This is a genomic window from Streptomyces sp. MUM 2J, from assembly GCF_022414535.1.
Taxonomy (GTDB): Bacteria; Actinomycetota; Actinomycetes; order Streptomycetales; family Streptomycetaceae; genus Streptomyces.
This window is the reverse complement of sequence record NZ_JADWYM010000001.1, coordinates 403701-461371: the sequence shown is the minus strand read 5'-3', so window position 1 is coordinate 461371 and position 57671 is coordinate 403701. Positions and strand designations below refer to the sequence as shown.

The following is a 57671-nucleotide window of genomic DNA, read 5'->3' as shown; positions in this document are numbered from 1 at the left end:
CAGGCGGCGCGCTGCTCGTCCAGGTAGGACAGCACGTTGTCCGCGGCCCAGGCGTCGAGGCCCGCGGTCAGCAGGCGCAGCCGCGCGTCGTCCCGGGGCAGCGAGCCGACCTCGCGCAGGAACGCGCCCACCGCGCGGCCCAGTTCGAGCGGGCGGCCCAGCTGGTCGCCCTTCCAGAAGGGCAGGCGGCCCGGGACGCCGGGGGCGGGGGAGACCAGGACGCGGTCGCGCGTGATGTCCTCGATGCGCCACGAGCTGGTGCCGAGCGTGAAGACGTCGCCCACGCGGGACTCGTAGACCATCTCCTCGTCCAGCTCACCGACCCGACCGCCGCCCTTCTTCGGGTCGGCGCCGGCCAGGAAGACCCCGAACAGGCCCCGGTCGGGGATCGTGCCACCGGAGGTGACGGCCAGGCGCTGTGCGCCGGGGCGGCCGGTGATCGTGCCCGTCACCCGGTCCCACACCACGCGCGGACGCAGCTCGGCGAAGGCGTCGGAGGGATACCGGCCGGCGAGCATGTCCACGACGGTCGTGAAGGCCGACTCGGGCAGGGAGGCGAACGGTGCCGCGCGGCGGATCGCGGCCAGCAGGTCGTCGAACTGCCAGCTGTCCATCGACGTCATCGCGACGATCTGCTGGGCGAGCACGTCCAGCGGGTTGGCCGGGACCTTCAGCGACTCGATGGCGCCCGTGCGCATCCGCTCGGTGACGACGGCGGCCTGCACCAGGTCGCCGCGGTACTTCGGGAAGACCACACCCGTGGAGACGGCGCCCACCTGGTGGCCCGCGCGGCCCACGCGCTGGAGGCCGGAGGCGACGGAGGGCGGGGACTCGACCTGGACGACGAGGTCGACCGCCCCCATGTCGATGCCGAGTTCGAGGCTGGAGGTGGCGACGACGGCGGGCAGGCGGCCGGCCTTGAGGTCCTCCTCGACCAGGGCGCGCTGCTCCTTGGAGACCGAGCCGTGATGGGCACGCGCGACGACGGCGGGCGCTCCCTGCGCCGCGCCCGAGCCGCCCATGAGCTCGGCCGGCGCGTGGTGCTCGTCCAGGGGCTCCCCTGTGGCCCGCTCGTAGGCGATCTCGTTGAGCCGGTTGCACAGGCGCTCGGCGAGGCGGCGGGAGTTGGCGAACACGATGGTGGAGCGGTGCGCCTGGACCAGATCGGTGATCCGCTCCTCGACGTGCGGCCAGATCGACGGGCGCTCGGCGCCCTCGCCTCCGTCGGCGACCGGGGCGCCGCCCAGTTCGCCCAGGTCCTCCACCGGGACGACCACGGAGAGGTCGAACTCCTTGCCGGACTCCGGCTGGACGATCTCCACCTTGCGGCGTGGCGAGAGATAGCGCGCGACCTCGTCCACCGGGCGGACCGTGGCCGACAGGCCGACGCGGCGGGCCGGTGCCGGCAGCAGCTCGTCCAGCCGCTCCAGGGACAGGGCGAGGTGCGCGCCCCGCTTGGTGCCCGCGACGGCGTGCACCTCGTCCAGGATCACCGTCTCCACGCCGGCCAGCGCGTCGCGCGTGGCCGAGGTCAGCATCAGGAACAGCGACTCCGGCGTGGTGATCAGGATGTCCGGAGGACGGGTGGACAGGGCCCGGCGCTCGGCGGGCGGGGTGTCACCGGAGCGGATGCCGACCTTCACCTCCGGCTCGGGCAGCCCCAGACGGACCGACTCCTGGCGGATGCCGGTCAGTGGGCTGCGCAGGTTGCGCTCGACGTCGACGGCCAGGGCCTTGAGCGGGGAGACGTACAGGACGCGGCAGCGCTTCTTCGGATCGGCGGGCGGGGGCGCCGAGGCCAGCTGGTCCAGGGCGGCCAGGAACGCCGCCAGGGTCTTCCCGGACCCGGTCGGGGCGACCACCAGCACGTCCGAGCCCGCGCGGATGGCCTGCCACGCACCGGCCTGGGCGGCGGTGGGCGCGGAGAACGCCCCCGTGAACCAGCCGCGGGTGGCGGGGGAGAAGCCGTCGAGGGCTCGGTGGGCGGAGCTGACCATGCGTCCATCCTGCACCCCTCCACTGACAATCCCGCCGACCTGCGGGAACGCGGGAGCCGCCGCCCGCCGGGGCCGCACCGGACCGGGCGGGCGGTCGGCGTGCCGATGGCGGTCCGGGCCGTGGCGTCGGGCTGCGGGCGTGACCGGACGTCGTGGAGCGGCCGGTGGGGCGGACAATGGGGAGATGGCGGGTTCGGGAGAGCGGGCGCGGCACTGGCAGTACGCGGAGCTGCCCGGTGTGGACCTGCTGCGTGCCCGCTACGTCCGCAAGACCTTCGTGCGGCATACGCACGAACACTTCGTGATCGCCGGTGTCGCCGAAGGAGTGGAGGTCTTCCACCACGGTGGCGGAGACGTGTACGTGGCGGCGGGCTCTCTCGCGCTGGTCAACCCGGACACGCCGCACACCGGTCGGGCCGGTGTGCCCGAGGGGTGGCGGTACGGGGCCGTGTATCCGTCGCCCGAGGTCGTGGCGGAGATCGCCGCGGAGACGACGCTCCTGCGCGGCACGCCGGGATTCGCCAGCCCGGTGCTGGACGACCCCTGCGCCGTCGGCCTGGTCCACCAGGTGCTCCGGGCCGCCGACGAGGGCAACGCGCTGGCCGCCGACACCTTGCTGCGGGTGGCCGTGACCCGGCTGCTGCGGCTGAACGGCGGGCGGTTGCCGGCGCGGGAGGTGCGGACGGCGGGAGCCCGGACGGCGGCACGCGCGCGTGCCGTGCTGGAGGAGCGCATGGCCGCGCCGCCGACGCTGGAGCGGCTCGCCGCGGACCTCGGGACGAGTCCCTTCTCGCTGCTGCGGTCCTTCCGGGACACCTACGGCATGCCGCCGCACACCTGGCTGACGGACGCCCGGGTGCGGCGCGCCAAGCGGCTGCTGGACGCGGGGACGACACCCGCGGAGGCCGCCGTAGCGGTCGGGTTCACCGACCAGCCTCACCTCAACCGGCACTTCTCGCGGATCGTGGGGGTGCCGCCGGGCGCGTACCGGCGTGAGCGGAACGGAGACCGCAAGAACGTACAAGACGTGCGGGGGCGGCTGCTCGTACCGTCCGAGGCGTGGCAGAACGGACGACAGCCGAGGACACGCACATCGCAGGAGCAGGAGCAGGAGCAGGAGCAGGAGCAGGAGCAGGAGCAGGAGCAGGAGCAGGAGCAGGGGTAGCAGGGGGAGCGGGAGAAGCGGCGGGAGCCGCGGGAGCAGCGCATGGGGAGCGGCCGGACAGGGCCGTCGTACGCGACGCCCTCGGAGTCGGGGTCGCCGTGGGCCTGTCCGGGTTCGCCTTCGGGGTGACGTCGGCCGGCAGCGGGCTCACGGTGTGGCAGAGCTGCGCGCTGAGCCTCCTGGTGTTCACCGGAGCCTCGCAGTTCGCGCTGGTGGGCGCGCTCGCGGCGGGCGGCGGCGCCGTCACGGCGGCAGCGGGCGCCTTCTTCCTCGGCCTGCGCAACGCCTTCTACGGCCTGCGCCTGTCCCAGCTGCTGGCCCTGCCGCGCGCGGTGCGCCCGTTCGCCGCGCAGTGGGTCATCGACGAGACGACGGCGGTGTCGCTGGCCCAGCCGACGCGGCGCGACGCGCGCGTGGGGTTCGCCGTCACCGGACTCAGCCTCTACCTGCTGTGGAACCTGACCACGCTGCTCGGCGCGCTCGGCGCGGAGGCCATCGGGGACACCGGCGCATGGGGCCTGGACGCGGCGGGTCCCGCGGTCTTCCTCGCGCTGCTGGCGCCGATGCTCAGGACGGCCACCGAGCGGGCCGTCGCCGCGCTCGCCGTGCTGCTGGGCCTGGGACTGCTGCCCGTGCTGCCGGCCGGTGTACCGGTCCTGGTGGCCGCTCTCGCGGCTCCGGCCGTGCTGTACGTGGCGGGACGGCGCGACACGACGGCCCGCCGCGGGACGCCGGGGGGAGCGCGATGAACGTCTGGATCGCCGTCGCCGTCACCGCCGTCGGCTGCTACGCGGTCAAACTCGCCGGTCTGCTCGTGCCCGCGGGGGTGCTGGAGCGTCCCCTCGTCAGGCGGCTCGCCGCGCTGCTGCCGGTGGCCCTCCTCGCCGCCCTCACCGCGCAGCAGACCTTCGCCGACGGGCACGCGCTCGTGCTCGACGCCCGAGCGGCCGGGCTGGGCGCGGCGGGAGTGGCCCTCGTCCTGCGTGCGCCCTTCCTGCTGGTCGTGGCGGCTGCCGTGGTGGTGACCGCGGGGGCGCGGGCCGTCACCGGGTGAGGGACGGCGGGGCGTCGCGCCGGCACCTACGCGACGCCCCGCGTGTTCCCGCACGGCAGTGGGACGGGGGCGCGCCTGCCGTACGAGGCAGCCGGACTCCCGCGCGCGTGCCGTCACCCGCGCCGGGACCGGGCTCACCCCACGCGGCGGCCGTAGGCCCGCAGGGTGCGCAGTGCCTCGATCGTCACGATCGGGCGCGCCTCCAGGGCGGGCGCGGGGGCCCACCGCCGCCAGCGCACCGGCCAGCCGCCGTCGGTCTGCTGCTCCGCGGCGAGGAAGTCCAGGGACCGGTCCATCTCCTCCTCGGTGAACCACGAGCGCGCGAGGGAGTCCGGAGTCCGGGCGTAGTCGTGCGGGAAGTGGTACTCGCCGGGGGCGTAGCCCGGCGCGACCGGCCGGGCGCCCAGGTCCTCCGGGTCCAGGGCGGCGAGCCGCTGATCGCGCGCCAGGCGGCCCAGGCGGTCGGCCGCGGCCTCGGCGCGCGGCCGGTCGGGCGCGGAGTCCAGGAAGGACACGGCAGCCCGTACCTCGTAGGGGTGGGACCTCTCCAGCGCCTCGATCCGCTGCCAGCAGAAGTCGGTGGCCCGGAACAGCCAGGCGTGCCAGACGGCGTTGCGGTGGAGCAGGCCCACGACCGGCCCGGTGGCGAGCAGGTCGCTCGGCGGGGCGTCGACGACCGGGACGAACGGTGCCGTGGGATAGCCGCGCTGGCTGGGATGGACCGCCGGCAGGGCCCCGTCCGCGGTGGAGACCGACGTCAGGTAGCGGCAGACGCGCTCCACCCGCTGCCCGCCGCAGCGTCCGATGGCGTCCAGGACGTGCAGGGCACGGGCGGTGTGCAGGGGCTGGCTGACCGGCCCGCGCAGGTCGGGCTCGAGCGCGTGGCCGTATCCGCCGTCGCCGTTGCGGTGGGCGTCGAGGGCGGTCTCCACCGGGTCGGCGCTCCCGTTCAGGAAGTGGTGGGCGAAGAGCCGCTGCTCCAGTACGCGCGCGGTGAGCCAGACGAACTGTTCGGCGCGGAAGAGCGGGGAACGCGCCGGGGGCGTAGGGGGGAGTGGGGATACTCCGTTCTCGGCCATGGTCAGACCGTAGGACGGAAAGCGGTCTCGGCAAGCGGTCCCGGCTCGGGCCCACCCCGGGGGCGGGATACTCGAGGCATGCGGTTGACGGTCTTCTGGCAGCGGATGGCGGAGCACTTCGGCGCGGGGTACGCCGACACCTTCGCGAGCGACCACGTGATGGCGGAACTCGGCGGGCGTACGGTGCACGAGGCACTGGCGGCCGGCTGGGACGCCAAGGACGTGTGGCGGGTGGTGTGCACGGTGATGAACGTTCCCCAGGAGCAGCGCTGACCGCCAGACGCCCCCCTGCCGGCCGCGTCGGCCTGCGGGCAGCCGGACCGGGTGGGACGCAGGACCACGGGAGGGCAACCGATCACCGGCCGCGTGCGCGAGACTTGCCCCGTGGCATCCACTGACGAGTCCGGGCAGCTCACCCGGCAGGCACCCCCGCTCGGCACGACTCCGCCCGCCCGGTCACCGGCCGAAGGCGGCAGGCCGGGCGCGCGCATGCCGCGCTGGCTGCCGCGCGCCATGGTGCTCGCCCTGGCGCTCATCGCCGTGTTCCAGCTGGGCAGCTGGGCCTTCCACCAGCTGACCGGCCTGTTGATCAACATCCTGATCGCGTTCTTCCTGGCCCTGGCGATCGAGCCCGCGGTGAGCTGGATGGCCGATCGCGGTCTGCGGCGCGGGCTCGCCGCGTTCCTGGTCTTCCTCGGGTTGCTGATCGTCTCCGCGGGGTTCGTCACCCTGCTCGGCTCGATGCTCGCGGGCCAGATCGTGAAGATGGTCGAGGGCTTCCCGGACTACCTCGACTCGGTCATCAACTGGATCAACTCCACCTTCCGGACCGAGCTGAGACGGGTGGACGTCCAGGAGGGCCTGCTCCACTCCGACTGGCTGCGCAAGTACGTCCAGAACAGCGCCACCGGCGTCCTGGACGTGTCCGCGCAGGTCCTCGGAGGGCTCTTCCGGCTGCTGACGGTCGGGCTGTTCTCGTTCTACTTCGCGGCGGACGGCCCCCGCCTGCGCCGCACGGTCTGCTCGCTGCTGCCGCCGGCCCGGCAGGCCGAGGCGCTGCGCGCCTGGGAGATCGCCGTCGACAAGACCGGCGGCTACCTGTACTCACGCGGCCTGATGGCGCTGATCTCCGGCATCGCGCACTACGTGCTGCTGGAGGCCCTGGGCATCCCGTACGCGCCCGTGCTCGGTGTCTGGGTCGGCGTGGTCTCGCAGTTCATCCCCACCATCGGCACCTACCTCGCGGGCGCGCTGCCGATGCTGATCGCCTTCACGGTCGACCCCTGGTACGCGGTGTGGGTACTGGTCTTCGTCGTGGTCTACCAGCAGTTCGAGAACTACATGCTGCAGCCGAAGCTGACCTCCAGGACCGTCGACATCCACCCCGCTGTCGCTTTCGGCTCGGTCATCGCCGGAACCGCCCTCCTGGGGGCGGTGGGCGCACTGATCGCCATCCCGGCGGTCGCCACGCTCCAGGCCTTCCTGGGCGCGTACGTGAAGCGGTACGACGTCACGGACGACCCCCGTGTCCTCGGGCACCGCACCCGGGGCGGGGGCCAGGGCCTGCTGACCCGCGCGCGTACCGCGTGGGGCCGTACGCGGGAGGGAGCCGCCGGTGTCGCCGGCGGCGAGCCGCCCCGCAGCGGTTCGTGAGTGCGCCGGCGGCGGCAGGGCCGTCCCGCGTGGTGGGTGAGCCGCTGCGCACAGGGCTTCGGGAGCCTGCCCGCAGCGGCAGGTGAGCCCCGCCCCGCAGGGGGCCTGCGCCGGAGGTGCCGAAAGGTGAGCGCGCGCCGTCCGGGCCCGGGAGACCCGGGCCGCTCGCTCATGGTGCGACGTACGCCGAAGGCCGGCAGGCCGCGGTCCGTCTGACCTCGCGCCGCGCGGCCACCCGCGGCAGGCCTCGGCGTGTCTCGGCGGCCGAGCTCCTGAACGGGATGCTCGGGCTTCGGTGGCACGAACACGCGTCCGCCGAACCGCTTCGCCGGAACGGGGGCGAAGGAGACAGTAGCCTCGGAAGAGCCGGGTGACGCGCTTGACACAAAAATCGAACATCCATTCTCATGGAAGCTCCGGCGAGGTGCTCGGCAGTGTGTTCTGTGCCGTTTTCGAGGGATATATGCCCCAGTTGTCCACAGGCCGGACCGGCGTCGGGGCGCATTGTCAGTGGCAGGCGTTAGCGTCTTTGACGTGAAGCGATCGACTCAAGCAAACCGGGTGGAACCCATGGCAGGAACCGACCGCGAGAAGGCCCTGGATGCCGCACTCGCACAGATTGAACGGCAGTTCGGCAAGGGCGCCGTCATGCGCATGGGCGAGCGGTCCAAGGAGCCCATCGAGGTCATCCCGACCGGGTCGACCGCGCTCGACGTGGCCCTCGGCGTCGGCGGCCTGCCGCGCGGCCGTGTCGTCGAGATCTACGGACCGGAGTCGTCCGGCAAGACCACGCTGACCCTGCACGCGGTGGCGAACGCGCAGAAGGCCGGCGGCCAGGTCGCGTTCGTGGACGCCGAGCACGCCCTCGACCCGGAGTACGCCAAGAAGCTCGGCGTCGACATCGACAACCTGATCCTCTCCCAGCCGGACAACGGCGAGCAGGCCCTGGAGATCGTGGACATGCTGGTCCGCTCCGGCGCCCTCGACCTCATCGTCATCGACTCCGTCGCCGCGCTCGTCCCGCGCGCGGAGATCGAGGGCGAGATGGGCGACAGCCACGTCGGTCTGCAGGCCCGCCTCATGAGCCAGGCCCTGCGGAAGATCACCAGCGCGCTCAACCAGTCGAAGACCACGGCGATCTTCATCAACCAGCTCCGCGAGAAGATCGGCGTGATGTTCGGCTCCCCGGAGACCACGACCGGTGGCCGGGCGCTGAAGTTCTACGCCTCGGTCCGCATCGACATCCGCCGCATCGAGACCCTGAAGGACGGCACGGAGGCGGTCGGCAACCGCACCCGCTGCAAGGTCGTCAAGAACAAGGTCGCCCCGCCCTTCAAGCAGGCCGAGTTCGACATCCTCTACGGCCAGGGCATCAGCCGCGAGGGCGGTCTGATCGACATGGGCGTGGAGCACGGCTTCGTCCGCAAGGCCGGCGCCTGGTACACGTACGAGGGCGACCAGCTCGGCCAGGGCAAGGAGAACGCGCGCAACTTCCTCAAGGACAACCCCGACCTGGCCAACGAGATCGAGAAGAAGATCAAGGAGAAGCTGGGCGTCGGTGTCCGCCCCGAGGAACCTGCCGCCGAGCCGGGCACGGACGCGGCGGTCTCCACGACCGGGGCCGCGGCCGACTCCGCCAAGACGGTGCCCGCGCCGACGGCTGCCAAGGCCACAAAGACCAAGGCCGCGGCTGCCAAGAGCTGACCCGTGACACGGCGAACCGACTGGGCCGAGTACGCGCACCCCGACGCCCCGGGGGAGTGGGGGAGAGGCGGCCCCGGCAGGAGGCACGAGGACGGTCATGACGGCACGGAGGCGATGGACGACCGCGACACCCACGCCCCCCGCGGCGGTCGCGGGGGGCGTGGCCGCCGGCGGCGCGGGCCGGCCGGTGAGGACGGAGGCGCTTCTCGCTCGTCGAGGGCCGAGGAGGGGCAGCCCCCGGGGGACCCGGTGGAGCGGGCACGGGCCATCTGCCTGCGCCTGCTCACCGGGACCCCACGCACGCGCAAGCAGCTGGCCGATGCCCTGCGTGAACGAGAGATCCCGGACGACGCCGCCGAAGAGGTGCTGTCGCGGTTCGAGGACGTCGGGCTGATCGACGACGGGGCGTTCGCCGACGCCTGGGTCGAGTCGCGGCACCACGGCCGGGGCCTGGCGCGGCGCGCGCTCGCCCGGGAACTGCGCACCAAGGGCGTCGACTCCGCCCTCATCGACGAGGCCGTGTCGCAGCTCGACAGCGAGCAGGAGGAGGCGACCGCACGGGAGCTGGTCGCCCGCAAGCTGCGTGCCACCCGCGGTCTCGACCGCGACAAGCGCCTGCGCCGGCTCGCCGGGATGCTCGCCCGCAAGGGCTACCCGGAGGGCATGGCGCTGAGAGTCGTCCGGCAGGCGCTGGAGGAGGAGGGCGAGGACACGGGGCTCTGGGACGACCCGGGGTGCTGACCCCGGCCCGCGCGAACCGGCGCCGCGGCCTCACCGGGCACGCCCGTGAGGAGACCCTGGGTACCGGCCGGCCGCACCGGCACCGCACCGGGCGGCGGGGCGGGAGGACGGAGGCATCGCACGGATCCCCGGACGACCGGCCCCCCGGGCGTACCCATCCCGGCGCCTGTACGCCTGGCCGCACGGCCTGCGCCGCCCCGACACCGTCCGCCTGCCACACCGGCGGCTGAACCACGCGCCGGTATCCGCTCACGGAGACGGCGCGCCCGTCACCCCGCGCCGGACCCCGCCGTCGCCTCCGTGCCGGCCGTGGCCTCCGCTTTCGCCGGGCCGCCCAGTGCGGCCTCGGCCGCCGCGTACAGGTCCGCCGGCCGCACCCCGCCGAGGGCGGTCACCAGATGGCCGTCGGGCCGTACGAGCAGCACGGTGTGGGCCGCGGCCCCCGGGTACTCCTCGGCGACGAGCAGTTCCGCCGGATGCGGCAGCGCCGTGACCGCCGCCGCCAGCCGGGGCATGACCCCGGCCGTCATCCAGTGCTTGCGCTCCCACACGCCCGTACCCGGCGCGATCAGCACGACGAGCAGCGCGCCCCGCCCCAGCCGTTCGCGCAGCTGTACGAAGGAACCGTCCTCCGCCGTGACCCGCACATCGGAGACCGGGGCGCCCACGGGCGTGTCGACGGGCACCTCCGCCTCCAGGTGCCGGGCGGCGAGCGGCGAGTCGGCGTACGTACCCGGCTCGCCCAGCGGGCCCCGACCGAGGTGGCCGTCGGAGAGCAGCGCATCGTGGCCACGGGCCGTGCCGGGAACATACGCCCGCAGCCCCCCGCCTCCGCGTAGCAGCGGAAGCACCTGATCGGCGGCGCGCAGCCGGGCGGCGACGGCGGCACGCCGCTCGGTCTGGTAGCTGTCGAGCAGGGCCTCGTGCGGTCCGTGGTGCCAGACCCGGGCCAGCTTCCAGGCGAGGTTGTCGGCGTCCCGCAGCCCCTCGTCGAGGCCCTGGGTGCCCAGCGTGCCGAGCAGGTGTGCCGCGTCCCCGGCGAGGAGGACCCGGCCGGAGCGCCAGCGGCGGGCCAGCCGGTGGTGGACGGTGTGAACGCCGGTGTCGAGGAGTTCGTACGGCGGTGTCGTGCCGTCGTTCCAGCCCGCGAGAGTCTCCCTGATCCGGGTCACCAGCAGCTCGGGCGTGACCAGGTCCTTGCCGGGCGGCAGCAGCCAGTCCAGGCGCCAGACCCCGTCCGGCAGAGGTCGGGCGGTGATCTCGCCGGCGGGCGGGCCCGAGGTCCGCCACGGCGGCATCCGGTGCAGCAGCGCCTCCCCGGGCCGGGGAAGTTCCGTGCGCAGGGCGGCGACGGCATGCCGTTCCACCGCGGTACGGCCGGGGAAGCGGATGTCGGACAGCTTGCGCACGGTGGAGCGCGGCCCGTCGCAGCCGACCAGGTAACTGCCGCGCCACCAGGTCCCCCGGGGACCACGGGTGTGGGCGGTCACGCCGGACGGCTCCTGCTCGACGGTGTCCAGGCGGCTGTCCGCGGCGATCCTGACCAGCCGCTCGCCCGCCAGCGCGGTGCGCAGGGCGCCGGTGACCACGTGCTGCGCGATGTGCAGCGGGGCGGACCGGGCGTCGTCGAAAGTGATCTCGCGCATCACCTGCTTGCGCCGCATCGACCGCCATCCGGCCCAGCGCATGCCGGCCGCGGCGAGCGGCTGCCCGGTCAGCCGCTCGAGCAGCGCGGCGGTGTCCTCGCGCAGCACGACGGTGCGGGCGAGGCGGGGCTCGTCCTTTCCGGGGCCCTCGTCGAGGACGACGGCCGGCACCTCCTGGCGCGCCAGCGCCAGTGCGAGCGTGAGCCCGACGGGCCCCGCCCCGACGACGATCACCGGGTCCACGGCGTGGCGCCCCCTGTCCGCGGCGGTGTCCGGGGGGACATGTGTGAACAGACGGGGGGAGCAGGGTGCACGATCACAGAACGTATGCAACCGAGAGCGGCTGCTTGCGTCAAGTGACGTCGACTGCCGCGTGGCTGAGTGTTGGTCAGCCGAGGGGTGGCCGGGCTCCGGCCGGACCGCGCGGCGGCCGGGGGCGAGGGCACCCGCGAGGCGGTGTCCCGCCCGGACCGGCGGGCGCACCGCGGCGGGCACATCGGGTGGTGGTGGAGCCGCCCCGTGCGGGAGGACGGCACCACCACCCATGGGTCACCCGCAGGTCACCCCTCGGTCTTCCTGTCGGTCACCGGCTCGGGTCCGACGGACTCCAGCTCTTCGAGCTGCTCCGCCGCCAGCACGGTGCCGGAGCTCCTCCTGCCCCGCTGGACCCTGCCGCCCAGCCAGGCGGCGAAGCTGGTCAGCAGGAAGTTGAGCACGACGTAGATCACCGCGACGACGATGAAGCTGGGGATGATGTTCGCGTAGAAGCCGCTCATCGTCCGCACCGAGCGGAGCAGTTCGGCGTATCCCACCATCGCGCCGCCCAGGGCGGTGTCCTTCACGATGACGACGAGCTGGCTCACGATCGCCGGCAGCATCGCGGTGACGGCCTGCGGCAGCAGGATGTTCGTCATCGTCTGGCCCTTGCGCAGGCCGATGGCCTGGGCCGCCTCGGTCTGCCCCTTGGGCAGGGACAGGATGCCGGCCCGGACCACCTCGGCGAGCACCGAGGCGTTGTAGAGGACGAGACCGGTGACGACCGCGTACAGGGGCCGCACGTCGCTGCTGATGTCGGTGAACGTCGCGTAGAACTCGTTCGAGAACAACATCAGGATCAGCACCGGGATGGCGCGGAAGAACTCCACGACCGCGGCGGCCGGGACCCGGACCCACCGGTGGTCGGAGAGCCGGGCGACACCGAACACGGCGCCCAGCGGCAGGGCGAGGACCAGCGCGAGGGCCGCGGCCTTGAGCGTGTTGCCCAGGGCCGGCAGCAGATAGGTGGTCCACACCCGGGAGTCGGTGACGAACGGCTTCCACTTGGCGGCGTCCAACTGGCCCTTGTCTGCCATGACGGCGATCGCCCACCAGCCGACCGCGATCAGCACGGCCAGGAACACCACGGTGTAGACGAGGTTGCGGGCCTTGGCGCGGGGGCCCGGAGTGTCGTACAGGACGGAGGTCATCGCTTCACCGCCACTCGCTTGCTGACCCATCCGAGGATCAGGCCGGTCGGCAACGTCAGGCACACGAATCCGAACGCGAAGATCGCGGAGATGAGCAGCAGCTCGGCCTCGTTCTCGATCATCTCGCTCATCAGCAGGGCCGCTTCGGACACACCGATCACGGCCGCGACGGTGGTGTTCTTGGTCAGGGCGATCAGTACGTTCGCCAGCGGGCCCACGACGGAGCGGAACGCCTGCGGAAGGATCACCAGGGTCAGTACCTGCGTGAACCGCAGACCGAGCGACCGGGCCGCCTCGGCCTGCCCGACGGGAACGGTGTTGATGCCGGACCGCAGTGCCTCGCAGACGAAGGCCGCGTGGTACGCCACCAGACCGAGGACGGCCAGCCGGAAGACCCGCGTCTTGACGTCGTCGGCGGCACCCATGGACACGCCGAAGGTGTCGGCCAGCCCCATCGCGGTGAACAGGATGATGATCGTGAGGGGGATGTTCCGCACCACGTTCACGTACGCGGAGCCGAACCCCCGCATCAGCGGGACCGGGCTGACACGCATCCCGGCCAGCAACGTGCCCCAGATCAGGGAGCCCACGGCCGAGTAGACGGTGAGCTGCACCGTCACCCAGAACGCCCCCAGCAGGTCATAGCCTTGAAGAAAGTCGAACACGATATTCCGTGCTTCCGCCTCGGTGGTTGGCGTGGCACGCCGCACCGAGGCGGTGCGGCGTGCCACCGAGCCGTTGTCCCGGGGTCACCGGGAGCCGTCAGCCCTGCTCGGTGATCTGCGGAGCGGGCTCGAAGTCGTAGTTGGCCGGACCGAAGTTGGCCTTGACCGCCTTCTCCCAGGAGCCGTCGTCCTCCATCTTCTTGAGGGCGTCGTTGATCTTGCCCTGGAGTTCGGTGTCGCCCTTCTTGATGCCGATGCCGTAGTACTCGTCGCTCAGGTTGAGCCCGGCGAGCTTGAACTTGCCCTGGTACTGCTGCTGCGCGGCGTAGCCGGCGAGGATCGAGTCGTCCGTGGTGAGTGCGTCGACCGCACCGCTCTCCAGGCCGCTGAGGCACTCCGAGTAGCCGCCGTACTCCTGCAGCTGGGAGTCGGGCGCGAACTTCTTCTTCACGTTCTGCGCGGAGGTGGAGCCGGTGACCGAGCAGAGCTTCTTCTTGTTCAGGTCGTCACCGGACTTGACGTTGTCCTTCGTCCGGATCAGCAGGTCCTGGTGGGCCAGGAAGTACGGGCCGGCGAAGGACACCTTCTCCTTGCGCTGGTCCGTGATCGAGTACGTGGCGACGATGAAGTCGACGTCACCGCGCCGGAGCAGGTTCTCGCGCTCCTTGCTCGGGGCTTCCTTCCACGTGATGTCGCTCTCGTCGTAGCCGAGCTGCTTGGCCACGTACTTCGCGACGTCGATGTCGAAGCCCTTGTAGCCGTCGGGGGTCTCCTGGCCCAGACCGGGCTGGTCGACCTTGATGCCGATGGTGATCTTGCCTCCGCCGCCGCCGCTTCCGCTGTCGGAGTCACCGCCGCAGGCGGTGGCGGTGAGGGCGAGGGTGAGCGCGACGGCCGAGGCCGCAGTGACCTTGCGGAGGTTCATGCTGGACATCCTTTGCGTGATGGGAGTGGCGGACCGGGCTCTCGGGGCGAGGGGCCCGGCCGGTCAGTGGTGGAGGATCTTCGACAGGAAGTCCTTGGCGCGGTCGCTGCGCGGATTGCTGAAGAACTGGTCGGGCGTTGCCTGCTCGACGATGCGGCCGTCCGCCATGAACACCACGCGATTGGCCGCCGAGCGCGCGAAGCCCATCTCGTGGGTGACGACGACCATCGTCATCCCCTCGCGCGCGAGCTGCTGCATGACCTCCAGGACCTCATTGATCATCTCGGGGTCGAGGGCCGATGTCGGCTCGTCGAAGAGCATCACCTTCGGGCCCATCGCCAGCGCCCGCGCGATCGCCACGCGCTGCTGCTGGCCGCCGGAGAGCTGTGCGGGGTACTTGTCGGCCTGGGTGCCCACTCCGACCCGGTCGAGGAGGGCCCGCGCCTTCTCCTCGGCCCGCTTCTTGTCGGTCCGGCGGACCTTGACCTGACCCAGCATCACGTTCTCGAGCACGGTCTTGTGCGCGAAGAGGTTGAAGGACTGGAAGACCATGCCGACGTCGGCGCGCAGCCGGGCCAGCTCCCTGCCCTCCTGCGGCAGTGGCCCGCCGTCGATCGTGATCGTGCCCGAGTCGATGGTCTCCAGGCGGTTGATGGTGCGGCACAGGGTGGACTTGCCGGACCCGGAGGGCCCGATCACCACCACCACTTCACCGCGGTCGATCGTGAGATCGATGTCCTGGAGCACGTGCAACGCGCCGAAGTGCTTGTTGACGCTCTTCAGGACGACCAGCTCGTCGGTCGCGGCCGAATCCTTCTTGGCCACCGATACTTCGGTCATCGCTTCTGGGCTCCGTCCTCCTCGGTTTCGGAGGACAGTAGAGGGCCTTCCCGACCAGCGTCATTACATCTGAGGGGAATCTGAGCATCACGATCCGATAGCAATCGGACACGTGTCGTAGCACTTGTCACCTGCGGACGTATCGTCCGGATAACGGAAGCCGCGCGCAACCGGAACCCCCTTGACGGCGTCGTCCTCCATCAGCGTGACTGCCATGGTCGCGCGCGCGTGCACGCGTGATCAGAGCGATCGAGACCGTACGGACGATGAACCGAAGGAGGCCGGGATGAGACTTCTGCTCGTCGAGGACGACAACCACGTCGCGGCGGCGCTGTCCGCAGTCCTGGCGCGGCACGGCTTCGACGTCACGCACGCGCGCAACGGCGAGGAGGCCCTGCAGGCGCTGGTCCCCGAGGGCCCCGGATTCGGGGTCGTCCTGCTCGACCTGGGGCTGCCCGACCAGGACGGCTACGAGGTGTGCAGCAGGATCCGCAAGCGCGCGAGCACCCCGGTGATCATGGTCACCGCCCGCTCCGACGTGCGCTCGCGCATCCACGGCCTCAACCTCGGCGCGGACGACTACGTGGTCAAGCCGTACGACACCGGGGAACTGCTCGCCCGCATCCACGCCGTCAGCCGGCGCACCGCGCCGGAGGACGGCACGGGCGGCACCGAGGTCGCGCTGCGGCTGGGCTCCGTGCTCATAGAGCTGCCCACCCGTCAGGTCACCGTGGACGGCGCGGTCGTCCAGCTGACCCGCAAGGAGTTCGACCTGCTCGCGCTGCTCGCCCAGCGCCCGGGCGTCGTCTTCCGCCGGGAGCAGATCATCAGCGAGGTCTGGCGCACCAGTTGGGAAGGCACGGGCCGCACCCTGGAGGTGCACGTCGCCTCACTGCGCGCCAAGCTGCGCATGCCCGCCCTGATCGAGACCGTACGCGGCGTCGGCTACCGCCTCGTCGCCCCGGGCACCTAGCGGGGACCGGTTGCGCACACGCCTGCTGCCGCTGCTGATCGTCCTGATGGCGGCCGTGCTGCTCGCCCTCGGCATCCCGCTCGCCATCAGCCGTGCCGCGGCCGAGCAGCAGCAGGTCGTCGTCGACCGGATCGACGACACCGCCCGCTTCGCGGCCCTCGCCCAGTACGTGACCGAGGCGCCCAGCGCCGCCGGCCGGAACATCCAGGACGACCGTCTGGAGACCCTGAGCCGCGAACTCGCCAGCTACCACGACGTCTACGGCATACGGGCCGGGGTCTTCTACCGCACCGACAGTCCGATGGCCCACGCCCCGGCCGGCTTCTTCCTCCCCGAGGAGGGCGAGGTCCGCAGCGCCTTCGCCGAATCGCTGCTCAGCCGGCGCAGCCACGATCCGCGCCAGGTGTGGCCCTGGCAGCGCGGCCGGCTGGTGGTCGCCTCCCCGGTGATCCGGGACGGGGACGTCGTCGCGGTCGTGGTCACCGACTCGCCCACCGGGCAGATGCGGTCGCGGATCCTGCGCGGCTGGCTGGTGATCGCCGCCGGTCTGGTCGCGGCCATGCTGCTCGCCGTCGGCGCCGCGCTGCGTCTGACCGGCTGGGTGCTGCGTCCCGTGCGCATCCTGGACGCGACGGCGCACGACATCTCCACCGGGCGGCTGAAGTCACGCGTCGCGGTGGCGAGCGGTCCCCCCGAACTCAGGCGGCTGGCGAAGTCGTTCAACGAGATGGTCGACAACGTCGAGGACGTGCTGGAGCAGCAGCGTGCCTTCGTCGCCGACGCCTCGCACCAGCTGCGCAATCCGCTCTCGGCCCTGCTGCTGCGCATCGAACTGCTCGGCATGGAGCTGCCGGAGGGGAACGAGGAGATCGCTTCCGTCCAGGCCGAGGGCAAACGCCTGGCCCGGGTCCTGGACGACCTGCTCGACCTCGCCCTGGCCGAGCACGCCGAGGCGGACCTGAAGACCACCGACATCGGCGCGCTCGCCGCCGAGCGCGTCGCGGCCTGGGCCCCGGCCGCCGAGGCCAAGGGCGTCCGCCTGGCCGGGGACTGCCCGCCGACCACCGCGTGGGCCGACCCGGTCACCCTGTCGTCCGCGCTGGACGCCGTGATCGACAACGCGGTCAAGTTCACGCCCGAGGGGCAGAGCGTGGAGGTCACGGTGCTGGCCGACGGCGCCACCTCCTGCGTCGTCGTCTCCGACCACGGCCCCGGCCTGACCGACGAGGAGCTCGCCCGCATAGGCGACCGCTTCTGGCGCAGCGGGCGGCACCAGAACATCAAGGGCTCCGGCCTCGGCCTCTCCATCTCCCGGGCGCTGCTCGCGGCGGGTGGCGGCTCGATCACGTACGGCCGCCACGAGCCGCACGGGCTGACGGTGACCGTCAGCGTGCCCCGCAGCGGGCCCGCGGCCTGACCGGACGGCGGCCGGGTCCTGTGGGCCGGCCGGTCCCGTGGCCGGCCCCCGCGGCGCGCGGCTCAGCGACCCGCGCTACGGCTTGACCGACCGGTAGTAGCGCCGTGCGCCCTGGTGCAGTGGGAGGGGGTCGGTGTAGATGGCCGTGCGCACGTCGACCAGCTGCGCGGAGTGCACGTGCGCGCCGATGTGGTCGCGGCTCCTGATCACCGTGCGGGTCAGCCACTCGGTCAGCCGGGGATCCACGTCCGTGCGGGTGATCAGCAGGTTGGAGACCGCCATCGTGGCGACGGGGGCGCCGTTCTGCACGCTGGGGTAGGCAGACTCGGGCATGTTCGTGGCGCGGTAGTAGCGCGTGGCACCGCCGTCGCGGTGCAGCCTGGCGACGAGGTCCGCGTCGATCGGCACGAACCGCACGGGAAAGGACTCCGCGAGCTGGCGTACCCCGTTCGTCGGCAGACCGCCCGACCAGAAGAAGGCGTCGATCGCGCCGTGCTCCAGCCGCCCCGGTGCGCGGGCGATGCCGTCCGCCTCCGGCTCGATGTCCTTGCCCGAGTCGATGCCCGCGGCCTGCAGCAGCCGGTCGGCGATGAGCCGTACACCGGACTCCGGCGGGCCGATCGCCACCCGTCTGCCCCGCAGGTCGGCGATCGACCTGATGTCGGAGTCGCGTGGGACGACGAGCTGCACGTAGTCGTCGTACAGGCGGGCCACGCCACGCAGCCGGTCCGCCCCGGGCCCGTGGCGCAGTTCGTACGTGCTCACCGCGTCGGCCGCGGCGATGGTGAAGTCGGCCTCACCGGTCGCGAGCCGGGTGACGTTCTCCTGTGACCCCTCGCTGCTCAGCAGCCGTACCGTCAGGTTGGGCATGTCCTGGGCGAGCGCGCTGCGCAGCCGCCGTCCGTAGTCCTGGTAGACCCCGCTCGCCGTGCCGGTGCTGATCGTGATCCGGCCGCGCGGAGGCTGCTCGCCCAGGGGCAGCAGCCACCACAGCAGCAGGCCGAGCGTCACGACGCCGGCGGCGGCGCCCTGGAGGGCCCGGCGTCTGCCGATGTGCGGGAGATGTGCGGACATGCGGGCGATCCTGCCAGGCCGGGGCCGCCCTGACCAGGGCCGGAGCCCGGAGGGGCGCTGCCGGTGACGGTCGTTACAGTCGGCTCCATGAGTTCCTCGCCCGCCGAACTGGTCCGTGAGTTCCACCGCGCCTTCGGGCTCGCCGCCCGCAGCACGCCGACGGAGGTGTCGCCCGAGCTGGCGGCGCACCGCGGCGAGCTGCTCGCCGAGGAGGCCGCGGAGGTCGCCGAGGTCGAGGTCACCGGCCCGCTCGACCGGCTTGCGCACGAGCTGGCCGACGTCGTCTACGTCGCGTACGGCACCGCTCTCGTCCACGGCATCGACCTCGACCAGGTGATCGCCGAGATTCACCGTTCGAACATGACCAAGCTGGGCCCGGGCGGCCAGGTGGCCCGCCGCGCCGACGGCAAGGTCCTCAAGGGGGAGCACTACGAGGCCCCGGACGTGGCGGCGGTGCTGCGGCGGCAGGGGTGGGCGCCGGGCGGCGGGGCCTGAGAGGGGCCCGCCGACGCGGGCAGCGGGAGGGGTGGGGGCCGGGGAGGAGGCCGAGCCGCTCTGCCGCCGTGTGTTCCGGCCCCCTGCCTTCCCAGGGCTGGTCGGTGCGTCCCCGGGCAGGAGCGGTGAGCCCCTTCGGTGCTGCGGGGGCCACCTGGTGGCAGGTCCGGGATGGCCCGATCCGCAGGACCGAAATAGCATGATTTGCGGACGTCGGTCTCGCTGCGCGGGATTCCCGGGTCAGGCTCCGAAACGGTCACCAGAGGAAGACCCCTACCGGAGGAGAGGCAGTCATGTCGGGACGCGTCGTGGTGGGAGTGGACGGCTCCGAGGAGAGCGTGACGGCGGTGGACTGGGCCGCGGACGAAGCCGCGCTACGGGGCGCCGAACTGCGCCTGGTGAACGCCTCGCTCTGGCAGGAGCACCCCGTCGTGGTGGCCGTCCAGCCGGCCCGCGACGTGCGGGCCGAGCGCGCACGGGACCTGCTGGGCGCCATGACGGATCGGGCCCGCTCCCGCCGGACCTCCCTCACCACCAGCACCGAGGAGATCGAGGACGCGCCCGCCGGCGTGTTGCTGTCCGCCTCCGCCCACGCAGACCTCGTCGTCCTCGGCTCGCACGGCTTCAGCGCCGGCACGGGCTTCACGGCCGGGTCCGTGGGCCAGGCGGTGGCGGCGGAGGCGGACAGCCCCGTCGTCCTGGTGCGCGAGAGCACACCCGACGGCGACGGCGCTGTCGTCGTGGGCCTGGACATCCTGTCGCCCGGCGAGGAACTCCTCGCCTTCGCCTTCGCCTTCGCGGCCCGGCGCTCCGCACCCGTCCGCGTCGTGCACACCTGGCACCTGACCCCCCTGCACCCGCACGGCGGGGGAAGCGCGGCCGAGGAGGCGGGCAAGGAGGCGCTGGGCGAGGCGGTGCGGTCCGTCCGCGAGCGCTTCCCCGAGGTGAAGGTGGAGCTGGTGGCCACCGCCGGACGCGCGGCCGGCCACCTGATCCAGGCCGCGACCGGTTCCGCGATCGTGGTCGTGGGCCGCCGTCGCGGGCATGCGCTGCGCGGTCACATCGGGGCCGTCGCCCACGCGGTGATCCACCATGCCGCCAGCCCGGTCGCCGTCGTCCCGCACACCTGACCCGCGGGCCCGCGGCCCGGTGCGCCATGGACATGCGGGCACCGGCGAAAGCGCGTGTACTGGAGGGGCAGGACGCCCCGAGGAGATCGGACCGCCGCCCATGACCGACCCGGCCACAGGGGCGAGGTGGAGCGGGCGCGGGCCTCCGGTCCGAACCGCAGCCCGGGCGGGCGACCGAAAGCCGCCGTCCGTCTGCCCGCCCATGACACCCGTGCCCCGGCGCCCTTCCGCGCTTGCGCACGCCCCACACCGCTGCACGCCGAGCCGGACACGGCCCCCGGACCGTGCCGCAACCACCTCAACCCGGCGTCACCACGGACGCCTCGCACAGCGGGGAGGCAGACATGACCACCGACACCCCCATGCAACTCGGCATGGTCGGACTCGGGCGCATGGGCGCGAACCTGGTGCGCCGGCTCATGCGCGACGGCCACAGCTGCGTGGCGTACGACCTCGACGCGGACGCCGTCGGGGAACTGGCACAGGAGGGCGCCACCGCCGCGTCCTCCCTGAAGGACCTCGTCGGCAGGCTCAGCAGGCCCCGGAACATCTGGCTCATGGTGCCCGCCGGCGTGGTGCAGCCCACCGTCGACGAACTGGCCGACATGCTCGACCCCGAGGACATCGTCATCGACGGCGGCAACTCCTACTACCGGGACGACATCACCCGCGCCGGGCAACTGCGGCCGCGCGGGGTCCACTACGTGGACTGCGGAACCTCCGGGGGGGTATGGGGCCTGGAGCGCGGATACTGCCTGATGGTCGGTGGAGACCGGGAGGCGGTCCTGCGTCTCGACCCGCTCCTGCGCACGATCGCCCCGGGCGCGGGCAGCGCGGAACCCACCCCCGGGAGGACCACGACGACCGGCACCGCCCCCGACGGCTACCTGCACTGCGGACCCAACGGCGCCGGCCACTTCGTGAAGATGGTCCACAACGGGGTGGAGTACGGGATGATGGCCGCCATCGCCGAGGGGCTGAGCATCATCGAGCACGCCGACGCGGGACTGCGCGACCGCACGGTCGACGCCGAGACCGCCCCGCTGCGGGACCCCGACGCCTACGCCTACGACATCGACGTCGCCGAGGTCGCCGAGGTGTGGCGGCGCGGCTCCGTCGTCGGCTCCTGGCTGGTCGACCTGATCGCCGACGCACTGGCCCGGTCGCCGGAACTGGACGCGTTCGCCGGCCGCGTCTCCGACTCCGGCGAAGGCCGCTGGACAGTGCAGGCGGCGGTGGACGAGAGCGTGCCCGCACCGGTGATCACCGCAGCCCTCTACGAGCGCTACGCCTCGCGCGGGCTGGGCGAGTTCACCGGCAAACTGCTGTCGGCGATGCGCGGCGAGTTCGGCGGGCACGCCGAGAAGGCGGGCTGAACCGTGACCCGGCCCGCCCCGACCCGCACCGCGCCCCCGGAGAGGCGCCCGGACCCCCATGTGATCGTGCTCTTCGGCGCGACCGGGGACCTCGCCCGCCGCAAACTGCTGCCGGGACTGTTCCATCTCGCCGTCGCCGGGCTGATGCCCGAGCATTATCGGGTAGTGGGCTCCGCACCCGCCGCCGTCGCCCTCGACGACGACGACTTCCGTGCCCACGCCCGCGACGCGGTGGCCGAGTTCGGCCGGTCGAAGCCGCAGGGCGAGGCGTGGGAGGCGTTCGAGGAGACCCTCGGTTTCGGCGCCGCGGACCCCGAGGATCCGCAGCCGCTGCTGGACGCCGTGCACCGGGCGGAGCAGGTCCTGGGCGGCCGCCCGCGCCGGCTCTTCCACCTGGCCGTGCCCCCGGCCGCCTTCTCCTCCGTCGTCGGCCTGCTCGGCGATTCGGGACTCGCACAGGACGCGCGCGTGATCGTGGAGAAGCCGTTCGGCACCGACCTGCCGTCCGCGCGGGCCCTGAACGCCACGGTCCACGCCGTCTTCGACGAGTCGAGGGTCTTCCGCATCGACCACTTCCTCGGCAAGGAGTCGGTCGACAACATCCTGGCCCTGCGGTTCGCCAACGGCCTGGTCGAGCCCGTCTGGAACCGCAACCACATCAGCCACGTCGTGATCGACGTGCCGGAGAGCATCGGCATCGAGGGCCGGTCCCGCTTCTTCGAAGGAACCGGCACCTTCCGGGACATGATCGTCACCCATCTCTTCCAGCTCATGGGTTTCGTGGCGATGGAGCCCCCGACCTCGCTGGAGGCCCACGCGCTGCGGGACGAGAAGGAGAAGGTCTTCCAGTCCCTGCGACCGCTGGACCCGGCCCACGTCGTCCGCGGCCAGTACACCGGCTACCGCGACGAACCGGGAGTGGACCCGCACTCGGACACCGAGACCTTCGTGGCCCTGCGCGCCGAACTGGACAACTGGCGGTGGGCCGGCGTGCCCTTCTTCCTGAGGTCCGGCAAGTCCCTCGCCCAGGGCCGGCACCTGGTGACCCTGGGCTTCCGCGAACCGGTGCTGCGCATGTTCCCGCTGGACTCCGGGCACGGCGCCGGCCGGCGCGCCAACGAACTGGTGGTCGACTTCGACGATCCCGGTGGCATCACCGCCCGCTTCCTCGCCAAGGAACCCGGGCCCGCAATGCGCCTGGAGAGGGTCGAGATGGTCTTCCGGTACGCGGGCTCGTACGACCAGGACCACGCGCTGGAGGGCTACGAGCGGCTGATCCTGGACGCCATGCTGGGTGACCAGGCCCTGTTCACCCGCTCGGACGGCATCGAACGGCTCTGGGAGGCGGCCACCCCCCTGCTGGACGACCCACCGCCGGTCGAGCCCTACGCGCCCGGCTCCTGGGGGCCGGACTCGATCCGCCGGCTCATCGCTCCGTACCGGTGGAGTCCTCAGGACCCTCGCTGAGCAACGGGTCCGGCAGCAGCTCGCCCCGGCTCTCCAGCCGGTAGAGCAGCACCAGGGCCGGGCCCACCAACACCACCGCGACCAGGGAGACGATCACCAGCCAGCCCATCGTGGCCCGGGCTCCCGCCCCCTCGGCCACGGTCAGCGACGTCGGCAGCAGGTACGGACGCTGGGCCAGCCCCCAGGCGACGACGACCGCGCCGACGGAGCCCACGGCCGCAGCCCGGGTGAACTGGGTGGGGGCGCCGCGCACCAGGAGCCAGGCGGCGGCCAGCGCGCAGACCCCGGCCACACACACCAGGGCCAGCCCCGGCCCACCGGTCAACCGCTCGTGCACGTACGGCGCGTCGTCCCGGGTCAGCACGATCCCGATGCCGGCCAGCACGGCGAGCGCCAGCAGCGTGATCAGGGCGCGCCGCCGGAAGTAGTCGACCAGGTCCGGGGTCCCGTAGGCGCGGGCGTCGCCGGAGAGGAAGACCGCGCCGAGGAACGCCGCCGCGGCCACCGTCATCAACCCGGTCAGCACCGAGGTGGGGTTGGTCCAGGCGGAGACCGAGGCGGAACCGCCCGGTGCCACCCGGCCCGAGGCGACGCCGCCCACTGCGGCGCCGAAGAAGTACGGGGTCAGGACCGAGGCGACGGCGAAGGCCGCACCGAAGAGGCGCCGTTCGGCGAGCCGCCGGGTCGGCTTGCGGAGGGCGAAGCCCGCGCCGCGCAGGACAAGCCCCATGGCGGCCAGCGTCAACGGCAGCCAGAGCACGCTGAACACCGCCTGGAACATGACCGGGAAGCCGGTCCACATGACCACCAGGACGAAGACCAGCCAGACGTTGTTGACCTCCCACACCGGCGCCACCGCGTGGTCGATCAGGGCGCGCGGACGGTTCCCGCGCCGTGCCCCGCCGGCCAGCAGGTCCCAGAATCCGGCGCCGTAGTCGGCGCCGCCCCCGCAGGCGTAGGCGGCCACGGCCAGCACCAGCACCCAGGCGACGGCGTCGGCGATCACCGGCGGCCTCCCGGCAGGTGCTGCGGGCGCGGCCCGTACGGTGCGGCGTGTTCCGGTGCCTCGCCGGCGGCCGGCCGGGCACCTTCCCGGATTCCGGTCCGCTCGTCCCTGAGGCGCCAGCGGGTACGCATCCCCAGCAGCACGGCGACGAACACCACGAGGAGGGCGACGTAGCCGACGACGACGACCCCCATCACCGCCCACAGGGTGCCGGCGGAGGTGGCGGTGACCGCCTCGGACACCCGCATGTGCTCGTACACGATCCAGGGCTGGCGGCCGACCTCGGTGGTGATCCAGCCCGCCTCGACGGCGATCAGGCAGGCGGCGCCGGCCCCGGCGGCGGCCCGCAGGAACCAGCGCGACCCCGACGGATCGCGGCGCCGCCACCGGGCCCAGGCGTACCAGAGCGCGAGGAGCAGCAGCACGCTGCCGATCAGGACCATCACGTCGAAGGCCGTGTGCACGAGGGTCGCCTGACCCGTGGTCGGCCGGTCCTGTGCCGGCACCGACGTCAGTCCCGTCACCTGGGTGCTCGGGCTGAAACCGGCGAGCACGGAGTCGAGCTGGGGGATCTTGATGCCTCCGGACACCGAGCCGTCCGGGTTCAGCCGGCCGAAGATGTACTCGGGCACGTGGGTGCTGGTCCGCCAGACCAGCTCCGTCGCCGCGAACTTCACCGGCTGCTGGTGGAAGACGGACCGGGCGATGAAGTCGCCGAGGAAGAGCTGCACCGGGGTGAGCACCGCGGCGGCCGTGAACGGAACCGTGAAGCCCAGCCGGTGGTAGCGGTCCCGGCGCCCCCGCAGCAGCCCGGTCGCGTAGACGCCGGCCACGACGAACCCGGCGGTCATGAACATCCCCACCACGAAGTGCCAGTACTCGGGCCCGAACATCGGTGTGAACACCGCCGCGCGCACGTCCACGCCGACGGGGTCGCCGTTCGCGTCGAGCCCGAAGCCGCGGGGGGTGTTCATCCAGGAGTTCGCGGCCAGGATCCCGAACGCCCCCAGCAGAGCGACGAGGGGCAGCGGCACACCGAGCGCGAAATGCGTCCACGGCCGCAGCCGGCGCCAGCCGTACAGGTACACCGAGATCAGTACGGCCTCCAGGAAGAACGCCCACGCCTCGACGCCGAACCCGAGACCGAAGACGTCTCCCCAGCGCCCCATCAGCCCGGGCCACAACAGCCCGAACTCGAAGGACAGCACGGTTCCGGTCACCACGCCCACCGCGAACTGCACCGCCATCACCGCCGACCAGCGGCGGGCCAGCAGCATGGCCACCGGGTCGTCGGCGCGCAGCGCCCGGTAGTGCATCAACAGGGTGATGAAGGGCAGGGCGACACCGAACGGCACCAGCAGGATGTGGGTGCCGAGACTGAAGGCCATCAGCTCGCGGGCCGGCAGCAGCTGCGCAGGATCCTGCGCCAGCAGCCGTACGGCCCCGTTCACCGGTGCCACCCCGCCCCGTGCGCGGCCCTGCCGCGTGCGGGGCGCGGCGACGGGGCGCATGCGTGCTCCGCGCGATCGTCCACCGTGAGGTCCTCCCGTGAGGTGAGCCGTCGCCCTCACCCAAACACTGGACGGCCCGCGGAGGGGTGCTCACGCGGCGGCATTGCTCCGGATGCCGCTGAGACCTCGATCGGGCGGGTTCTCCACGGCACGCCCGGTGGCGTTCGGGCGGCGCGGTCGGCCGCGCGCTTCTAGCCTGGAAGGCATGCTGGGGCTTCCTGATCACGTACGTGCCTGTCTGTTCGACCTCGACGGGGTCCTCACCCGGACCGCGAAGGTGCACGCCGCCGCCTGGAAGGAGATGTTCGACGCGTATCTCCGCGAGCGGGCGGAGCGTGAGGGGACCGCGTTCGTGCCCTTCGACGCGATCGACGACTACGACGCGTACGTCGACGGGCGTCCGCGCGCGGACGGGGTGCGGACCTTCCTCGCGTCACGCGGGGTGCGCCTGCCCGAGGGAACACCGGACGACCCGCCGGAGGCCGAGACCGTGACCGGCCTGGGCACCCGGAAGAACACCCTGGTGCTGCGCCGGATCCGCGAGGACGGTGTGGAGCCCTACGAGGGATCGGTCGAGTTCGTCCACGCGGTGCGGAAGGCCGGTCTGGCGTGCGCGGTGGTGTCGTCGAGCGCGAACTGCCGGGACGTCCTGGTGGCGGCCGGCATCGAGGGCCTGTTCGACGAACGGATCGACGGCGTCACGGCACGCGACCGCGCCCTGCGCGGGAAACCCGCCCCGGACACCTATCTGGAGGCGGCCCGGGACCTGGGCGTGGAGCCGGGCGCCGCCGCCGTGTTCGAGGACGCGCTGGCCGGAGTCGAGGCCGGGCGGGCCGGACGGTTCGGAGTGGTCGTCGGCGTGGACCGGGTGGGCCAGGCGGAGCAGCTGACGGCGCACGGGGCGGACATCGTCGTCCGTGACCTGGCCGAACTCCTGGACGCGCGATGATCAGCCACTCCTGCTTCACGGTCGAGCCGTGGTGTCTGCGCGAGACGGAGCTGAACCTGGACGTGCTCGCCCAGAGCGAGTCGGTGTTCGCGCTGTCCAACGGGCACATCGGGTGGCGCGGGAACCTCGACGAGGGTGAGCCCCACGGGCTGCCCGGCGCCTACCTCAACGGCGTGTACGAACGGCACCCGCTGCCGTACGCGGAAGCCGGTTACGGTTATCCGGAGTCCGGCGAGACCATGATCAACATCACCGACGGCAAGGTCGTCCGGCTGCTGGTCAACGACCACCCGTGCGACCTGCGCTACGGGCGGCTGCTGGAGCACGAGCGGGTGCTGGACTTCCGCACCGGTGTGCTCAGCCGCACCGTGCGCTGGACCACGCCCGGCGGCCAGACCGTCCGCATCCGCGCGCGCCGGCTGGTGTCCTTCACCCAGCGGGCGGTCGCCGCCGTGGTGTACGAGGTCGAGCCGGTCGACGGCCCGGCCACGGTCGCGGTCCAGTCCGAACTCGTCGCCAACGAGCAACTGCCGCACGCCGAGGGGGACCCGCGGGTCGCTGCGGCGACCGGCTCCCCGCTCGTGGCGGAGGAGCACTTCGCGCAGGAGACCCGGATGCGGCTGGTGCACCGCACCGGTGTCAGCGGGCTGCGGGTGGGGGCGGCGGCCGACCACCTCGTGGACGGGCCTGAGGGCACGCGGTGGACGTCGCAGAGCGAGCCGGACGTCGTCCGTCTGACGGTGACCGCGGACCTGAGGCCCGGGCAGCGGCTGCAACTCGTCAAGTTCGTCGCCCACGGCTGGTCCGGGCAGCGCTCCCTGCCGGCCGTGCGCGACCAGGTCGAAGGAGCGGTGGCGGCTGCGGTCAGTGCCGGCTGGGAGGGACTCGCCGCCGAACAGCGGGCCTTTCTGGACCAGTTCTGGGCCGGCGCCGACGTCGAGGTGGAGGGGGACGCGCAGATCCAGCAGGCCGTGCGGTTCGCCCTGTTCCACGTCCTCCAGGCGGCGGCCCGCGGGGAGCAGCGGGCGATCCCCGCGAAGGGTCTGACGGGAACCGGGTACGACGGGCACTCCTTCTGGGACACCGAGTCCTATGTGCTGCCGGTGCTCTCCCTCACCGCGCCGCAGTCCGTCGCCCCGGTGCTGAAGTGGCGGCACCGGACCCTGCCGGCGGCCCGGGAACGCGCGCGCCAGCTCGGGCTGGAGGGGGCGACCTTCCCCTGGCGGACGATCAACGGAGCGGAGTGCTCGGCCTACTGGCCCGCCGGAACGGCGGCCTTCCACGTGAACGCCGACATCGCCCTGGCGGCGGTCCGGTACGTCATGGTCAGCGGCGACGAGGAGTTCGAGCGCGCCGAGGGGCTGGACCTGCTCGTGGACACCGCCCGGCTGTGGCGTTCCCTCGGCCACCACGACCCGGAAGGCGTCTTCCACGTCGACGGGGTCACCGGACCCGACGAGTACAGCGCCGTCGCCCGGGACAACCTGTACACCAACGTCATGGCCCGGCAGAACCTGCTGGCCGCGGCGGAAGCGGCCACGCGCCACCCGGACCGGGCCGAGGAACTCGGCGTCGACGACGAGGAGACGGCCGCCTGGCGGGACGCCGCGGCCCGCATGGCGATCCCGTACAACGAGACCCTGGGAGTGCACGAGCAGTCGGCCGGATTCACCCGTCTCCAGCACTGGGACTTCGAGGCGACCCCGCCCGAGCACTACCCGCTGCTGCTCCACTACCCCTACTTCGACCTGTACCGCAAGCAGGTGGTGAAGCAGGCCGACCTCGTGCTGGCGATGCTGGAGTGCCCGGAGGCCTTCACCGACGAGCAGAAGGCGCGCAACTTCGCGTACTACGAGGCGCTGACCGTCCGCGACTCCTCCCTGTCCGCGTGCTGCCAGGCGGTGCTCGCCGCCGAGACCGGGCACCTGCGGCTGGCCTACGCCTATATCCGCGAGGCGGCGCTGATGGACCTGGAGGATCTGGAGCACAACACCCGCGACGGGCTGCACATCGCCTCCCTCGCCGGCACGTGGATGGCCCTCGTCGTCGGCCTCGGAGGCCTGCGCCGGCACCCCGGCGAGGAGGGCAGGCCCGCACGGCTGGGTTTCGCCCCGCGTCTGCCCGAGGCGCTGTCCCGGCTGGTGTTCACCGTGACGGTGCGCGGGCGCAGGCTGAAGGTGGACATCGGCCCCGGCGAGGTGCGCTATGTCCTGGTGGAGGGCGAACCCCTGGTGGTGCTGCACCACGGGGAGCCGGTCACCGTGGCCGCCGGCGCACCCGTGGAGCGTCCGGTACCCCAGGTGCCCGCGGGTCCGGAGCCGCAGCAGCCCCGGGGCCGCCGCCCCGTCGGCCTGACCGACGGGCAGGAACCCGGGGCTGAGCCGCAGGACTGACACCCTCTCCTGCCCGTGGGAAGACGATTCCGGTCAGTACCGCTGTGCGGTACCCCTCGGGCTACGTCCCGGGGCGGGCCGGCGTCTCCAGAGGACCGACCAGGATCTCGGAGAAGGCGAGTTCGGCGGCTCCGATCAGCACCGCGTCGTCGCCGAGTTCCCCCCCCCACACGCAGCCGCAGGTTCTCCCGGGAGGCCGTGAGGGCGTGGCGGTTGATGCGGCTGCGGATCTGGGCGGCCGAGCCGGGAACACCTCGCGGAGCCCGAGCCCGGTCCCCGCCGGGCGGACAGCGGGCCTTCGGCCTCGCTCTACGAGGCGCTGGAGTCGGTGTCGTCGGCCGCTGCGGACAGGCTGAAGGACAGCAACGCGGTGGCCGTGAAGTCGTCGGCGGGTTCCACGGTCTGCCAGGCGCCGACGTGGTCCATGTAGCGGGCGCCGTGTCCGTCGAAGGCGGAGAAGGGGTTGCTCTTCTCGGCCGGGCACGTGCGCATCGTCGGGAAGGAGTTGAGTTCCCCGAGCCTGGCTGCCGCATTGGGGCCGTTGACCACACCGCCGACGAGGATGTCGCCCGTGCCGCTCAGGCTGCCTGCGAGATTGGCGGCCTGATGCTCGGGACAGTGCGGGAAGGTGGAGCCTTCACCGATGACGAAGGAGGATCCCCAGGCATTGGCGCCCAGCGCCCAGTTGCGCTGCTGGGTGGCGAAGGCGTCGTAGCGAGCGTCGCCGGTGACCCGGCGATACAGCTGTGCGGTGGCGGCCAGGCCGAAGGTGTGCGGCACGGAGTCGAACTCGGTGTAGACGGCTCCCGCCCGGAAGGGGTCATGTGCGGCGCGGACCCTGCCGTCGTCGAGCTGCCGCTCGAGGTCGGCGACAAGCTGATCGCGGCCGACCTCGCCGCTCGGCTCACCGTCGTCGATCACTCTTGCCAGATCCCCATGCGCCAGGGCGCTGACGTCCCCCAGCCCCAGGGCGCCGAGGTCGTCCGCGGACAGATACCGCGCGGCCCAGTGGCCCGCCTGTTCCGACCACTCCTGTGTCCGGTCGTCCCCGAGGGCCTCTGCCGCCAGAGCCAACTCGGCGCCGCCGAACTCCATGTCGTCCGCCCAGGACGACTCGGGGTAGAAGGCAAGAGGGAACGCGGTCGTCAGCTCCCCTTCCGGCGAGGTGTCGGCGAGAGCGTAGATCTGCGCGGCCTTCTCCAGTTCCTCACGGGCCCGCTCCGGATCGTCCTCGGCGTCCAGTTGCGCGGCGAGCGCGAAGGCGGCGGCGACCCGCCCCGCGAGATTGGGGCTGATGGGCTCGCCCGGAGGGGCGGCACGGAAGACCGGCCGGTGTTTGATCGCGTCGTCGCGATCGCCGGGCTCGACCTCCAACGCGTCGTCCGCCTCCGGCAGCCGCCAGACGTCGTGATCCGAACGCACAGGGCCGCTGGCGTTCCCGGTGCCGCCGATACCCGTGCCGACCTGGACGTAGAGGGTACGGGAGGATGCATCCCACATCTTGTCCAGCCAGTCCAGGCCATGGCGGGCCTCCTCGGCCAACTCCTCACCACCGTCCGGAGCGGTGCGTCGGGCCAGGAGGAGACTCGCGGTGGAATACGAGGCAGTGTGCGTGAACTTCAGGAAGTCCCCGGCGTCGAACCAGCCCTCGGAGACATCGACCGGACCGCCGACAGGTTCGAGAGGCTCGACCAGGCGCTCGGCGTCCTCGTCGTAGGCGGGCGTGTCGTACACGGTGGCCTGCCGGTCGGTCAGGTGCGAGGGTTTGCGGCGCAGCACCCCGGCGTCGACGTCCGCCCCGTCGCGCTGGGCCCTGAAGAACCGGACGTTGTCCCGGGCGACCTTGCCGAACAGCTCACCGGCGGACGCCACTCGGAACCTGGGTGAGGTCGCGGAGACCGGGCCGGTCACCTCCACCCGGTAGTCGCCGGCAGCGGTGAGGCGGGAGAGGTCCAGGGTACGGACGGACCGGTAGGTGCTGTTCCACCCACCTGTGGAGGGCCCGGCCGTCCCGGACAGGACCTCCCCACCGGAGGAGTCCAGCACCCGGAAGGGCACCCGGGCGACTGGGCGGGACGTCATCAGGTAGGCGTGCTTGACCTCGCCGGGTGCGTAGCCGACCTGGTCCACGCGCAGAACGGCGGTGGGCGGAGCGGCGGTCGGGCGCCCGGACGGGGACCGCGGCAGGCAGGAGACAGCGAGGACGGTCGCGGCGACACCCGCACCGAGCAGGGCGATCGCACGATTGCGTGGCTGGAGCATGCCGCAAGGCTGCCAGCGGCTTCATGAGCGAATCGTGAGGAGACGCGCCTCCTCGGCGTCACCTCCGGGAGGCACCCGGTTCCTCTGGGACGGCCAGCTCGGCAGTGGTTCCCCCTCCGGGGGCATCCCCGACACGGGCGGTGCCCCCGTGCAGCTCGGCCACCCACCGCACGATGGCCAGCCCGATTCCCGTACCCCCTCCGGGTCCCGCCGTCCGCCGGTCGAAGACCCGCTCCCGCAGGGCGGGGGCCACTCCCGGACCGTGGTCGCGCACCGCGACCCGGCCCTCCGCGACCACCACGTCGACCCGGGCCCTCTCGCCGGGAGCAGCCCCGTGCTTGAGTGCGTTCTCGATCAGGTTGCGTACCGCCTGGGCCAGCGGCTCGGGATCCCCGCACACCACCGTGGGCTCGGTGCGCACGGTCACCTCGGCAGGGGACGGCGGTAGCTCGTCTCTGGCCCGCCTGCCGGCCTCGCTCAGCCGGGCCAGTCCCGGCAGCATGCCGCGACGGCGGGAGAAGCGCTGCCGTGGGTGGTCCCCCGCGCCCCATTCCACGACGGTCACCGCTGCCGGGCCCTGCGTCAGGTCGTCCTCGCGCAGCGGTCCCAAGTGCACTACGCCCTGGTCGTAGTAGACAGCACGAGCGAGCCCCGTGGCTCTGCGGTCGAGATCGCTGTCGAGGGCATCACTGCGCGACCGGGCGTCGATCTCCGCCGCCACAGCAGCCAGGGCGGCCAGGCACAGGGCGGTGGTCAGGGCGAACAGGCCGGTCAGTGCCCACCGCAGCCGCCGTAGCCGCACGACTGCGGGTCTGCCGGCGGTCACCGGCTCACCGGGGCCCCGGCCGCCGGCTCCTCCACGTCGTCGATCACGAAGCCCACACCGCGCACAGTGCGGATCACGGCCGGGGCACCGAGCTTGCGGCGCAGCTGTGCGATCACCGCGTCCACCACGTTCGACATCGGCTCCGCCATCTCGTCCCAGCAGCACTCGATCAGGTCCGTGCGCGGCACCACCTGCCCGACCCCGGCCACGAGCAGCTCCAGAACCGCGAATTCCTTGGCGGTGAGGGCCAGCAGAACCCCCGAACGCCGCACCCGGCGGCGTCCCGGATCCACTTCGAGGTCCCCGACCACCGCCACCGACGGGCGGAGCCGGCCGACCCGCCGGCACAGCGCACCGACCCGCGCCGCCAGCTCCGCGAAAGCGAACGGCTTGACCACGTAGTCGTCCGTGCCGTCCTGGAACCCGGCTACGAGGTCCGCCACGGCATCCATGGCCGTCAGCATCAGCACCGGAACCCGCGCGCCCGCCCGGCGCAGGCGGCCCACCAGAGCCAGGCCGTCTCCGTCGGGAAGCCCCCGGTCCACCACCAGGCAGTCGTAGGCATTGGTCGCGAGCTTGAGATCCGCTTCCGCCAGCCGATCCGCGAGATCCACCGCGAACCCGGCCGACCGCAACCCCGACACCACGACCCGGCCCAGTTCCCGGTCGTCCTCCACCACCAGCACACGCATGTCCTGGAGATTAGTGGTGCTGCGGGACAGGTTCACCGGCTCGCGACGCCCGGCACGGCACCTCGACGCGTTGTCGCACCACCCGGGTACGCCATTGCCCGGGTGGTGCTCCGCCCGGCGATGCACCGCGGTGGGCGCCGCGCGCTTCCCGGCGAACCTTCCCGGTCGCAGCACTGGAGGGCCACATCGCCACGCCGGCCACCGCCGCTCGACCCCGTCGGGTTCGGGACCGGCGAGATGACCGAGCGCCGCACGCGCCCGCCGCGCCTCTCGGCAGACCGAGGGGGCACGGCACCCCCTGCTCGGTCCCGGCAGCCGGCGACCCGGTGATGCACGGGCGCGCACCGGCGAGGGGAAGGACGCCTCTCCGACGGACCCTGCGCCGGAGCGCTTGGACAGGCGCCGCCGCGGACCGCCTACCCTTGAGCCATGACCAGCAGCAGTGACCGGAGCGCGGCAGTGGACGTTCGATCATCCAAGACGTACGAAGTCCGGACCTACGGGTGCCAGATGAACGTCCACGACTCCGAGCGATTGGCCGGGCTGCTGGAGGACGCCGGCTACGTCCGCGCCCCCGAGGGCTCGGACGGGGACGCGGACGTCGTCGTCTTCAACACCTGCGCGGTGCGGGAGAACGCCGACAACCGCCTGTACGGCAACCTGGGCCGCCTCGCGCCGAGGAAGGCGTCGCGCCCCGGGATGCAGATCGCGGTCGGCGGCTGCCTCGCGCAGAAGGACCGCGACACCATCGTCAAGAAGGCGCCCTGGGTGGACGTCGTCTTCGGCACGCACAACATCGGCAAGCTGCCCGTCCTGCTGGAGCGCGCCCGCCTCCAGGAGGAGGCGCAGGTCGAGATCGCCGAGTCGCTGGAGGCCTTCCCCTCGACGCTGCCGACCCGGCGCGAGAGCGCCTATGCGGCCTGGGTCTCCATCTCCGTGGGCTGCAACAACACCTGCACCTTCTGCATCGTCCCCGCGCTGCGCGGCAAGGAGAAGGACCGGCGGCCCGGCGACATCCTCGCCGAGGTCGAGGCGCTGGTCGCCGAGGGCGTCAGCGAGATCACCCTGCTCGGGCAGAACGTCAACGCCTACGGCTCCGACATCGGCGACCGGGAGGCCTTCAGCAAGCTGCTGCGGGCCTGCGGGAACGTCGAGGGGCTGGAGCGCGTCCGCTTCACCTCCCCGCACCCGCGCGACTTCACCGACGACGTGATCGCCGCCATGGCCGAGACGCCGAACGTGATGCCGCAGCTGCACATGCCGTTGCAGTCCGGTTCGGACACGGTCCTCAAGGCGATGCGCCGCTCCTACCGGCAGGAGCGCTACCTCGGCATCATCGAGAAGGTCCGGGCCGCCATCCCGCACGCCGCGATCACCACCGACATCATCGTGGGCTTCCCCGGTGAGACCGAGGAGGACTTCGAGCAGACCCTGCACGTGGTCCGCGAGGCCCGGTTCACGCAGGCGTTCACCTTCCAGTACTCCAAGCGGCCCGGCACCCCCGCCGCCACCATGGAGGACCAGATCCCCAAGGAGGTCGTGCAGGCGCGCTACGAGCGCCTCGTCGCCCTTCAGGAGGAGATCTCCTGGGACGAGAACAAGAAGCAGGTCGGCCGGACCCTGGAACTGATGGTCGCCGAGGGCGAGGGCCGCAAGGACGACGCCACCCGCCGCCTGTCCGGCCGCGCCCCCGACAACCGCCTGGTCCACTTCACCCGGCCCGATCAGGAGGTCCGTCCCGGCGACGTCGTCACCGTCGAGGTGACGTACGCGGCTCCGCATCACCTCCTCGCCGAGGGCCCCGCGCTGGACGTCCGCCGGACGGCCGCGGGCGATGCCTGGGAGAAGCGCAACGCGGCCGAGACGGCGAAGCCCGCGGGCGTGATGCTCGGGCTGCCGCGGATCGGCGCGCCGGAGCCGCTGCCGGTCGCGGCGAACGGCTGCGGCTGCGACTGACGCCCGCCGCGAACCGGCCGCACGGCCGGCCACATCCGCGCGCCGGAGCGAGTGCCCCGCGTGCGCCCGCCGTCCGGTGCGACGGCCCGGCGGCGGCCCCCACGTCCCCGGCCGTCGCCGGGTGACGGAGGCCCACCACGGGGCGTTACGCTGCCGATCATGCTTGTCGCCGCCGCCGTCTGCCCCTGTCCGCCCCTGCTCGTGCCCGGCGTGGCCGCGGGTGCCGCGCCCGAGCTCGACGCCGCCCGCACCGCCTGCGCGGACGCGCTGGGCGTGCTGGCCGCCGCCCGGCCCGACCGGCTCGTGGTCGTCGGTCCCGCCGAGGAGGGCGGGAGCTACGGCGAGGGCGCGCACGGGTCGTTCCGGGGCTTCGGCGTGGCCCTCGACGTGACATTGGGGCGGGACACCGGACAGCGTGGCGGGCCCGCGCTGCCCGCGTCGCTCGCCGTCGCCGCCTGGTTGCTGCGGCGGGCCGGCTGGACCGCCGCCCCCGTCGGGGCGCTCGCCGTGGCGCAGGCCCTCCCACCCGACCGGTGCGCCCGGACGGGCCGGGAGATCGCCGCGGCGGCCGAGCGGGTCGCGCTGCTGGTGATGGGCGACGCCAGCGCGTGCCGCACGCTCAAGGCGCCGGGTTACCTGGACGAGCGGGCCGCGCCCTTCGACGCCGCCGCCGCGCGGGCACTGGGTTCGGCGGACGTGGCGGCCCTCCGGGCGATGGACGAGGAACTGGCGCGCGAGCTGAAGGTCTCCGGCCGTGCTCCGTGGCAGGTGCTCGCCGGTGCCGCGGAGGGGGCCAGGCTGTCCGGGGCCCTTCTCCACGAGGACGCGCCGTACGGCGTGGGATACCTGGTCGCGACCTGGTCGTAGCGCCCGCTCCCGAGGGGGCGCACAGGGCGGGGTGTTTCAGGAGGCGGGCGGGGGTCCTTCCGGGGGTGTGAAGGTGTCGTCCCCCGCCCCGGGACCGGGCTTGTGCGCGAGCCGGTCCATGGCGTGCTTCGCCTTCCCGGTACCCGTCTCGATCTTGTCGCTGTACCTGCCCCCGGTCTTCTCGTCGACCGTCTTCGCGGCCCGGTCCAGACCGTTGCCGATCCTGTCCCCGTGCTGCTGCGCGAGGTCGGAGACCTTGTCCCTGGCCGGGTTCAGCCTGGCCTTGAGGTTGTGCAACAGACCCATGGGTCACCTTCCCTGTTCCTGGGCTCCGCTCCTGGGCGCCGTTCCCCGTCCCCTCCGCCGCTGCGCCGCGTCGGGTGCGGGTGCCCTCACCGGCCCCGCCGACGGCCGTTCCCCGGCCTGCCGCCGCCGGGGGACCGCCCGCGCGGGGCATCGGCCTCCGCGGACCGTCCACCGCCCGCGCCACGTCCTTCGGAGCCCGCGTCCCGGGGCGGGACCGCCCGGCGCCGCCGGCTGCGAGGCGTCCGGCGCCTCCCCCCGGGCCGGCGAGATGTGGAGAAGCAGGGCAAGAACGCCCGTATCACCTCCATACGGTACTCGCGCGGGTGGCGTCCCGCCCCTCCCGGGTCCGTCCCCGTCCCGACCCCGAACCCGGGGCCGCTCGTGACGGATCGCGCCCCGCGCACCGGGCGGCGAACCGGCGCGGATCACATCACGCAACCCGTTCGAGGGCACTCCGCCGGGTTTGCGAGACTGGTGCGGTGACCAGCGCAGCCCCCGCCCCCCGCGTCATCGCCGTCGTCGGCCCCACCGCAGCAGGAAAGTCCGACCTCGGCGTCTTCCTGGCCCAGCAACTCGGCGGCGAGGTCGTCAACGCCGACTCCATGCAGCTGTACCGCGGGATGGACATCGGCACGGCCAAACTGACGCCCGGGGAACGCGGCGGCGTCCCGCACCATCTGCTCGACATCTGGGACGTCACCGTCACGGCGTCCGTCGCCGAGTACCAGCGCCTGGCCCGGGCCCGGATCGACGCGCTCCTCGCCGAGGGCCGCTGGCCCGTCCTCGTGGGCGGCTCCGGACTGTACGTCCGCGGCGCCGTGGACCACCTCGAATTCCCCGGCACGGACCCTCAGGTGCGCGCCCGGCTGGAGGCTGAACTCGCGCAGCACGGCTCCGGCGCCCTGCACGCCCGGCTGGCCGCCGCCGACCCCGGGGCCGCACGCGCGATCCTGCCCAGTAACGGGCGCCGCGTCGTCCGGGCACTGGAAGTGATCGAGATCACCGGCAAGCCCTTCACCGCCAACCTGCCCGGTCACGACTCCGTCTACGACACCGTCCAGATCGGCGTCGACGTGGCGCGCCCCGAACTCGACGAGCGCATCGCCCACCGCGTCGACCGGATGTGGGAGGCCGGGCTCGTCGACGAGGTGCGCGCCCTGGAGGCGCAGGGGCTGCGCGAGGGACGCACGGCCTCGCGTGCGCTCGGCTACCAGCAGGTGCTCGCGGCGCTCGCCGGAGGGTGCACGCTCCGGGAAGCGCGGGACGAGACCGTCCGTGCCACCAAGCGCTTCGCGCGCCGTCAGGATTCGTGGTTCAGGCGCGATCCGCGGGTGCACTGGTTGAGTGGGGCCGCCGCGGACCGCAGGGAACTTCCGAAGCTGGCGCTGGCGTTGATCGAACGACCGGTTACAGCCTGATCACGTCATGGCATCGGGACGCCCAGGCCGTCATCCGGGCCTCCGGGACCATGCCATCATCGACCTTCGATCGACCAAGTGGAGTCCGAGTTGGGAGGGCGCGTGGCGATGGAGGCCGGCCCTCGCGACACCGCACAAGAGACCGAACCCGTCACCGCCGACAGCGGCGAACCGGAGCGGGACGGCGGTTCGCTCGGTCCCGACGGGCTCGACGAGACCGAGGACGGCATGACCGCCGACGGCCCCGAGCCGGAGGAGATGTTCTCCTCCGGTCCCGAGGTCGAGGTCGAGCTGCGCCCGCAGCGCCGGCTGCGGATCTGGCAGCTCGCTCCCATCGTGGCCCTCGCGGCGACCGGCTCCCTGATGTTCGCGTTCCCGCTCGCCTTCGACTTCGGCGACAGCGGAGCCGTGATCGCCATGCTGGGGCTGCTGATCTGCTCCTGCGCGGCAGGCTGGGGCATGATGGCCGCCCGCAGGGTCGGCTACACCTGGCCGGGCCTGCCGCAGCGCGGCTCCGGCCGCCGCCCGGACTGGCGGGTCGTCCTCGCCTACGCCGTCGTCCTCGCCGCGGTCGCCGTCCTCGCCGTGTGGCGGGTCGCGCGACTGCGCTGACGGGGGCGCCCTCCCCGCGCACGCCGGTGCGCGGCGCCCACCGCTTACGATCGACGCATGAGCACGCGGATCGCCTTCCTCAAGGGCCACGGCACCGAGAACGACTTCGTGATCGTCCCGGACCCCGAGAACGCCGTCGACCTGCCCCCCGCCGTCGTCGCCGTCCTGTGCGACCGCCGCGCGGGCATCGGCGGCGACGGCCTGCTGCACGTGGTGCGCTCCGCCGCGCACCCCGAGGCCCGGCACATGGCGGCCGACGCGGAGTGGTTCATGGACTACCGCAACGGCGACGGCTCGATCGCCGAGATGTGCGGCAACGGCGTCCGCGTCTTCGCCCGCTACCTCCAGCACGCCGGGCACGCCACCGAGGGCGACCTCGCCGTCGCCACCCGCGGCGGCGTGAGGACCGTGCACATCGCCAAGGACGGAGACGTCACCGTCGGCATGGGCACGGCCCGGCTCCCCGAGGGCGAGGTCACGGTGAGCGTCGGCGAGCGCAGCTGGCCCGCGCGCAACGTGAACATGGGCAACCCGCACGCCGTCGCCTTCGTCGACGACCTGGCACACGCCGGGACCCTGCACGAGGCGCCGCCCTTCAGTCCGGCCTCCGCCTACCCGGACGGGGTCAACGTCGAGTTCGCGGTGGACCGCGGCCCCGCCCACGTCGCCATGCGGGTCCACGAGCGTGGCGCCGGCGAGACCCGCTCCTGCGGCACGGGGGCGTGCGCGGTCGCCGTCGCCACCGCCCGCCGCGACGGAGCCGACCCGGCCGTCACCGGGACCCCGGCCACCTACACGGTCGACGTGCCCGGCGGGCGTCTGGTGATCACCGAGCGCCCGGACGGCGAGATCGAGATGACCGGGCCCGCTGTGATCGTCGCCGAGGGCGAGCTGGACCCGGAGTGGCTCAGGGGCACGCAGCGCCGGTGAGTGCTCCGCCGGACGGGGCCCTCCGTGCCGGGGAGCCTGCCACGCGCCTCCGGCGCCGGCGCGCCCCTCGGAGGGCGATGTTCCCGATGCTCGCACATCCCCTCGGACGGCGCTGTCCTCCGGGAGGGTGAGCGTCCCGGGGTGCAACCGCTCAAGTGGCGGTCGCGCTCAAACCGCAAACGCCCTCACCGTCGCTCGAATGGGTGATCCGTTTCACGCTCGGCGAGAGCCGGTCGGTTGCGCGTGATGGGCTCGGTAGCATCAAGCACCGGCTCGGACGGGGGACCCGCCATCCCCTGAGCCGTGTCCGCCAAGGGGCACCCCGTCCGCCGGTCCACGCAGCCGGAGGTGCTCATGAGTGCGGAGGCCACGAACCCCGCCACCCCGGGTCCGGTCACCGGCCCGACGGCACGCTGGCGGTCGCGGATCGATCTGCGCCGCCTCGGCCGGGCGGCGCTGCTCGGTCCCGCCGCACGTGACCGGCTGCCCGACGCCATCAGCCACGTCGTCGACGCCCACCGCGCCCACCACCCCGACGCGGACCTCGAACCGCTGCGCCGCGCCTACCTGCTGGCCGAGTCCTCGCACCGCGGCCAGATGCGCAAGAGCGGCGAGCCGTACATCACGCACCCGCTCGCCGTGACGCTGATCCTCGCCGAACTCGGAGCCGAGACGACCACGTTGACGGCGTCCCTGCTCCACGACACCGTCGAGGACACCGAGGTGACGCTGGATCAGGTGGGCCAGCAGTTCGGCGAGGAGGTGCGGTATCTCGTCGACGGCGTCACGAAGCTGGAGAAGGTCGACTACGGGGCCGCCGCCGAGCCCGAGACGTTCCGCAAGATGCTCGTCGCCACCGGCAGCGACGTCCGGGTGATGTCGATCAAACTCGCCGACCGGCTGCACAACATGCGCACCCTCGGCGTCATGCGTCCCGAGAAACAGGCCCGCATCGCCAAGGTGACCCGGGACGTCCTCATCCCCCTCGCCGAACGACTGGGCGTGCAGGCCCTCAAGACCGAACTCGAGGACCTCGTCTTCGCGATCCTCCACCCCGAGGAGTACCAGCACACGCGGGACCTGATCGTCGAGAACGCCTCCCGCACCGACGACCCGCTCGCGGAGATCGCCGACGAGATGCGCGACGTCCTGCGCGAGGCGGACATCCCCGCCGAAGTCGTCATCCGGCCCCGCCACTTCGTCTCCGTGAACCGCGTCGCACGCCGCCGCGGACAGCTGCGCGGCGCGGACTTCGGCCGCCTGCTGGTGCTGGTGAACGAGGACGCCGACTGCTACGCCGTCCTCGGTGAACTGCACACCTGCATGACACCCGTCGTCTCGGAGTTCAAGGACTTCATCGCCGTACCCAAGTTCAACCTCTACCAGTCGCTGCACACCGCCCTGGCCCGCACGGACGGGCAGATCGCCGAGACGCTGATCCGCACCCACCAGATGCACAAGGTCGCCGAGGCCGGTGTGGTCGCCCTGGGCAACCCGTACGCGCCCGTGTCCGACGACCCCGCCGAGGGCGAACGCGTCGACCCCACCCGGCCCGGCTGGCTCTCCCGCCTGCTGGACTGGCAGGAGGCCGCGCCCGACCCCGACACCTTCTGGTCCACGCTGCGCGCGGACCTCGCACAGGACCGCGAGATCGCCGTCTTCCGGCCCGACGGCGGGGCCCTCGGCCTGCCCGACGGGGCGACCTGCGTGGACGCCGCGTACGCCCAGTACGGCGAGGACGCGCACGCCTGCCTCGGCGCCCGCGTGAACGGCCGCCTGGCGACCCTGAGCACCGTGCTGCGCGACGGCGACACCGTCGACCTCCTCATGGGCAAGGACCCGGCCGCCGAGCCCTCCCGGGAGTGGCTGGAGCACGCCCGCACACCCGCCGCCCGCATCGCCATCCAGCGGTGGCTGACGGCGCACCCGGCCCCCGACAGACCCGAGAGCCCGCCCGGCGACTCCGCCGTGCCCCGGCCCACCGCCGAGGCACCCGCCCCCCGCCCCGGGAGCGGCCCGCTCGCCGCCCGGCCCGGGGCCAACGCCGTCGTCGAACGCGCCGGGGCGGCCGTACGGCTCGCCGGCTGCTGCACGCCGGTACCACCGGACCGGGTCACCGGCTTCGCCGTGCGCGGCGGAGTGGTCACCGTGCACCGCGTGGAGTGCGCCGCCGTGGCGCGGATGAAGAACGCCGGGCGTGCGGAGGTCGGCGTGCGCTGGGGCGAAACCACCGAGTGCCGGGTCACCCTGGTCGCCGAATCGTTCGGCCGTCCCCACCTGCTCGCCGACCTCACCGAGGTCATCGCCCTGGAAGGCGCCGAGATCGTCTCCGCCACCGTCGAGTCCCCCACCCAGCAGCGGGTGCGCCACACGTACACCCTCCAACTCCGCGACGCCGCCCACCTCCCCGTGCTCATGCGCGCCATGCGCAACGTCCCCGGCGTGTACGACGTGAACCGCAGCCAGCACCGCCCGCCCACCCCCTGACCGGCCGGCGCGGCACGCCCGCCCCGCACCGGCACTCGTTCGGGTGGGCCGGGCGCGCGTCGCCCCCACCGGTGGGGTGCGCGCTGGTAGCCGTGGTGCATGCTGCTCACCCCCCGTGACCCCCGCGCCACCCGGCATCGCCCCCGCAACCCCCGCCGGGTGAAGGCGGCCCTGGTCGCCGCCGCCCTCAGCACCTGCCTCGTCGCCGCCGACGCGCCCCCGGCCCCGCTGGGCGTCGGCGACCGTCTCTTCCCCCAGCTGGGCAATCCCGGCTACGACGTGGCGGCGTACGACCTCTCCTTCACCTACTCCGGCAGCAACGACGAGCCGCTGGAGGCGGTCACCACGATCGACGCGTGGACGACGGCCCCGCTGCAGCGGGTCAACCTCGACTTCGCGCACGGCGACGTGGAGTCCGTGGACGTCGACGGTGAGCCCGCCGCCTTCACCGGCGCGGGCGAGGACCTCGTCGTCACCCCCGCCCGCCGCCTGCCCCGCGGCAGCTGGATGCGGATCACCGTGCGGCACACCAGCGACCCCACACCGGCGACCGGCAGGGACGGCGGCTGGGTGCGCACCGCGGACGGCCTCGCCATGGCCAACCAGGCCGACGCCGCCCACCTGGTCTTCCCGTGCAACGACCACCCCTCCGACAAGGCGATGTTCACCATCCGCGTCACGGCTCCCGAGGGCTACACCGCCGTCGCCAACGGCCTGCCGGCCGGCGCGGAACGGGCCGGCGGCACGACCACCTGGACGTACCGCACCCAGCACCCCATGGCGACCGAGCTCGCCCAGGTCTCCATCGGCCGCTCCAGCGTCCTGCACCGCACCGGCCCGCACCACCTGCCCCTGCGCGACGTGGTGCCCGCCAAGGACAGGGACAAGCTCGAACGCTGGCTGAAGAGGACGCCCGACCAGATCGCCTGGATGGAGAGCAAGGTCGGCCGCTACCCCTTCGAGACGTACGGCCTGCTCATGGCCGAGGCCGACACGGGCTTCGAACTGGAGACACAGACGCTCTCCCTCTTCGAGAGGGACCTGTTCACCGAGCCCGCCTATCCCGAGTGGTACGTCGACTCGGTCATGGTGCACGAGCTCTCCCACCAGTGGTTCGGCGACAGCGTCAGCCCCCGCACCTGGTCCGACCTGTGGCTCAACGAAGGACACGCCACCTGGTACGAGGCCCTGTACGCCGAGGAGCACGCCGACCGGCCCCTGCAGGCCCGCATGAAGGCCGCCTACTCCTTCTCCGACCGCTGGCGCGAGGCCGGCGGCCCCCCGGCCGCACCGAAGCCCCCCACCGCGGGCCGGAAGATCGGCATCTTCCGCGCGAACGTCTACGACGGCGCCGCGCTCGTCCTGTACGCGCTGCGCCAGACGATCGGCCGGCCCGCGTTCGAACGCCTGGAGCGGGTGTGGGTGCAGGAGCACCGCGACTCCACCGCCACCACGGCCGACTTCGTCCGGCTCGCCTCCGACGTCTCCGGCCGCGACCTGAGCGCCTTCTTCCGGGCCTGGCTGTACGGCGAGACGACCCCGCCGATGCCGGGGCACCCGGACTGGACGTCCACGGGGTCCGGCAAGGCCGCCGGAGGCCGGCGATAAGACGGTGACGGGACAGGCCGCGCCGTGCGACCATCGTCAGGCCGGCGCGCCACGGGCCGCGGGAATCTCCCGGGATGCTCGTGCGTTGTTCACCATGACCGCCACAGACGGATTCCCATCGACGTAAGGACCCAATGACCTCCACTTCTTCCCCTTCCCAGGACACCAAGCGCCTCGCGCACGACTACCCCGAGGGCCTTCGGGCCGATGCCCTGATGGAAGAGGACGTCGCCTGGAGCCACGCGATCGACGGCGAGCGGGACGGCGACCAGTTCGACCGCTCCGAACGCGCGGCACTCCGCCGCGTGGCGGGCCTGTCCACCGAACTCGAGGACGTCACCGAGGTCGAGTACCGACAGCTGAGGCTGGAGCGGGTCGTGCTCGTCGGCGTGTGGACCTCGGGCACCGTGCAGGACGCCGAGAACTCGCTCGCCGAGCTGGCCGCCCTCGCGGAGACCGCGGGCGCCCTCGTCCTCGACGGAGTGATCCAGCGCCGCGACAAGCCGGACGCCGCGACGTACATCGGCTCCGGCAAGGCCGTCGAACTGCGTGACATCGTCCTCGACTCGGGTGCCGACACCGTCATCTGCGACGGGGAACTCAGCCCCGGCCAGCTCATTCACCTTGAGGACGTCGTCAAGGTCAAGGTCATCGACCGGACGGCCCTGATTCTGGACATCTTCGCCCAGCACGCCAAGTCCCGCGAGGGCAAGGCGCAGGTCGCGCTCGCGCAGATGCAGTACATGCTGCCGCGGCTGCGCGGCTGGGGTCAGTCGCTGTCCCGGCAGATGGGCGGCGGGAAGGGCGGCGGCCTCGCCACCCGTGGGCCCGGTGAGACCAAGATCGAGACGGACCGGCGGCGGATCCGCGAGAAGATGGCGAAGCTGCGCCGGGAGATCGCGGACATGAAGACCGGCCGCGACGTCAAGCGCAAGGAGCGCAAGCGCCACAAGGTGCCGTCCGTGGCCATCGCGGGCTACACCAACGCCGGCAAGTCCTCCCTGCTCAACCGGCTCACCGGCGCGGGCGTGCTCGTCGAGAACGCCCTGTTCGCGACCCTCGACCCGACCGTGCGCCGTGCCGAGACCCCGAGCGGCCGGCTGTACACCCTGACCGACACCGTCGGCTTCGTCCGGCACCTGCCGCACCACCTGGTCGAGGCGTTCCGCTCCACCATGGAGGAGGTCGGGGAGTCCGATCTGATCCTGCACGTGGTGGACGGCTCCCACCCCGACCCGGAGGAGCAGCTGGCGGCCGTGCGCGAGGTGATCAGGGACGTCGGCGCCACCGACGTGCCCGAGATCGTCGTGATCAACAAGGCGGACGCGGCCGACCCGCTGGTGCTCCAGCGGATGCTGCGGATCGAGAAGCGGTCCCTGGCGGTCTCGGCCCGCACCGGACAGGGCATCGCCGAGCTGCTCGCGCTGATCGACAACGAGCTGCCCCGCCCGGCCGTCGAGATCGAGGCGCTCGTGCCGTACACGCACGGCAGGCTGGTCGCCCGCGCCCACGACGAGGGCGAGGTGATCTCCGCGGAGCACACGGCGGAGGGCACGCTGCTCAAGGCGCGGGTGCACGAGGAACTGGCGGCGGACCTGGCGCCCTACGCCCTGGCCCCGCTCGCCTGACCCACCACCGGCAAGGGCCCGCCCCCGCTTCACCGCGGGGGCGGGCCCTCGTCATGCCGTTCCCCGTCGTGAGCGCGTCCCCTTGTGCGCGACCCGGGGACTGCGCGTGGGATCGGCCCGCGCGGCGGGCGGTGAGGGCCGCGTGAGACGCCTTCGGCCGACCCGCCGCCGCCCGCCGGGGCACCGCTGTCACCGGCCGGCGAACTTCCTGCTCACCTCGTCGTACACGGCCTTGGCCACCTCGCCCAGCCGAGGTCCGGCCAGCCAGCCCGAACTGACCGGACCGATCGACGTGTTGGACACGAGGGCCGGCTTGCCGTCGGCGCCCGTCGCGACCCAGCCGCCGCCGGAGGAACCGCCGGTCATGGTGCAGCCGATGCGGTACATCGTCGGATCCGCGGCGTCGACCGACAGCCGGCCGGGACGGTCCTCGCACTGGTAGAGCTTCTGCCCGTCGTACGGGGGCGCCGCCGGGTAGCCGGTCGCGGCGATGCTCCGGATCCTGCTCGCCGCCGGGGCCTGGAAGTCCACCGGCAGTGCCGAACCCACCGTCTCCTCCAGGGACCTGCCGCCGTTGCCCTCCTCCGGCGTCACATGGATCACCGCGAAGTCGTACGGCGCCCCGTCACCGCCGCTCTCCCCGCCCTGCTCGATCCACTGGTCGGAGGTCTGCACCCAGTCACCCCACCAGACGCCGTACGGCGAGGCCTGCTCCCGGGTGGCGTTCCGCAACTGGCCGACCGACCGGCCCGCGTCGTTGTACGACGGCACGAACGCGATGTTGCGGTACCAGCCACCCTGCCTGCCGGCGTGCACGCAGTGGCCCGCCGTCCACACCAGGTCGGACTTGCCCGGGTGGGCGGGGTCCTGCACCACCGTCGCCGAACACACCTTCGTGCCCTTGGGCGAGTCGAAGAACACCTTGCCGGCCTCGGCGGCGTGTGCGTGGTACGTCGGGGGCACGGCCTTCGCCCGGACGGGAGCGGGCTCCGGGTCCGTCACCCCCTGGTCGCCGGCGAGGTCACCGTCGTCGACCCCCTTGTCGGGGTCGTCGGCGGTGCGCATCCGGTCCGGGTCCCACAGGCCCTTGATGATCGGGTTGACGAAGTCCTTCGCCTCGCGCAGCCAGTCGTCCTTGTCCCAGTTCTTCCAGGCGCCGTTCTTCCACTTGTCGAGATCGATCCCGTGCTGCTTGAGCCGGTCCTTGATGTCGTCCGGGATGGTGATCTTTCCGTCGCCCCCCGCGACGGCCGGAGCGGAGGCCCGGTCGTCCGCGTTCGTGTCGTCGTCCGACCCGCAGGCGGTCGCGGTGAGGGCGAGCGCCGAGACGAGCGCAACTGCCGCGATCCGTGGCGGGTTCGGGCGGCGTACCCCCCGTTCCCGGCGTGCGGTGAACGACGGACGTATGGATCGCATGGTCTGGACTCCCCCTGGAACGAACGACGTTGGAACGGCAGTACACACTATGCGGCGGCTGTGGGAGGCCACCGGCCGAACAGCAACGGTTCGGCTACAGCCCACCGCCCGGGCGACGCCGGGGGAGCGGCTCACCCGGTCCCCGTCACCGGCGGCGACGGCGGCGGCGACGGCGGGGTTCGGGCCACCCCTGCGCCGGCGGCTCGTGGCGGCCCGAAGGGAGCGGACCGGCCCACCCGGCTCCACGGCAGGGTCGGGGACCGATCGCCCGCACACGTCGCCCGCGGCCGGGCCGACGCGCCGTGATGGCGAGGAACCGCCGACGAGTGCAGGGGAGGCGACGCGACACGGTCCCCTCAACGGCTCGCCCGGGTGCGGATGGTGGATCTCCCGTGCGGTGCCGGGGCGTCCTCCGCGGTCTCCGTCCGGGCACATCTCCCGCGACCTCGTGCGGAGGGGCATCCCCTCGGTCGCCGTGCAACGGGGGAGCATCCACCACACCCCGCGCCGAGGCGCCCGCGCTCCGCGCGGGCGCGAGGCAGGGTGCGTGCCCCGCGGCGGCACACGGATCTCACCGCAACCCGTAACCCGGACGGCGGTGCGTGGTTGGTAGCGGTGGGGTCCGCGGACGGCGCGGACGCGGTGGGGGCCGTGCCGTGCGGCGGGAGGAGAGTGAGTCGTGGTCGTGACCGAGGGGATCCCGCGACGCCAACCGGGGCGCGAGGCGGGGGCCCGCACCTATGCGCGCTCCCTGCCGATCGTGCCGGTGCGGGCGCGGGGGCTGACCATCGAGGGCGCGGACGGCCGCCGCTACCTGGACTGCCTCTCCGGGGCCGGCACGCTCGCCCTCGGGCACAACCACCCCGTCGTCCTGGAAGCCGTCCGCAAGGTCCTGGACTCCGGCGCGCCCCTGCACGTCCTCGACGTGGTGACCCCGGTCGAGGACGCGTTCGTCACCGAACTGGTGCGCACCCTTCCCCCCGGACTGGCCCGTCACGCGCGCGTGCAGTTCTGCGGCCCGGCCGGTCGGGACGCCGTCGCCGCCGCGCTCCGGCTCGTCCGTACGGCCACCGGCCGACCCGGCATCCTGGCCTTCACCGGCGCCCGGCACGGGACGGCCCCCGCCGACGCCGGGCGGACGGTTCCCGAAGCGGACGTGACCCGGCTGCCGTACCCGCAGGACTACCGCTGTCCGTTCGGCGTCGGCGGACCCCGGGGCGCCGAACTCGCGGCCCGCTGGACCGAGTCGCTCCTCGACGACCCCCTGTCCGGTCTGCCCGAGCCGGCCGGTCTGATCGTGGAGGCCGTGCAGGGTCCGGGCGGTGTCGTCCCCGCGCCGGACACCTGGCTGCGGCGCATCCGGCAGATCACCGCCGACCGCTCCCTTCCGCTCGTCGCAGACGAGATCCGGACGGGCGTCGGCCGCACCGGGGCCTTCTGGGCCGTACAGCACAGCGGAGTCACCCCTGACGTCATGGTCATGTCCAAGGCCATCGGCGGCAGCCTCCCGCTGTCCGTCGTCGTCCACCGCGACGACCTCGACCCCGGGCCGTCCGACGCGACCACCGGTCATGTCCGTGGCAACCAGCTCGCCATGGCCGCGGGCACGGCGACCCTGGCGTACGTCCGCGAACACCGCCTGCCCGAGCGGGCGGCGGCACTCGGGGCCCGCATACTGTCCCGCCTCCACGGCATCGCCGCCGAGATCCCCTGCGTCGGGGACGTACGGGGAAGGGGCCTGATGATCGGCCTGGAACTGGTGCAGCCGGAGGGCGGCAGCCGCGGGGGAGCGCGGGGCACGGGGGAGGAGGATCCGACGGGGCCGAAGGGCCGGACGGGGGACGGCGACGGCACGCGGCCGCCGGAACCGGCGGGCGCTCCCGCACCCCCACCCCCCGCGCCCGGACTCGCTGCCGCCGTGCAGCGCGAATGCCTGCGCCGCGGCCTGATCGTGGGCGTCGGGGGCCGGCACGGTGGCGTCGTGCGACTCCTCCCACCACTGACGATCACCGACGAGCAGGCCGCGGCCGTCGTGGACCGGCTGGCCGACGCACTGGAGGCAGTGGCACGGAAGCCCGGCGACGGCACCGGGCCCGCCGGTCCGGCCGGGCCGGTTGTCCCCGCCGGCCGCACCCCCGTGCCACGCACCCCCGCCCCGCGCCCCACCGCTCAGGAATCGCCGTGAACCCCATCCCCCACACCGCCGGCGACCCGCGCCCAGCGGCCCCCGCCGCTGCCCCGCAGACTCGGCCCCCGGAGCCCCCGGAGCCCCCGGAGGTCTCGCCGGTGCCGTCGCCCCCGCAGACCGGTGCCGGGCAGGACCCGTCCGCGCCCGAGGGCAGCACCGTGCCCCGGCAGCGGAGGGCCCTCGCACCGCGGCACGAGCAGCCGTACGGGCCCGTTCCTCCCGCCCCGGAGCACGCCGCCACGGTCCAGCGTCCCGGTACCCCGGGGCGCCCCGGCTCGTCCACGCCGTCCACCCCGTCCACGCCGTCCGGCCCGCCGCCGCACCCCGGCCGAGCGCCGCATCCGGACGCGGTCGCGCATCCGGACCCCCGCACCGCGGCCGAGGCAGCCGCCGTGGAGAACCTGCTCCGCTGCTGGGCGCGCGAGGCCGGCCTGCCCGCCCCCGGCGACGGCGTGCTGCGCATCCCGCTCCCTGCCAGCGGCGCCACCCTGCTGGCCCCGGTCCATCACTGGTCCCCGACCGGCTGGCACCGCTTCGGTCCCGCCGCCCTCGCCGGGGCCCCCGACCACAGGGCGCCGCTGGACGCGGTCACCGTCGCCGCCCTGCTGGGCCGGGAGACCGCCGGGGCCGCGCAGCCGGCCCCCGCGGCAGGGTCCGCCGGGGGCGCGGCCCTCCACAGCACCGACCTCGTCGCACGGGTGGCGGACTCCGTCCGCCGGACCGCCGCCTTCCTCCACGACCGCCGGCAGCACCCGGCCGACGGGCCCGACCGCTTCCTCTCCGCAGAGCAGGCCCTCCTCCTGGGCCACCCCCTGCACCCGGCCCCGAAGAGCCGCGAAGGTCTCACGGAGGCCGAGGAGCGGCCGTTCTCCCCGGAGCTGCGCGGATCCTTCCCCCTGCACTGGATCGCCGTGGCCCCCTCCGTGCACGCCGCCGACTCGGCGTGGACCGAACGCGGCCGGCTCGTCCCGGCCGAACAGCTCACGGCCCGACTCGCCGGGCCCGGACTGCCGCTGGAGGACGGCGCCACCGCTCTGCCGCTGCACCCGTGGCAGTGGCGCGAGGTCCGTCACCGCCCCGAGACCGCCGCTCTCCTCGACGCGGGACTGCTGCGCGATCTCGGCCCGTTCGGCGCACCGTGGCACCCCACCTCCTCGGTGCGCACCGTGTACCGGCCCGGTGCACCGGCCATGCTCAAGCTGTCCCTCGGCCTGCGCATCACCAACTCGCGGCGCGAGAACCTCCGCAAGGAACTGCATCGCGGCACGGAGGTGCATCGGCTGCTGCGCACCGGCCTGGCCCGCGCGTGGCACGCCGCCCACCCGGGATTCGACATCGTCCGCGACCCGGCCTGGCTCGCGGTCGACGATCAGGACGGCGTCCCGGTACCCGGCCTGGACATCGTGATCCGCCACAACCCCTTCGCCCCGGCGGACGACGTCACCTGTCTCGCGGGTCTCGTCTCCCCGGGGTGGCGGGGGACGGGCTCCCGCCTGGCCGAGGCGATCACCCGGCTGGCCGCCCGCACCGGGCGCCCCCGCGACGCCGTCGCCGCGGAATGGTTGCTGCGCTATCTGGAGCAGGTCGTCCGCCCCGTGCTGTGGCTGGACGGCGAGGCCGGGATCGCCCTGGAGGCACACCAGCAGAACACGCTGCTCCTGCTGGACGCCGACGGCTGGCCCGTGGGGGGACGCTTCCGCGACAACCAGGGCTACTACTTCCGCGAGTCCCGGCGCGCCGACCTCGACGCCCGGCTGCCCGGCATCGGCGTGCGGAGCGACACCTTCGTCCCCGACGCCGTCACCGACGAGCGCTTCACGTACTACCTCGCGATCAACAACGTGTTCGGCCTCATCGGTGCCTTCGGGGCGCAGGGCATCGCCGGCGAGCGGCTGCTGCTCGCCGCGTTCCGCCGCTTCCTCACCGGTGCCGCCTCGGGCCCCGGCCGGATGCGCAGCACCCTGCCGGCCCGGCTGCTGGAATCGCCCGTGCTGCGCTGCAAGGCCAACCTGCTGACCCGGTTGCAGGGGCTGGACGAACTCGTCGGCCCGGTGGACACCCAGTCCGTCTACGTGACGATCGCCAACCCGCTGCACGCGTGAGCGCGACGACGGTGCACGGTCCGGCCGTCACCCTCGCAGGTGAGTTCCGCCTCGTCGCCGTCCGGATCGCGCGGGACCTGGCGCTCCTGGCCCGCTGGATGAACGACCCCGCGGTCGCCGCGTTCTGGGAGCTGTCCGGCCCGGACACCGTGACGGAGGCGCACCTGCGGGCGCAGCTCGACGGCCCCGGGCACAGCGTCCCGTGCCTCGGCGTGCTGGACGGGACGCCGATGAGCTACTGGGAGATCTACCGGGCCGACCTGGACCCGCTGGCCCGGCACTATCCCGCCCGCCCCCTGGATGCCGGCGTCCACCTCCTGCTCGGCGAGACCGCCGACCGGGGGCGCGGCCTCGGCCGCATCCTGCTGCGTACGGTCGCCGACCTCGTCCTCGACGGCCGTCCCGCCTGCACCCGCGTGGTCGCCGAGCCGGACCTGCGCAACACGCCCTCCGTCGCCGCCTTCCTCGGCGCCGGCTTCCGGTATGCGGCCGAGGTCGACCTGCCCGCCAAGCGGGCGGCGCTGATGGTGCGCGACCGGTCCCTGCGCAACGTGCTGTGACCGCGTCCGGTGACACGGCCCGGCCCCACCCCCCTCATGCCCCCGCCCCGCCCGTGGGTCCGGCCTTCCGCCCCGGTGCCCTCCCGGCGCCGTGGCGGGGGCTCCTCCGCGATCCCGGCCGGCTGCCGTCTCCGCCCCGGGACCCTCCCGGTGTGTCGGCTCCGTCCTACGCGCCCCACCGCCACAGCCGTGCGACCCGGTCTGTTCCGGGCGGTGGTCGATCACCGGAAATCGCCTGGCAGGCATATCCGGTCGCATCTGAAAGCCCTCCGTCCGGACCGCGTCCCGGTCACCCGTCACCCTCACCCGTTTGTCAGTGCGGGGCCGTAGGGTGGTCGGGCTATGACGAAGCCCTCACTCACCGAACTCCTGCATGCCGCCGTCACAGCCGTCGGCGGTGCGGAGCGCCCCGGCCAGGTGACCATGGCCCAAGCCGTCGCGGAGGCGATCGACGACGGCTCGCACCTGCTGGTCCAGGCCGGCACCGGCACCGGCAAGTCGCTGGGCTACCTCGTGCCCGCGCTGGCGCACGGCGAGCGCGTCGTCGTCGCGACCGCCACGCTGGCGCTGCAGCGCCAGCTCGTGGAACGCGACCTGCCGCGCACGGTGGAAGCCCTCCATCCGCTGCTGCGCCGGCGCCCCGAGTTCGCGATGCTCAAGGGCCGGTCCAACTACCTGTGTCTGCACCGGCTGCACGAGGGCGTGCCACAGGACGAGGAGGAGGGCCTCTTCGACCAGTTCGAGGCCGCCGCCCCCACCAGCAGGCTGGGCCAGGACCTGCTGAGGCTGCGTGACTGGGCGGACGAGACCGAGTCCGGCGACCGCGACGACCTGACCCCCGGTGTCTCCGACCGCGCCTGGTCCCAGGTGTCGGTGTCCTCCCGGGAGTGCCTGGGTGCCTCGAAGTGCGCGTACGGCGCGGAGTGCTTCGCCGAGACGGCCCGCGAGCGCGCCAAGCTCGCGGAGGTCGTCGTCACCAACCACGCCCTGCTGGCGATCGACGCGATCGAGGGCGCCCCGGTCCTTCCGCAGCACGAGGTCCTGATCGTCGACGAGGCCCACGAACTGGTCTCCCGGGTCACCGGCGTCGCGACCGGCGAACTCACGCCCGGCCAGGTCAACCGCGCCGTGCGCCGCGCCGCCAAGCTCGTCGACGAGAAGGCCGCCGATCAGCTCCAGACCGCTGCCGAGGGCTTCGAGAGACTGATGGAACTGGCCCTGCCCGGCCGCCTGGAGGAGATCCCCGAGGACCTCGGCTACGCCCTGATGGCGCTGCGCGACGCCGCCCGTACGGTCATTTCGGCGATCGGCGCCACCCGCGACAAGTCGGTCCAGGACGAGGACGCGGTCCGCAAGCAGGCCCTGGCCTCGGTGGAGACCGTGCACGACGTGGCGGAGCGGGTCGTGAACGGCTCGGAGTGGGACGTCGTCTGGTACGAACGACACGACCGCTTCGGCGCCTCCCTTCGGGTGGCCCCGATGTCGGTCTCCGGGCTGCTGCGGGAGAAGCTCTTCGCGGACCGCTCCGTGACCCTCACCTCCGCGACGCTGAAGCTGGGCGGCGACTTCAACGGCGTCGGCGCGTCCCTGGGCCTGGGCCCCGAGGGCACCGAGGGCGACGACCTCCCGCAGTGGAAGGGCGTCGACGTCGGCTCCCCGTTCGACTACCGCAAGCAGGGCATCCTCTACGTCGCCAAGCATCTGGCCCGTCCCGCGCGTGACGGCGACCGCGCCGACATGCTGGACGAGCTCACCGAGCTGATCCAGGCGGCCGGGGGCCGCACGCTCGGCCTCTTCTCCTCCATGCGGGCCGCCCAGCTCGCCGCGGAGGAACTGCGCACCCGCATCCCCGAGTTCCCTGTCCTCCTGCAGGGCGAGGAGACGCTGGGCGAACTGATCAAGAACTTCGCGGCCGACCCGAGGACCTGCCTCTTCGGCACGCTCTCCCTCTGGCAGGGCGTCGACGTCCCCGGCCCCAGCTGCCAGCTGGTCGTGATGGACAAGATCCCCTTCCCGCGGCCGGACGACCCGCTGATGAGCGCCCGGCAGAGGGCGGTGGAGGACGCCGGCGGCAACGGCTTCATGGCGGTCGCCGCGACGCACGCGGCGCTGCTGATGGCCCAGGGCGCCGGACGCCTCGTCCGCGCCACGGGTGACCGGGGCGTGGTCGCCGTACTGGACCAGCGCCTGGCCACGGCTCGCTACGGCAGCTATCTGAAGGCCTCGCTGCCCGACTTCTGGTTCACGACCGACCGCAACCAGGTCCGTCGGTCGCTGGCGGCGATCGACGCGGCGGCCGGGCGGACGGAGGCGGACGCGGCGGAGTGACCCGTCCTGCGGCGTTCCGGGGCCCTGGACAGCCCAGGGCCCCGGAACCGGCGCAGGGGTCCCGGGGCCCAGTCAGGGAGCGGGGCGGGGTGGCCGCCCGTTGCGGTGTCGGTGGAGTGCTGTGCCGGCGTCCTCAGACCCGGCGCAGGACGGCCACCACCTTGCCGAGGATGGTCGCGTCGTCACCGGGGATGGGCTCGTAGGCAGCGTTGTGCGGCAGCAGCCACACATGGCCGTCCTCGCGCTTGAAGCGCTTCACGGTGGCCTCGCCGTCCAGCATGGCGGCGACGATGTCGCCGTTCTCGGCGACCGGCTGGCGGCGGACGGTCACCCAGTCGCCGTCGCAGATCGCGGCCTCGATCATCGAGTCGCCGACGACCTTCAGAACGAACAGCTCGCCGTCGCCGACCAACTGCCGGGGCAGCGGGAAGACGTCCTCGACGGATTCCTCGGCGAGGATCGGGCCGCCGGCCGCGATCCGGCCGACCAGCGGGACGTAGGAAGCGGCGGGCTTTCCGGCGGTGTCCGTGGGCTGCACGGGAGCGGCCTGGTCGGAGCCCCGCACCTCGTACGCGCGCGGGCGGTGCGGGTCGCGCCGCAGGAAGCCCTTGCGCTCCAGTGCCATCAGCTGGTGGGCCACGGAGGAGGTGCTGGACAGGCCGACCGCCTGGCCGATCTCCCGCATCGACGGCGGGTATCCGCGCCGCTGCACGGAATCCCTGATGACCTCGATCACCCGGCGCTGCCGGTCGGTCAGCCCCGAGCTGTCCGCCCGGATGCCTGGAGGTCGGCCCGGCAGGGAGCGCTTGGGCCCTTCGGGACTCGCGGCTTCGTTCATCGCGTGCACCGGCTCGACTCGGCCCTGGGAGCGCTCCTGGGCGGTGATGGTGGCACTGTCTGCGGTGGTGGTCACGTCAGCCCCTCTCGATGGTCTCCCTGCCAGCACAACGGTAGTTGCTTTCGAAAGGTTGCGCCAAACACACGTTCGAGTGAAAAAAAGCGATTCGCCTGACGTGATCAAGTGTTTGGGTGTATGGCTAGCCCTGCCCCTGCCGGTCAAAAGCGCCCATTGTTGTACTGTTCACCGCCGGGGTGCCCGCCGTGGGCGCCGCCCCAGTCTGCCACCCGGACCGCCGCCACCCCGGCATCCGGGCTGGCTCGGTGCCGGAGTCCCGCGGCATGGTTCTCGAACACCCGCGGTGTCCGCGCGGTGTGCCGGAACGATACGGCTTTCCGTCGCGCGGCGATACGCCCGTGCAGCGCTTGGAGACCCCGCCGCGGCCCCGGGTGCGCTCCCGCCTCGGCCCCCGGGTGCCTGTCGTGGCCGACGGGGGGCGGACCTGCCTGCCGGGGTCCCCGGCCCGCGGCCGGTGCCTCCCGTGCCGTCCGTGCGGGACATGCGCGTACGTCCCCGCCCGACACGCGCGCGTGGCATGCATGTATGAGCCAATCCCCACATGTAGTGGTTGGATGGCTACAGCAGCCCACAAGTTGTGGTCCCCCGGGTCTGAGGACCCCTCGCGATCGCCTATGCTGGTGGCTGCTTCGAGGGGCCCGTGAGCCCCGTGAGGCTATCGAGTCTGCTGTGAGGAGGGTTGGAGTTCCATGCACTGCCCCTTCTGCAGGCACCCCGACAGCCGTGTGGTCGACAGTCGTACGACCGACGACGGCACGTCGATCCGCAGGCGCCGCCAGTGCCCTGACTGCTCCCGTCGTTTCACGACGGTGGAGACGTGCTCGCTGATGGTGATCAAGCGGTCCGGAGTCACCGAACCGTTCAGCCGCACCAAGGTCATCAACGGTGTGCGCAAGGCGTGTCAGGGGCGCCCCGTGACCGAGGACGCACTCGCCCAGCTCGGCCAGCGGGTCGAGGAGGCGTTGCGGGCCACCGGAAGTGCCGAACTGACCACCCACGACGTGGGGCTGGCCATACTCGGCCCGCTGCAGGAGCTCGACCTCGTCGCCTATCTGCGATTCGCCTCGGTCTACCGGGCGTTCGAGTCGCTGGAGGACTTCGAGGCGGCCATCGCGGAACTCAGGGAACAGCCGGCGCGCCCCGCCGCGGACGAGGGTGACCGCGCGGACGAAGGCGCCGTCGCGGGGGGCCGGGAGGACGAGCGCGGGCCCGGGGGGAACGTCCAGGTCCCCGAGCCCGCCCACGCCGCCGACTGACCGGCGGGCCGGAACCGGATCGGCGGTCCGGGTCCGGCCGGGCGGCGGCGAGAAGACCTGCTGCGGGCGGCAGCGAGAGGGTGCCCGCAGCACCAGACAGAACACCGTGCCACGGGAACAATCGGGGCACTTCAGGGCGTTTTTGCCCGTACAGGGAGGCGGCATGACAGAGACGGCGAGCGGTCCGGCACGAGGTTCCCGAGCCAAGGGCACCAAGGCGGGTAACAAGGGACTGCACATCGAGCGCATCCACACCACCCCCGGCGTACACCCGTACGACGAGGTGGAATGGGAGCGTCGTGACGTCGTCATGACCAACTGGCGCGACGGCTCGGTCAACTTCGAGCAGCGTGGCGTCGAGTTCCCCGGCTTCTGGTCGGTGAACGCGGTCAACATCGTCACCAGCAAGTACTTCCGGGGTGCCGTCGGCACCCCGCAGCGCGAGACCAGCCTCAAGCAGCTGATCGACCGCATCGTGAAGACCTACCGGAAGGCCGGTGAGGACCACAGGTACTTCGCCTCGCCAGCCGACGCCGAGATCTTCGAGCACGAGCTGGCCCACGCCCTCCTGCACCAGATCTTCAGCTTCAACAGCCCCGTCTGGTTCAACGTCGGCACCCCGCAGCCCCAGCAGGTCTCCGCCTGCTTCATCCTCTCCGTCGACGACTCCATGGAGTCGATCCTCGACTGGTACAAGGAAGAGGGCATGATCTTCAAGGGCGGTTCGGGCGCCGGCCTGAACCTGTCCCGCATCCGCTCCTCCAAGGAACTGCTGTCCTCCGGAGGCAACGCCTCGGGGCCCGTCTCCTTCATGCGCGGCGCCGACGCCTCCGCCGGCACCATCAAGTCCGGCGGCGCCACCCGCCGCGCCGCCAAGATGGTCGTGCTCGACGTCGACCACCCCGACATCGAGGACTTCATCCAGACGAAGGTCAGCGAGGAGGAGAAGATCCGCGTCCTGCGCGACGCGGGCTTCGACATGGACCTGGGCGGCGACGACATCACGTCCGTCCAGTACCAGAACGCCAACAACTCGGTCCGTGTGAACGACGAGTTCATGAAGGCGGTCGAGCAGGGCGGCCGGTTCGGCCTGCGCGCCCGCATGACCGGCGAGGTCATCGAGGAGGTCGACGCCAAGGCGCTGTTCCGCAGGATCGCCGAGGCGGCCTGGGCCTGCGCCGACCCGGGCATCCAGTACGACGACGTCATCAACAACTGGCACACCTGTCCCGAGTCCGGCCGGATCACCGCGTCGAACCCGTGCAGCGAGTACATGCACCTGGACAACACGTCCTGCAACCTGGCCTCGCTGAACCTGATGAAGTTCCTCAAGGACGACGGCAAGGGCCACCAGTCGTTCGAGACGGAACGCTTCCAGAAGGTCGTCGAGCTGGTCATCACCGCGATGGACATCTCGATCTGCTTCGCCGACTTCCCGACCCGGAAGATCGGCGAGAACACGCGCGCGTTCCGCCAGCTCGGCATCGGCTACGCCAACCTCGGCGCCCTGCTGATGGCCACCGGCCACGCCTACGACTCCGACGGCGGTCGCGCCCTGGCCGGCGCCATCACCTCGCTGATGACGGGCACGGCCTACCGCCGTTCCGCCGAACTCGCCGCGGTCGTCGGCCCCTACGACGGCTACGCCCGCAACGCCGGCGCCCACAAGCGCGTCATGAAGCAGCACGGCGACGCCAACGGCCGAGCCGTCCGCATGGACGACCTGGACACGCCGGTGTGGGCCGCCGCCACCGAGGCCTGGCAGGACGTCCAGCGCATCGGCGCGAAGAACGGCTTCCGCAACTCCCAGGCGTCCGTGCTCGCCCCGACCGGCACCATCGGCCTGGCGATGTCCTGCGACACCACCGGTGTCGAGCCGGACCTGGCGCTGGTGAAGTTCAAGAAGCTGGTCGGCGGCGGCTCGATGCAGATCGTCAACGGCACCGTCCCGCAGGCACTGCGCCGCCTGGGCTACCAGGAGGAGCAGATCGAGGCGGTCGTCGCCCACATCGCCGAGCACGGCAACGTGATCGACGCCCCCGGCCTCAAGCCCGAGCACTACGAGGTGTTCGACTGCGCCATGGGCGAGCGCGCCATCTCCCCGATGGGCCACGTCCGCATGATGGCCGCCATCCAGCCGTGGATCTCCGGCGCCATCTCCAAGACGGTCAACATGCCGGAGACGGCGACCGTCGAGGAGGTCGAGGAGATCTACTTCGAGGCCTGGAAGCTGGGCGTCAAGGCGCTCGCGATCTACCGCGACAACTGCAAGGTCGGCCAGCCGCTCTCCGCGAAGAAGAAGGAGGACGAGAAGGCCGAGATCGCCGAGAAGACCGAGGACACGATCCGCGCCGCGGTCGAGAAGGTCGTCGAGTACCGTCCCGTCCGCAAGCGCCTCCCCAAGGGCCGCCCCGGCATCACCACGTCCTTCACGGTCGGCGGCGCCGAGGGGTACATGACCGCCAACTCCTACCCGGACGACGGTCTCGGCGAGGTCTTTCTGAAGATGTCCAAGCAGGGCTCCACCCTCGCGGGCATGATGGACGCCTTCTCCATCGCCGTCTCGGTCGGCCTCCAGTACGGCGTC

Annotated in this window: 45 protein-coding genes (2 of these 45 cut by a window edge); 29 read left to right on the top strand and 16 right to left on the bottom strand. The window is 72.8% G+C overall.

All coding sequences use genetic code 11. From position 1 onward, the window contains the following. Positions 1 to 1997: the start of an ATP-dependent helicase gene (locus I3F54_RS01765; RefSeq protein WP_240116723.1), read on the bottom strand. 2932 nt of this gene lie to the left of the window's left edge; 1997 of the gene's 4929 nt are visible here — the first part of the coding sequence; it begins with the start codon at positions 1995 to 1997; the stop codon falls past the left edge of the window. 184 nt (positions 1998 to 2181) lie between these two features. Here I3F54_RS01765 and I3F54_RS01760 point away from each other — a divergent pair, with 184 nt between their 5' ends. From I3F54_RS01760 to I3F54_RS01750, 3 genes are read left to right on the top strand one after another with little or no spacing between them, the layout of a single operon-like run. After that, complete coding sequence (locus I3F54_RS01760) at positions 2182 to 3162, top strand: AraC family transcriptional regulator (RefSeq protein WP_240116722.1); 981 nt, start codon at positions 2182 to 2184, stop codon at positions 3160 to 3162. Next, complete coding sequence (locus I3F54_RS01755) at positions 3090 to 3911, top strand: AzlC family ABC transporter permease (protein ID WP_240116760.1); 822 nt, start codon at positions 3090 to 3092, stop codon at positions 3909 to 3911. Before I3F54_RS01760 ends, I3F54_RS01755 begins: the two co-directional genes overlap by 73 nt. Continuing rightward, complete coding sequence (locus tag I3F54_RS01750) at positions 3908 to 4216, top strand: AzlD domain-containing protein (protein ID WP_240116721.1); 309 nt, start codon at positions 3908 to 3910, stop codon at positions 4214 to 4216. The genes I3F54_RS01755 and I3F54_RS01750 overlap by 4 nt, the downstream gene beginning before the upstream one ends. A gap of 134 nt (positions 4217 to 4350) precedes the next feature. Here I3F54_RS01750 and I3F54_RS01745 read toward each other — a convergent pair whose 3' ends face one another. Continuing rightward, positions 4351 to 5295, bottom strand: a complete 945-nt coding sequence (locus I3F54_RS01745; RefSeq protein ID WP_240116720.1) for a hypothetical protein — start codon at positions 5293 to 5295, stop codon at positions 4351 to 4353. A gap of 78 nt (positions 5296 to 5373) precedes the next feature. Between I3F54_RS01745 and I3F54_RS01740 the strand changes: the two genes are divergently transcribed. The 4 genes from I3F54_RS01740 to recX all read left to right on the top strand — a co-directional run bounded on the left by I3F54_RS01740 (position 5374) and on the right by recX (position 9393). Then, the gene (locus tag I3F54_RS01740; protein WP_240116719.1) at positions 5374 to 5568 is read left to right on the top strand and encodes a DUF3046 domain-containing protein; all 195 of its coding nucleotides are present in this window, start codon (positions 5374 to 5376) and stop codon (positions 5566 to 5568) included. A 111-nt stretch (positions 5569 to 5679) separates the two neighbouring features. Beyond that, positions 5680 to 6948 (top strand): AI-2E family transporter, encoded by a 1269-nt coding sequence (locus I3F54_RS01735; RefSeq protein ID WP_240116718.1) that lies wholly within the window; start codon positions 5680 to 5682, stop codon positions 6946 to 6948. Between the two features lie 570 nt (positions 6949 to 7518). Continuing rightward, complete coding sequence (gene recA, locus I3F54_RS01730; protein WP_240116717.1) at positions 7519 to 8652, top strand: recombinase RecA; 1134 nt, start codon at positions 7519 to 7521, stop codon at positions 8650 to 8652. A gap of 3 nt (positions 8653 to 8655) precedes the next feature. Continuing rightward, positions 8656 to 9393 (top strand): recombination regulator RecX, encoded by a 738-nt coding sequence (recX, locus tag I3F54_RS01725; RefSeq protein ID WP_240116716.1) that lies wholly within the window; start codon positions 8656 to 8658, stop codon positions 9391 to 9393. A gap of 269 nt (positions 9394 to 9662) precedes the next feature. Here recX and I3F54_RS01720 read toward each other — a convergent pair whose 3' ends face one another. The 5 genes from I3F54_RS01720 to I3F54_RS01700 all read right to left on the bottom strand — a co-directional run bounded on the left by I3F54_RS01720 (position 9663) and on the right by I3F54_RS01700 (position 14935). Then, positions 9663 to 11282: an FAD-dependent monooxygenase gene (locus I3F54_RS01720; RefSeq protein ID WP_240116715.1), complete on the bottom strand. Its 1620-nt coding sequence runs from the start codon at positions 11280 to 11282 to the stop codon at positions 9663 to 9665. 317 nt (positions 11283 to 11599) lie between these two features. Then, positions 11600 to 12505: an amino acid ABC transporter permease gene (locus I3F54_RS01715; protein WP_240116714.1), complete on the bottom strand. Its 906-nt coding sequence runs from the start codon at positions 12503 to 12505 to the stop codon at positions 11600 to 11602. Next, positions 12502 to 13170, bottom strand: a complete 669-nt coding sequence (locus tag I3F54_RS01710) for an amino acid ABC transporter permease (RefSeq protein WP_240116713.1) — start codon at positions 13168 to 13170, stop codon at positions 12502 to 12504. The genes I3F54_RS01715 and I3F54_RS01710 overlap by 4 nt, the downstream gene beginning before the upstream one ends. Before the next feature lie 97 nt (positions 13171 to 13267). Further along, positions 13268 to 14095 (bottom strand): glutamate ABC transporter substrate-binding protein, encoded by an 828-nt coding sequence (locus tag I3F54_RS01705; protein WP_240116712.1) that lies wholly within the window; start codon positions 14093 to 14095, stop codon positions 13268 to 13270. A 63-nt stretch (positions 14096 to 14158) separates the two neighbouring features. Next, a complete protein-coding gene (locus tag I3F54_RS01700; RefSeq protein ID WP_240116711.1) occupies positions 14159 to 14935 on the bottom strand; it encodes an amino acid ABC transporter ATP-binding protein in 777 nt (258 codons plus the stop codon). A 286-nt stretch (positions 14936 to 15221) separates the two neighbouring features. On the opposite strand from I3F54_RS01700, the gene I3F54_RS01695 reads away from it, so the two are divergent. Together I3F54_RS01695 and I3F54_RS01690 are read left to right on the top strand one after the other, a co-directional pair. Continuing rightward, a complete protein-coding gene (locus I3F54_RS01695; RefSeq protein WP_240116710.1) occupies positions 15222 to 15908 on the top strand; it encodes a response regulator transcription factor in 687 nt (228 codons plus the stop codon). Positions 15909 to 15918: 10 nt separating this feature from the next. Continuing rightward, a complete protein-coding gene (locus tag I3F54_RS01690; RefSeq protein ID WP_240116709.1) occupies positions 15919 to 17325 on the top strand; it encodes a HAMP domain-containing sensor histidine kinase in 1407 nt (468 codons plus the stop codon). 75 nt (positions 17326 to 17400) lie between these two features. On the opposite strand, the gene I3F54_RS01685 is transcribed toward I3F54_RS01690, so the two are convergent. Continuing rightward, entirely contained in the window at positions 17401 to 18399 is a 999-nt protein-coding gene (locus tag I3F54_RS01685) for a TAXI family TRAP transporter solute-binding subunit (protein ID WP_240116708.1), read from the bottom strand. A gap of 87 nt (positions 18400 to 18486) precedes the next feature. Between I3F54_RS01685 and I3F54_RS01680 the strand changes: the two genes are divergently transcribed. The 4 genes from I3F54_RS01680 (at position 18487) to zwf (ending at position 22867) form a co-directional block, all read left to right on the top strand. Then, a complete protein-coding gene (locus I3F54_RS01680) occupies positions 18487 to 18894 on the top strand; it encodes a MazG nucleotide pyrophosphohydrolase domain-containing protein (RefSeq protein WP_240116707.1) in 408 nt (135 codons plus the stop codon). A 293-nt stretch (positions 18895 to 19187) separates the two neighbouring features. After that, positions 19188 to 20024 (top strand): universal stress protein, encoded by an 837-nt coding sequence (locus tag I3F54_RS01675; protein ID WP_240116706.1) that lies wholly within the window; start codon positions 19188 to 19190, stop codon positions 20022 to 20024. Between the two features lie 344 nt (positions 20025 to 20368). Further along, complete coding sequence (gene gnd, locus I3F54_RS01670) at positions 20369 to 21400, top strand: phosphogluconate dehydrogenase (NAD(+)-dependent, decarboxylating) (RefSeq protein WP_374205831.1); 1032 nt, start codon at positions 20369 to 20371, stop codon at positions 21398 to 21400. Positions 21401 to 21403: 3 nt separating this feature from the next. Then, positions 21404 to 22867, top strand: coding sequence for a glucose-6-phosphate dehydrogenase (zwf, locus tag I3F54_RS01665; RefSeq protein WP_240116705.1), 1464 nt, complete (start codon positions 21404 to 21406; stop codon positions 22865 to 22867). Here the strand turns inward: zwf and I3F54_RS01660 are convergent. Together I3F54_RS01660 and I3F54_RS01655 are read right to left on the bottom strand one after the other, a co-directional pair. After that, on the bottom strand, positions 22827 to 23873 hold the full coding sequence (locus I3F54_RS01660; protein ID WP_240116704.1) for a cytochrome d ubiquinol oxidase subunit II: 1047 nt from the start codon (positions 23871 to 23873) through the stop codon (positions 22827 to 22829). The two genes, zwf and I3F54_RS01660, sit on opposite strands and share 41 nt — an antisense overlap. Continuing rightward, positions 23870 to 25261: a cytochrome ubiquinol oxidase subunit I gene (locus tag I3F54_RS01655; protein ID WP_240116758.1), complete on the bottom strand. Its 1392-nt coding sequence runs from the start codon at positions 25259 to 25261 to the stop codon at positions 23870 to 23872. The genes I3F54_RS01660 and I3F54_RS01655 overlap by 4 nt, the downstream gene beginning before the upstream one ends. 328 nt (positions 25262 to 25589) lie before the next feature. On the opposite strand from I3F54_RS01655, the gene I3F54_RS01650 reads away from it, so the two are divergent. Together I3F54_RS01650 and I3F54_RS01645 are read left to right on the top strand one after the other, a co-directional pair. After that, positions 25590 to 26333 (top strand): HAD family phosphatase, encoded by a 744-nt coding sequence (locus I3F54_RS01650; protein WP_240116703.1) that lies wholly within the window; start codon positions 25590 to 25592, stop codon positions 26331 to 26333. Next, entirely contained in the window at positions 26330 to 28726 is a 2397-nt protein-coding gene (locus I3F54_RS01645) for a glycoside hydrolase family 65 protein (RefSeq protein ID WP_240116702.1), read from the top strand. The genes I3F54_RS01650 and I3F54_RS01645 overlap by 4 nt, the downstream gene beginning before the upstream one ends. A gap of 309 nt (positions 28727 to 29035) precedes the next feature. Here I3F54_RS01645 and I3F54_RS01640 read toward each other — a convergent pair whose 3' ends face one another. Genes I3F54_RS01640 through I3F54_RS01630 form a run of 3 tightly spaced genes read right to left on the bottom strand, consistent with a single transcriptional unit; the run spans position 29036 to position 32506 of the window. Beyond that, positions 29036 to 30988, bottom strand: coding sequence for a glycoside hydrolase family 9 protein (locus I3F54_RS01640; protein WP_240116701.1), 1953 nt, complete (start codon positions 30986 to 30988; stop codon positions 29036 to 29038). 58 nt (positions 30989 to 31046) lie between these two features. Continuing rightward, the gene (locus I3F54_RS32290) at positions 31047 to 31814 is read right to left on the bottom strand and encodes a sensor histidine kinase KdpD (protein WP_240116700.1); all 768 of its coding nucleotides are present in this window, start codon (positions 31812 to 31814) and stop codon (positions 31047 to 31049) included. Next, the gene (locus tag I3F54_RS01630) at positions 31811 to 32506 is read right to left on the bottom strand and encodes a response regulator transcription factor (protein WP_240116699.1); all 696 of its coding nucleotides are present in this window, start codon (positions 32504 to 32506) and stop codon (positions 31811 to 31813) included. Before I3F54_RS01630 ends, I3F54_RS32290 begins: the two co-directional genes overlap by 4 nt. 429 nt (positions 32507 to 32935) lie before the next feature. Between I3F54_RS01630 and miaB the strand changes: the two genes are divergently transcribed. Both miaB and I3F54_RS01620 read left to right on the top strand, forming a co-directional pair. Then, complete coding sequence (gene miaB, locus I3F54_RS01625; protein ID WP_240116698.1) at positions 32936 to 34462, top strand: tRNA (N6-isopentenyl adenosine(37)-C2)-methylthiotransferase MiaB; 1527 nt, start codon at positions 32936 to 32938, stop codon at positions 34460 to 34462. A 159-nt stretch (positions 34463 to 34621) separates the two neighbouring features. Beyond that, positions 34622 to 35329, top strand: coding sequence for a class III extradiol dioxygenase subunit B-like domain-containing protein (locus tag I3F54_RS01620; protein WP_240116697.1), 708 nt, complete (start codon positions 34622 to 34624; stop codon positions 35327 to 35329). 36 nt (positions 35330 to 35365) lie between these two features. Here I3F54_RS01620 and I3F54_RS01615 read toward each other — a convergent pair whose 3' ends face one another. Beyond that, a complete protein-coding gene (locus I3F54_RS01615; protein ID WP_240116696.1) occupies positions 35366 to 35635 on the bottom strand; it encodes an antitoxin in 270 nt (89 codons plus the stop codon). A gap of 479 nt (positions 35636 to 36114) precedes the next feature. Here I3F54_RS01615 and miaA point away from each other — a divergent pair, with 479 nt between their 5' ends. From miaA to hflX, 6 genes are all read left to right on the top strand, one after another. Next, positions 36115 to 37053 (top strand): tRNA (adenosine(37)-N6)-dimethylallyltransferase MiaA, encoded by a 939-nt coding sequence (gene miaA, locus I3F54_RS01610; RefSeq protein WP_240116695.1) that lies wholly within the window; start codon positions 36115 to 36117, stop codon positions 37051 to 37053. Positions 37054 to 37161: 108 nt separating this feature from the next. Continuing rightward, positions 37162 to 37665: a hypothetical protein gene (locus I3F54_RS01605; RefSeq protein WP_240116757.1), complete on the top strand. Its 504-nt coding sequence runs from the start codon at positions 37162 to 37164 to the stop codon at positions 37663 to 37665. 57 nt (positions 37666 to 37722) lie between these two features. Further along, on the top strand, positions 37723 to 38595 hold the full coding sequence (gene dapF / locus I3F54_RS01600) for a diaminopimelate epimerase (RefSeq protein ID WP_240116694.1): 873 nt from the start codon (positions 37723 to 37725) through the stop codon (positions 38593 to 38595). Between the two features lie 354 nt (positions 38596 to 38949). Next, a complete protein-coding gene (locus I3F54_RS01595) occupies positions 38950 to 41082 on the top strand; it encodes a bifunctional (p)ppGpp synthetase/guanosine-3',5'-bis(diphosphate) 3'-pyrophosphohydrolase (protein ID WP_240116693.1) in 2133 nt (710 codons plus the stop codon). Positions 41083 to 41181: 99 nt separating this feature from the next. Beyond that, positions 41182 to 42690 carry a M1 family metallopeptidase gene (locus tag I3F54_RS01590; protein ID WP_240116692.1) on the top strand — a complete coding sequence of 503 codons (1509 nt, stop codon included), beginning with the start codon at positions 41182 to 41184 and terminating at the stop codon, positions 42688 to 42690. Between the two features lie 134 nt (positions 42691 to 42824). Beyond that, positions 42825 to 44318 (top strand): GTPase HflX, encoded by a 1494-nt coding sequence (gene hflX, locus I3F54_RS01585; RefSeq protein WP_240116691.1) that lies wholly within the window; start codon positions 42825 to 42827, stop codon positions 44316 to 44318. 189 nt (positions 44319 to 44507) lie between these two features. Here the strand turns inward: hflX and I3F54_RS01580 are convergent, their stop codons facing one another. Continuing rightward, a complete protein-coding gene (locus tag I3F54_RS01580; protein ID WP_240116690.1) occupies positions 44508 to 45734 on the bottom strand; it encodes a serine protease in 1227 nt (408 codons plus the stop codon). A gap of 679 nt (positions 45735 to 46413) precedes the next feature. Between I3F54_RS01580 and I3F54_RS01575 the strand changes: the two genes are divergently transcribed. The 4 genes from I3F54_RS01575 (at position 46414) to I3F54_RS01560 (ending at position 52912) form a co-directional block, all read left to right on the top strand. Further along, positions 46414 to 47919 carry an aminotransferase class III-fold pyridoxal phosphate-dependent enzyme gene (locus I3F54_RS01575; RefSeq protein ID WP_240116689.1) on the top strand — a complete coding sequence of 502 codons (1506 nt, stop codon included), beginning with the start codon at positions 46414 to 46416 and terminating at the stop codon, positions 47917 to 47919. 161 nt (positions 47920 to 48080) lie between these two features. After that, positions 48081 to 50024, top strand: a complete 1944-nt coding sequence (locus I3F54_RS01570) for an IucA/IucC family siderophore biosynthesis protein (protein ID WP_374205837.1) — start codon at positions 48081 to 48083, stop codon at positions 50022 to 50024. After that, positions 49919 to 50584 (top strand): GNAT family N-acetyltransferase, encoded by a 666-nt coding sequence (locus I3F54_RS01565; protein ID WP_240116756.1) that lies wholly within the window; start codon positions 49919 to 49921, stop codon positions 50582 to 50584. Before I3F54_RS01570 ends, I3F54_RS01565 begins: the two co-directional genes overlap by 106 nt. 342 nt (positions 50585 to 50926) lie before the next feature. Beyond that, on the top strand, positions 50927 to 52912 hold the full coding sequence (locus tag I3F54_RS01560; RefSeq protein ID WP_240116687.1) for an ATP-dependent DNA helicase: 1986 nt from the start codon (positions 50927 to 50929) through the stop codon (positions 52910 to 52912). A gap of 133 nt (positions 52913 to 53045) precedes the next feature. Here the strand turns inward: I3F54_RS01560 and lexA are convergent, their stop codons facing one another. Further along, positions 53046 to 53825, bottom strand: a complete 780-nt coding sequence (gene lexA, locus I3F54_RS01555; RefSeq protein ID WP_240116686.1) for a transcriptional repressor LexA — start codon at positions 53823 to 53825, stop codon at positions 53046 to 53048. A gap of 692 nt (positions 53826 to 54517) precedes the next feature. Here lexA and nrdR point away from each other — a divergent pair. Both nrdR and I3F54_RS01545 read left to right on the top strand, forming a co-directional pair. After that, positions 54518 to 55084, top strand: coding sequence for a transcriptional regulator NrdR (gene nrdR, locus I3F54_RS01550; RefSeq protein ID WP_240116685.1), 567 nt, complete (start codon positions 54518 to 54520; stop codon positions 55082 to 55084). A 163-nt stretch (positions 55085 to 55247) separates the two neighbouring features. Further along, a protein-coding gene (locus I3F54_RS01545; protein WP_240116684.1) for a vitamin B12-dependent ribonucleotide reductase crosses the window boundary here: on the top strand, positions 55248 to 57671 show its 5' portion. The gene runs 474 nt beyond the window's last position; only the first 2424 of its 2898 coding nucleotides appear in the window; it begins with the start codon at positions 55248 to 55250; its stop codon lies beyond the right edge, outside the window.

Excerpts from the sequence above, each read along its gene's own strand:
- I3F54_RS01760 (WP_240116722.1), top strand. The coding sequence starts at position 2,182 with ATGGCGGGTTCGGGAGAGCGGGCGCGGCACTGGCAGTACGCGGAGCTG.
- I3F54_RS01750 (WP_240116721.1), top strand. The coding sequence starts at position 3,908 with ATGAACGTCTGGATCGCCGTCGCCGTCACCGCCGTCGGCTGCTACGCG.
- I3F54_RS01745 (WP_240116720.1), bottom strand. The coding sequence starts at position 5,295 with ATGGCCGAGAACGGAGTATCCCCACTCCCCCCTACGCCCCCGGCGCGT.
- I3F54_RS01740 (WP_240116719.1), top strand. The coding sequence starts at position 5,374 with ATGCGGTTGACGGTCTTCTGGCAGCGGATGGCGGAGCACTTCGGCGCG.
- recA (WP_240116717.1), top strand. The coding sequence starts at position 7,519 with ATGGCAGGAACCGACCGCGAGAAGGCCCTGGATGCCGCACTCGCACAG.
- I3F54_RS01715 (WP_240116714.1), bottom strand. The coding sequence starts at position 12,505 with ATGACCTCCGTCCTGTACGACACTCCGGGCCCCCGCGCCAAGGCCCGC.
- I3F54_RS01705 (WP_240116712.1), bottom strand. The coding sequence starts at position 14,095 with ATGAACCTCCGCAAGGTCACTGCGGCCTCGGCCGTCGCGCTCACCCTC.
- I3F54_RS01700 (WP_240116711.1), bottom strand. The coding sequence starts at position 14,935 with ATGACCGAAGTATCGGTGGCCAAGAAGGATTCGGCCGCGACCGACGAG.
- I3F54_RS01695 (WP_240116710.1), top strand. The coding sequence starts at position 15,222 with ATGAGACTTCTGCTCGTCGAGGACGACAACCACGTCGCGGCGGCGCTG.
- I3F54_RS01685 (WP_240116708.1), bottom strand. The coding sequence starts at position 18,399 with ATGTCCGCACATCTCCCGCACATCGGCAGACGCCGGGCCCTCCAGGGC.
- I3F54_RS01680 (WP_240116707.1), top strand. The coding sequence starts at position 18,487 with ATGAGTTCCTCGCCCGCCGAACTGGTCCGTGAGTTCCACCGCGCCTTC.
- I3F54_RS01675 (WP_240116706.1), top strand. The coding sequence starts at position 19,188 with ATGTCGGGACGCGTCGTGGTGGGAGTGGACGGCTCCGAGGAGAGCGTG.
- gnd (WP_374205831.1), top strand. The coding sequence starts at position 20,369 with ATGACCACCGACACCCCCATGCAACTCGGCATGGTCGGACTCGGGCGC.
- I3F54_RS01655 (WP_240116758.1), bottom strand. The coding sequence starts at position 25,261 with ATGGCCTTCAGTCTCGGCACCCACATCCTGCTGGTGCCGTTCGGTGTC.
- I3F54_RS01650 (WP_240116703.1), top strand. The coding sequence starts at position 25,590 with ATGCTGGGGCTTCCTGATCACGTACGTGCCTGTCTGTTCGACCTCGAC.
- I3F54_RS01645 (WP_240116702.1), top strand. The coding sequence starts at position 26,330 with ATGATCAGCCACTCCTGCTTCACGGTCGAGCCGTGGTGTCTGCGCGAG.
- I3F54_RS01640 (WP_240116701.1), bottom strand. The coding sequence starts at position 30,988 with ATGCTCCAGCCACGCAATCGTGCGATCGCCCTGCTCGGTGCGGGTGTC.
- I3F54_RS01630 (WP_240116699.1), bottom strand. The coding sequence starts at position 32,506 with ATGCGTGTGCTGGTGGTGGAGGACGACCGGGAACTGGGCCGGGTCGTG.
- miaB (WP_240116698.1), top strand. The coding sequence starts at position 32,936 with ATGACCAGCAGCAGTGACCGGAGCGCGGCAGTGGACGTTCGATCATCC.
- I3F54_RS01620 (WP_240116697.1), top strand. The coding sequence starts at position 34,622 with ATGCTTGTCGCCGCCGCCGTCTGCCCCTGTCCGCCCCTGCTCGTGCCC.
- I3F54_RS01615 (WP_240116696.1), bottom strand. The coding sequence starts at position 35,635 with ATGGGTCTGTTGCACAACCTCAAGGCCAGGCTGAACCCGGCCAGGGAC.
- I3F54_RS01605 (WP_240116757.1), top strand. The coding sequence starts at position 37,162 with ATGGAGGCCGGCCCTCGCGACACCGCACAAGAGACCGAACCCGTCACC.
- dapF (WP_240116694.1), top strand. The coding sequence starts at position 37,723 with ATGAGCACGCGGATCGCCTTCCTCAAGGGCCACGGCACCGAGAACGAC.
- I3F54_RS01595 (WP_240116693.1), top strand. The coding sequence starts at position 38,950 with ATGAGTGCGGAGGCCACGAACCCCGCCACCCCGGGTCCGGTCACCGGC.
- I3F54_RS01590 (WP_240116692.1), top strand. The coding sequence starts at position 41,182 with ATGCTGCTCACCCCCCGTGACCCCCGCGCCACCCGGCATCGCCCCCGC.
- hflX (WP_240116691.1), top strand. The coding sequence starts at position 42,825 with ATGACCTCCACTTCTTCCCCTTCCCAGGACACCAAGCGCCTCGCGCAC.
- I3F54_RS01580 (WP_240116690.1), bottom strand. The coding sequence starts at position 45,734 with ATGCGATCCATACGTCCGTCGTTCACCGCACGCCGGGAACGGGGGGTA.
- I3F54_RS01560 (WP_240116687.1), top strand. The coding sequence starts at position 50,927 with ATGACGAAGCCCTCACTCACCGAACTCCTGCATGCCGCCGTCACAGCC.
- nrdR (WP_240116685.1), top strand. The coding sequence starts at position 54,518 with ATGCACTGCCCCTTCTGCAGGCACCCCGACAGCCGTGTGGTCGACAGT.